The following is a 57,479-nucleotide window of genomic DNA, read 5'->3' as shown; positions in this document are numbered from 1 at the left end:
ATCGTCATGACACCAGCGTCGTCGTGGTTGCTTCTGCGTCCTATCCCTGAAATCTGGGGGAATTCACCCAGATTTCTGGGGTAGGTGGCCAGTAACCTGCTGCGATACGCTTCGGACATGTCGCAGAGCAAGCTGCCTCGCGTCCGCAATCACATCGCGCGTGCCGCCGCCGAGCAGCTGGACTGGGTGAGTTACAGCGCGCGGATGAGCGACGCCCTGCGCACGGTGATCCCGCATGAACGTTGCTGCTGGCACACCGTGGACCCGGGCACCATCTTGTTCACCGGCAGCGTCAACCAGAACATCGGGTGTTCGGGATCCTGGCTGGCGCACTACGAATACGAGGTCGAGGACGTCAACAAGTGGGCGTTTCTCGCGCACAGTGGCCGCCTGGCAGGTGCGATGAGTCTCGATACCCACGCGGACTTGTCCCGCAGCGCGCGACACCGTTCGCAGGCGGAGTACGGAATCGGCGACGAACTGCGGGTCTCGCTGGTGTCGGACGGGATCTATTGGGGTGCTGCGGCATTCCTGCGTGATGCCGACGAGCCGTGCTACACCGCCGAACATGTCGCCGCGATCGCCGCGCTGGCGCCCGCGCTGGCGACCGGTCTGCGCCAATCGATGCTGCACGAGGTCCAGACCGCGGTGACGACCCTGGACTACGGCCCTGGTCTGGTGGTCTTCGACGCCGCGGGCAACCCGGAATCGGTCTCACCCGCCGCGGAACGTTGGATCGACGAGATTGTCGAGGTCCCGGCGCCCTCGACGCCGATCGAATCGAAGGTTGTCCAGGCTGTCGCCGCCCGGGCGCGGGCGATCACACCAGGCACCGATCCGCTGGAACTCGCCGCGCGCTCGCGGGTACGCACCCGATCCGGCGCTTGGCTGTTGCTGTACGGGACCAGACTCTCCGGCGCCGAAGACGGTCGCACCGCTGTCATCATCCAACCCGCGACACCGCACGAGATCGCGCCTGTCATCGCCATGGCCTACGGGCTGTCACCACGCGAATGCCATCTCACCACACTGTGCATCCAGGGGCGATCGACCAAGGAGATGGCGCACGCGATGTCGTTGTCGGTCTACACAATTCAAGATCACCTGAAGTCGATCTTCGACAAGACCGGAGTACGGAGCCGCGGGGAACTGGTGGGGCAGATATTTCTCGAGCACTACGCGCCGCGCTGGGAGCCCGCGGCATCCACGCCATCGGGATGGTGGGCGTCGGGCATCGACTGAATTCGCAGCGCGCTACTGCCTCGGGGCCCGATCCGCCGAGGTCGGTCTGCTACGCCACAATCGTCGGGTGTCCGACCTCGCCCGTGCGCTCCGCGCCGAATCGCGATCATCGAGGTGCGGTACGCAGATGCAGTGTGCGGGGCATGATTTCGCGGCGCCTCGTCGTCGTTGATGGTGTCAGCGGCGCCGTTTGCGTGTGGACTTCGCGCGACCCGACCGGGATTTCTGCCGCAGCGACACAACTTCGGCGTGGCCGGGTCGACGTTGGGTCAGGTAGGTGTCGGCCACTGCGAGTAGGTCGGCGAGGCCGGCTGTGTCGGGGTGGCCGCACGCGTTGAGCTCGGCGAGCATTTCGCGGGCCTGCGGGGCGGGCAGTTCGGAGAGCATCGTCGTGACGGCGCCTGCACCTTGGGATTCACACAGTTGGATCAACTGCTCGGCCAGTCCGAGCACGCCTTCTGTCGGATCGAGGTCTGCCATGGCGACCGTGCCGTCAGAGACCAACTGCTGCACCACGATCGGGCCCAAGGCGGGGTCTGAGCGCAAGCCCTGCAAGAACGCATCGGGGTCAGCCATCGTGGTGGTCAGCACGCTGAGCATCGCGCTCGCGCGTGCCCGGAACGGACAGGTGCGTACCGCGTCGATCAGCAGTGGCATCGCCGCGGTGTGACCGCCGTGCGCGGCGAGCCACCCGGCGATCTCCGCCTCGGCGGTCGGCTGGCTGTAGTGCTCGGCGAGCATGCCGAGCAACTGGGCCGGTGGGGCATCGACGAGCTCACCGACAAGGGGTGCGTTGCGGCCTTCGTCGATCAGTCGAGCGCGCACCGCCCGGGTGGCCAAGGGCGTGAGTGAGATCAACTCGATGGGGCCCGCGTCGGGAGCCAACGCGACGCGCAGCCGATCGAGGACGTCAGGCGGCAGCTGTGCCTGCGCCGCCGCATCGATGGCTTCGTCCAGGTCGGACCGAAACAGGGGATCAGGGTCGCCGACGGTCAGCTCGACCGCGCCGATATCGGCCAGGTGGTCGAGCAGTCGCGCGAGATCGGCATAGACGCCCGTGCGTAGCTGTTCCTCGGTCGCGGGTTCGAGGCTGTCGAGGTAGTACTCGGCGGCACACGCGGCCCAGACGCTTTCGTTCAGGCGCACCACCGGCATCGGTTCGGGCAGCCCATACAGTGTGTTGAACACGTCCGGCAGCACATCGTCGATAATGCTCGCCAGCATCCGAGTGTGCTCACCGAACCACGTGCTGGGTGGGGTGAGCAGGCCCAATGCGGGTTGAGCGTCGAACGCGGCGGTCCACAACGCCAGCGGGTCGCGCAGCAGCGGCGCGGCTTTGGCTACCCGCACCAGCCTGTTCTTGACCACCCGCACGACCCGGATCTTCTTGGCCAGTTCGACCAAGCGAACCAACCCGAAGAGTTCGGTGCTGGACTTGGTCCGGAACACCCGTCCGCCGATGGTGGGGTCGCAGATGTCGCCGGTTTCCAGCACGGTCACGAGGTGGCGGGCGTCGGCGAGTTTGATCGCGCCGGTGGTGGTCAGCGCGCGACCCTCGCCCACCCAATCGACCAGCTCACGCAACTGGGCGATGAGGTGGGTGTGCTCGGCGGTCTCGGCCGATACCGCCTCGGCGGGCAGCACCACGGGCAGTTGGCTGACCGCGCGCTCGACCCGGCCGCCACCGTCGAGGAGATGCCGCGCCACGATGTGGTCGAGGAGTTCGCGCTCGACCTCGACTCGGCCTGTTTGTGCCGCGTGGAAGAAGGTGTTCATCGCGGGGCCGTCGGTGGGATCGATACCGCGTCCGATCGCGGTCATCACCCAGAATTTGGACAGCCCGAAGTTGCGCTGATCGGTCATCGCCGCGGCGAACTCAGGGGTCGACTGGGTGATCGCGCCATCGACCTCGGCGAGCGAGTCTCCGGTGGGGTCGGCGAGCCCGCTGGCGTGGAGGAATCCGATCAATGCGCGCAGCGAATCGGGAAACACCGTCGCGTCGGACGCGCTGACCGACACCGAGCGCGGCAGGAAAGAGAGCAGGAACTCCTTTGCCAGCGCGCCCGTCCAGAAGGCCAAGCGGCCATCGATGCTGTGGTGTCGAAAACCCAGTGCCGTCTCCACCGCGAAGGGGTCGACCGCGTATCCCTGCTCGTCGGCCCAAGCCACGCATCGGCGAATGATCAGCTGCGTGGCCGCTTCGAACTCGTCGGCCTCGTCGGGGTCGAAGTGGGTCCGCATCGGGTGGCTCCATGTCGTCGGGTATCGGCTGGCTGCACCCGGACCTTACTATCGCGACAGGGTGTGTACCCAGCGGCACTGCTCCGCGTTGCAGCTCCCTGCGGGCGAAGTCGGGCCGTACCGTGAGCCGACCGCTCATCGTCACCGATCACGCCCTCCACCGATACCCGACCCTCGAGACCTTTCCCGAGGTTCCGGCTACCCAAGAACACAATTCCTTCATCCGCTACCGAACACTCACCGACTTCTACCAGCGCGATACGGATCCGGTGCCCGACTCGAATCGCATGGGAGTTCAGTTCACCGACCCGGTGGAGTGGAGTCTGACCGCGGATTGAACCGGACGGTGGTTCTCAGGTCGCCTTGCGGTTCAACGAGACGTAGCGAGGTCGCGGTGGCGACGGTCAGCCGAACGACGAACTCCGCACCGGGCCTGGGGATTTCATCGGGGTGCGGGGGCCGATCAGCCAGCTGTCGCAAGTGTTCGTGACGAAACGTGCGACATCGGCGTCGAGGTCGGGTGGGGTTTCGCCGTCGCCGGGGTCGGGAGTGCCGTCGGCGCAGGCGATTTCATCGGCGATCTCGGTTTCCGGACGGGAGTCGGCGGGGACCGGTTCGAGGCCGTTGTCGCCGAGTCGTTGTGTGGGTGCCCAGGGTTCGATGATGGTTTGGTGCAGTAGGCCGCTGATGTCGGCGGCGACCGCGGGCGGTTGGGTCCAGCAGCTGGCGTGTTCGAAGAGGATCTGGCCGGGGGCGCGTTCACGCAGGGTTGCGGTGATATCGGCTGCGGCGGTGCGCAAGTCGTAGGCGACGACTACGGTTTCGGTGGCTCCCGGTTCGTATTCTCGGGTGGGGAGGCCGAGCACGCGGGCAGCGGCCAGGCCGAGTATGCGATCGGGCCGACCGGGCAGCAGAGATATCGAGCGCGGACGTTGGTCGGCTGCGGACAACACCAGGGCCAGGCGGTCGAGACTGTAGCGGCACAACTGCGGGCTGTCGCCGAGGTAGGCCCAGCGACCGGTCATTCCGGCATCGAATCCGTAGGGCGACAGGGTGCCCAGGTAGCCGCCGGTCAAGGTGAAGTGCCAGCCGCGCAGGTCCCGATGATCCAGCGAGGTAACGGCTTCGGCGCTGTCGGCGCGGGCGAGCATTCGTCCCACGCGGTCGCGGGCGAAGTCCCATTCGTCACCGGGTACAGGCAGTTGAGCGAACTCCGCCCGCGCCCGCGACAGGTCCCCGGACAGGATCGAGTTGTACGTCAAGTAGTACCGTTCCGGCCACGGAGACAGGGCCGACTCGTGCCGCAGGAGAGCCTCGACAGCTTCAGCGTGCCGGAATTCGTCTTCGAAGGCGGTGACCAGCTCACCGAGCGCCAGGCGCGAGGTGGGGTCGAGTCGCAACGACTCGGTGAGCACCGGGATCGCGGCGAACGAGACGCCGTATTCGATGCACTGGTACCCCAATGCGGTCAGCGCCTGAGTGGCGTCCGGGTTGTCGAGTACCGCGCCCGCGGCGGCCGCCAGATCCTCGAACTCCGCCGCGGTCGCCAACTCTGCCAGCATCGCGGCAAGCTCTCGCAGTGTTGTGCGCTCGACGGCGAAACGCACCGCACGAACCGATCCAGCCAGGTCCCCCTCGGCGAGCAGTCGCCGAGCTTCTTCCAATTCCATTGTCATCGCCGTCAATCTTGGGTGAGAAACCCATTGGCGGCAAACGGATTCGCGTGATCGACCCGAGCGGTGCGAATCGAGAGGCCCCCGATATCGGCAGGTGAGCTCGGGGCAAGGTGTTTCAACCGTCTCCGCGTGCAAGCAGTCAGAGGGCCCGGAGCTTCGCGACTCGGGCGGTCAGAACCCGGTCTCCGAGGGCCAGACTCTGTGCGGAAACACCGAAGCCGAGGGTGGCTCCGCTGACTTATTCGACGACTGTGCGACTACCCACCGTGACGAATCGGACGACGCTCGCGCATCAGGGACATCGTGACGATCGGCCCGACTCCTGGGATCTCGTGGGGGACTGCGCACCGGCGCGACAGCGCAACGGATTTGGTTGGGGTCTGATGACGGACAGGATCAGCGGCTGAAGCCAGCTATCGCGGTGTAGTAATGCCGTAGCTTGTCCGTAGTGCGCGGAGTAGGATAATGGCCATGACCAGCCCTGCCGAGCTACCCGAGATCCCGCAGCGCGAACTCCGTAACGACGCGAGCCGGGTGCTGCGCGAGGTCCGTGCCGGGCAGTCCTACACGATTACCGTCGACGGAGCGCCCGTCGCGGATCTTGTTCCGCATCGCCATGTCCACCGTCGAGCGGCTGTGCCGCGGGCGGAGGTGATCGCGGCCTTCGCGGGCCTGTCGGGTCCCGCTCGGGCACAGCTGGATTCTGACGGTCTGATCGACGACTCTCTCTACGACCCGTACGACCGGGCCTACCGACGCGGTGAGTTCGCTGGGGAGGGCAACGAATGACCGCGGGCCCCGCTCGCGGCATTGTCGACACGAACGTCCTGATCCTCATCGAAGATCTCGACCCGACGGAACTACCGGATGAGCTCATGATCAGTTCGGTGACGATGGCAGAGCTCGCGGCCGGTCCCCACTACGCCGCGGAGCCCGGGGAGCGGGCCCGCCGGATCGAACGGGTGCAGAACGCCGAGGCGATGTTCGAACCGATCCCGTTCGACACCAGGGCAGCACGGCGATTCGGACATATCGTTGCCGCCGTGCTGGCAGCCGGCCGCAACCCGCGACCCCGACGAATCGACCTGATGATCGCGTCGATCGCCTCGGCTAATCGCCTTCCACTCTTCACCGTGAACCCGCAGGATTTCGCAGGTCTGAGCGAGTTGCTGTCGGTTGTGCCGGTGACGCATCCAGACCCACGCTGAGGCGACCCACAGGCTGCAGCGCCCTCGGAATGGATCAGCGGTGTTCGTCGACGGCGGTGGCGGGGAGTTGTTGCCAGTGGGCGAGGACGGCTGGGTCCTGTAGGTCCATCCAGGCGGCTACGTCGGCGTGGGTGGCGCAGATGGTTTCGGGGTTGTCGCAGACCTCGGCCATGAAATCGGCGGTGGCGGGGTTGAAGGCGTTGCCGTTCCAGGTGTTGAAGTGGTTGGCGATGACCAGGGGTGCGCGGTTGCCGTCGAAGGCTCGCCGATACATGTAGTCGTAGGTTTGTTTGGTGAGTTCGCGGGCTCGGTGTGCGGTTTCGGGTTGTTCTTTCGCCTTGTTGAAGGTGACCCAGAAGTTGTAGTCGAGGGCGGTCTGGCGTTGGCGCAGGACGGGGGAATAGACGAACGGGATCGGGAACTCCCAGATTCCGTCGATGCGTTGCGGCCAGTTCAGGCCGGGGTTCGAGGCGGGCATCGATGAATCCCATGTCATCGCGTGGTGGTGCCATGCCGGAATGAGGTGGGGGAGTTGGCCTTCCAGACATTGAGTGCGGCCACCGCGCACCACATCGGGTCCGAACAAGAGGTCGGGGCCGTCGTGGAGATCGTTGTTGGTGCGCCAGTTCGTCATCAAGGCGAAGAACTGGTCGAGTTCGTGGATCCAATCCTGAGTGGTCCAGCGGTCGCCGTTGTATCCACCGCCCCGACAGAAATGGCCGACGTAGTGGGTGCCCATCTCGTGCCCGGCGAGCCAGGTTCGATTCAGATAATCGATCTGCGTTCGGACATCGTCGGAGTTGCCGCCGAAGGCGATCGCCGACTGCCCCGGTTCGTGACCAGGGCCGTGATAGTGGTTTCGGTTCTCGTCGGTCAGGAAATACAGGCCGGTCATCAAGGCGGTGAAGCGGGCATCGACGCGCTCGGCGACCTCGAGGAACATGTCCCAGTTCGGCGTGACGCCGACACCGTCGAAAGAGAACAGGACGAACTGCGGTGGGCGTTCACCCGGTGCCAGTCGGCGCATCGGCACATTCGACTGTGCGCGTTGCGGCGGCAGGACCCCGGGCTGCGCGACTTCGATTGTCGCGGGGGAGGAATCGGAGTCTGTCGAGATGGCGCCGTGCGATGGCGCGCACGCGGTGACGATCCCGGCGGCCGCACAGACAATGAGGCGTGCGATACGCGTACGTCGCCGCGGTTGCGTTCCGATGGACGCTCGGTCTCTCATGTCGACTCCGCTCAGTTACGACGCAGTCCGAGTGATTCGTCGTAACTGAGCTTCCCCCAGCAACACGCAGGATCCATCGATCATTCGCTCGGCGTGTCGCGCCTTTCATTGCAGTGGTGGCCCGAGCGCTGAGCGCTGTGGCATCGCTTGTCATCGTGGAACACTTGATTGATGCCGATTCCGACCGAACGTGTGCCGACTTGGGTGCATCGTATTGCTGCAGAGTTGGAGGGCTATCTGCGTGCCGCTAGTGCGCTGCCGCCACCAGCAACGACTACCGCCGCCGGGTGGTCTGCCACGTCTCCGGACTCGCCAGTGGAAGGGCGGAGCCCGTGGGTTCACATGTCCGACATTGCTGTTGACTGTGTTGGCGAAACGATCGTTCTCACGTTCACCTGGAAATCCGACGACCCTGATGATGCGGGCCGCTATCTACTTCCGATGACGACGATGGAGGCCGATGAAATCACCGGATCGGATGCGCTGATCACACGGTTGGACTACTTCCTCGATTCGCACTGGCGTGGCGATCACACCGTCGACCTCGGAAACGGTGTGGTGCTGGCTGTCATGGCGAAATGACAACGCGGGCCGCCGGTCAGGGCTGGAACTGCCAGTTCAGCTCGCCAGCTACGACGGCTGGTGTCCAGTGCTGGTCGAAGGGGGTGCCGGTTTCGAGACTGTGGGCGAGGTCGGCGAGCATCGCGCTCAGTGATGCCCACCGAGGGCCGGCGTCGTCGGCACCGACTTTGTCGAATTCGGTGATGCATCCGTGGAATGGTCCCGGCCTCGTGTCCACGAACAGTAGATTTCCGTCGAGTCCTGCGAAAGGTAAGAACTGAGGGAGGTAAGTTCCCGCGGGGTCGCCTGCTGCAGTGGCGGGCTCGCCCATTTCCTCGTCGAATTCGCCCCAGACATCGAGTTCCAGTTGGCGTTCCTGCACGACTCTGTCGAGATCGAAGAGTTCGTGGACCGGCAGCAACCTGAGCCAGTTTTCGCGGGAGAAACCGTTGATGTGGGTGAAGAGTGTCGAAAACTCTTCGGGCCAGGTGATTCCCGTTGCCTCGGCGGTTCGGTGGATCTCTTCGCGTTCGGCTCCGTTCACTGTCGCCGACGGCAGGTTGGCCTGTATCCAGGTGGCGATTCGGGCCCATTGTCCGGTGACTGAACTCGGTTGCGTTGTCGACATCGTTGGCCCGGTTGCTTGCGGTGCGGTGGGTGGGGTGTTCAACAACCGGGTGCGTTCCTTCTGCGCTTCGATCCCGGCTTCGATTCGCCGACGGAGTTCGTCATCGGGTAGGTCCGGGTCGTCGAACCCGTGCACGGTGGCGATCTCGTTCCCCAGTCGGAGCTGGACGACCTCGTTCACCGAAACACCGCTTTCGTCGCGCGCGATCGCGCGCCCGGCCGTGATGAGCTCCCGGACGGCTGTGTCGCGGTCAGGGGCGCTGCCGGAACGCCGGTTGCCGGTTGCTTGTGCGACGTTCCAGCAGGAGACGTCCCAGTTCGTCGTTGCCATCGGTTCCTTTCGAGAAGCTAGCGGTCAGTCGAAGGGGCGTAGGCCGAGCATTGTTCGGGCTGAGGCGAGGACGAAGCGGCCGTTACCGGTGGGCGCGAGTGCGGTGTTGCCCGCGAGGGCGTCGCGGTCGGCGTTCACGGCACGGAACGGGATGTCCCAGAGGGTTCGGCCGGTGCGCACGTCGAGGGCCCAGAGTCCGGTGGAGTCGGACAGGATCGCTGGGGAGTCGTCATTGCTGCTCACGGTGCCGGATCGGTCATTGACGTTGCGCCACAGCGTTTCTCCGGTGTGTAGGTCCAGGCCGGACCAGGTGTCACTGCTCGGATCGTGCAGGATGGCGACCTCTCCCAGGATCGCGACGGCGGTGCCGCGCTGGGTGGTCCCTCCGTCGTTGGCGGGACCGGTGTAGAGCAAATCGGGATTCGTCCACCGCACAGTGCCATCTCGGCGGTCGAATGCCTTGTCTGCCAACAAAATCGGGATCGAGTCGTCGGCAGGATCGTCGACAGACAGGCTGTGGGCGGCGCTGTGGGAGGTGGTGGCCAGAACTTGGCCCGTGCGGTCGAGGACGTCGGTTCCGGTGATCTGGTAGCCGCTGCACTGAGTGTGGATGCGTTCGACCAGTGCCGGTTCGGTGATGGTGACACGCGAACAGCCGTCGAGTTGGGCTGTCCACGTGGGGGTTCCGGTATCCAGGTCGAATCCGGCCAGGTCGGCGCCGAGTGCGATCAGCCCTTGGCCGTGGGTGACATCGAGCGCGTCGCTCGGCATGTCCTCCCAGCTGGTACCGACCTCGAACGGACGCGACCAATGGGAATCCGGATCGGCGAGGACGCCCGAATGTACACGGACATCATCGGATTCGACATCGCCTTCGGCGACGAAGAGCCGTCCGTCGTTGACGGCGAGCGCGAAAATGTTCCAGTCGACAGGGGTTCGGGTGACGGCTCCGTCGGTGATGTCGTAGCCGACCAATGCCGCTGATCGTGACAACGGGTCGGTGAAGCAGACGAGTTGGCCGTCGAGAGGGACGGCCGCGCAACCACTCAACTCCGCAGCGGGTGCGTGCCAGCGTGTTTCACCGGTGGCGGCATCGATGCCGTACATGACCGCGTCGCGTAGCTCGATGGATTCGTCGGTCGAGACTCCGACAACCGTGATCAGGGTGTCGCCGGCATCGATGAATCCGGGTCCGCCGAGGTTGATGCTCGTGCTGTGGACGGGGGAGCGGAACTCGGCGAACTGTTGTCCGAGCATCGCAGCGGCATCGATCGACCACGCCAATCCTGGTGCCACGTCGTTGGTTCCGGTGATCTTGCGAAGCGGATCGGGCGGCTGGAGTAGGACCGCAGCCGCGCCCGCGCTGGTCACTACTGCCGCGACGGCGGCAACAACGAGTTCCCGAATTCCCGCGCGGCGAGTCATGAGACAACGTCCAGACCGGGTGTTAGCGCGATGGTTTCGAGCTGGGAGAAGGGGAGAGGCTCGGTTGGCGCGGTGGCGGTTGATGTGACGCGAACCTGAGTCCCGGAGGTGTTGGTGACGATCACCGTGCGCGTGGACTCGACTTGCGGGGGTTGGCTCATCACGGTGAGTTCGAGCTCCTGGGTTTCGACAACTGCCCCATCCGGCAATGTTCGTGACGTGATTCGGACGCCGTCCCGGGATGGGGTTGTGCTCTCGGCGCTCAGAGCCTGGCCGGTTACGAGGGAGATAGCCAGGCGAGAAGTCCCGCCGTCGTTCGTGGCATGGACGGTCTGGCACAAGCCGCCATCATTGAACTCACCCAGCCGGAGATCGCCCAGCGGGTAGTCGAACGTCGTGCCGTCAAGCCGCACACCGGCCAGGACAGTGTTCAGCCGTTTCGCAGTCATCTCAGGGATCGGATCAGGCTGATCGACAGGGGCCGAACAGGACTCCGGTGGCGTGGGCGTGCCCGCGGGTACTGGTGCAGTGGCTCGCACAGCCGGTGTTGTTGCCAGCGCGACCATTTCGTCGCGAGTCATGGGCACTGTCCCCGACGGGCGGCCGCCCGCACTCGGGGCATCGGTGCCGTAGACCGATACCACATCGCCGTCGGGCGAATACGCGATGGCGACACGAGAAGTCGTGCGAACATCGTCGGTTTCCGACCAGGTGTCTTGGAGGTCGACGGTGGTGCCGTCAGCGAGGACGCGGCGTTCATCGAGCTGTCCCGCGACACAGGGTGGGATCGCGGCTCCGGATTTTCGCACCGATACCGAGAGCGACCCCGTCTGATCCCCGCGACGTATTGATGCCTGGGCTGAGGTCGTCCCGGCGAACGGTTGCTCGGCATCCCCGAGGATCGGTTGGAAGAACAGCGACCGGTCGAACGATGCCCACTCGACGACAACACCGCTCGGCAATGCCGTACGCAGGGCGTTCGACATGGCGACAGCCTTCGGTCCCGAGAACCACGGGAAGGAAGGATTGTCGTAGCCGAACTCGGACGAGGAGCCCCAGGTCGCGAACCCGCCTTCGGCCACCGGTGGTTCGACCTTGTCGCATCCGGGAATCTGTGTCGGATAGACGATCGGTGGTGTGCGGTAGGTGTGGGTGACCGGCGGTGGCGTCGTTACTCGGAGACTGGACGGTGGCGCGGTGGTCAGCTCGGGTTCCGGGTCGTGCAACAGCCCGCTGACGATCACACCGCCGGCTACCGCGGAGACGCACCACAATCCGACTGTCCACGCGGTGATCGACTTCGACGGCGTGGACGGTTGGGGCTCATCTGTCGTGCTTTCCGGCATCGGAGGTTCCTTCGCTGTCCATGGCACGCGCGAGCAGGCGGTGCACACGGCGCGACAGATCAGCCTAGCAATCGGTCAGAAAACCTCTAGCCCGGCGGGCGTGAACACGAAACCGGCGAAATCGAACCTCGACACCATCACTTGATCGGGTGTTATCGACCTGACTGGTGCTTGGTTTGGCGTGATGGTTCGGGTTCTGTTGTCGGCCAGATCTGTATTCGGTAGTCCTCGACGGGTTCACCGAAGACTGGCCCGTCCCATTCGATCTCTTTGCCGCGAGCGTAGATTCGCACGCGATATCGGTGGGCACCCGCAGGTGTGAGCCGCCGCCCCTTGTCCTCCGGTATCGCTTGTTCGGGCACTCCGTATACCAGCGACCACACCGCGATCCCGACATCGCGGTCGTATACGAGGTCGCCTTCGGCGGCGTCTTCCCCGTCGGCGTCGTCGTATCGGGGCGGGGAATCGTGTATCTGTAGTTCGACATTGACGGGTCCGGCGCGAGTGCCGACGAGGATTACGACTGTGTCGTCGGCAAATATGGCCAGGGGCAGCTCAGGATACTGGCCGTTGATCAGTTCGCGGTTGCAGTCCGGGGCAAGTAGAAACTGGTGGTATTCAGTTCCGACAACCTTTCGATGGCTGTCGACCAGCATTCTGTTGCCTTCCGCTAGCGACCTGGCCGAGATTTCGGAACCATTGATCAGTCGGTCGTGACGTTGGTGAATCGCGTCTACTCGGCATTGCGGTGGGTGCCATCTCGGACGGTGCCGACGAACTCCTCGATCAGGTCCTCCAAGGCGACGACGCCCACGGTGTTGCCGCGGCTGTCCACCACTCGGCCCAGGTGAGAACTGGTGCGGCGTAAGCGGGCCAGCGCTTCGTACAGCGGAGTTCCGGTGCTCACGGTGGGGAGGGGGCGGATGTCGGTGCGGGGGATGACGGTGTCGGGGCCCGCGTTGTCGTCGGCTACCTCGTCGAGGACGTCCTTGATGTGGAGGTAGCCGACCAGGGAGCCGTCGGCGGCGGCTACCGGGTAGCGGGAGAAGCCGGTTTCGGAGACCGCGGCTTCGACTTCGCCGAGGGTGGTTCCGTTGCCGATCAACGGGACCGACCTGGCTTGGGCCAGGGGAACCATGACGTCGCCGACGACCTGTTCGGAGGTGCCCAGCGCCTGGGTGAGGCGGCGGTGCTCTTCTTCGTCGAGGAGGCCTTCGGAGCGGGATTCGCCGATCATCTCGGCCAGTTCGACCGTCGAAACTGTGGCGTCGAGTTCGTCCTTGGGTTCGACGCCCAGCATGCGCAGCGTCATGTTCGCGGCGAGGTTGTAGACGGCGATCAGGGGACGGGCGAGTTTCAGGAACATCAGGTGGATCGGAACCAGTAGCAGCGCACAGCGTTCCGGGCCGGCCAGGGCGATGTTCTTCGGGACCATTTCGCCGAGCAGGATGTGCAGGATCACCACGAGGGTCAGCGCGAGCGCGAAACCGACGGGGTGCAGCAATTGGTCCGGTAGACCGAGTAATTCGAACGGGCGCTCGATCAGGTGCGCGATGGCGGGCTCGCCGACGCGGCCGAGCAGGATCGAGCAGATGGTGATGCCGAGTTGGGCGGCGGCCAGCATCATCGACAGGTTCTCGCCTGCCTCGATCACGGTCTGCGCCTTCTTCTTGCCCTGGGCGACAAGGGCTTCGAGGCGGTCGCGGCGGGCGGAGATGAGGGCGAACTCGGCGGCGACGAAGAACGCGTTGCCTGCCAGGAGTACGACGGTGAGCAAGAGTCCGAAGAGGTCACCCATGGTTGTGCTCCCGTTCCGCCAGGTTCGCCGCGTCGACGGGGATCAGGCGCACGCGGTCGATGCGACGTCCGTCCATTCGTTCCACCCTGGCGATCCAGCCGCCGCCGGAACCACGGGATTCGGGCAGCACGACTTCGTCGCCGGTCACCGGGATGCGGCCGAGTTGGGCCAGCACCAGGCCGCCGAGAGTTTCGTATTCGCCTTCGGGGGCGTCGTAGCCGGTCGCGCGCGACACCTCGTCGATGCGCATCAGGCCCGAGCAGTCCCAGCCGTCGGAGACCCGGCGGACATCGCGTTCCTCTTCGTCGTGCTCGTCGCGCACGTCGCCGAGGATCTCCTCGATCAGGTCCTCCATGGTCACCATGCCCGCGGTGCCGCCGTATTCGTCGACCACCAGCGCGACCTGCATGCCGTCGGCGCGCACCCGCTCGAGGACTTCGTCGCCGTCCAGGCTGGCGGGCACGATCGGCACCGCGACGGCCAACTCGCTCAACGGGATTCGCTTGCGCGACTCGCCCGGATGGGTGAACGCCTGCTTGACGTGCACCACGCCGAGGGTGTTGTCGAGGTCGCCGTCGACCACCGGGAACCGGGAGTAGCCGGTGCGGGCGGAGGCGGCGATGAGGTCGGCGATGGTGTCGTGGCGGTCGAGGGATTCGACCTTCACGCGCGGGGTCATCAGGTCCTCGGCGCTGCGTTCGCCGAATTCGAGCGAGCGGTCCATCACCTGGGCGGTGCGCTGGTCCATCGCGCCGCGCATGGCCGACGTGCGGACCAGGGAACCGAGTTCCTGGGGTGAACGGGCCGAGCGCAGTTCCTCGGCGGGCTCGATGCCGAGGCGGCGGACCACCCAGTTGGCGGTGCCGTTGAGGAAGCGGATGAGCCACTTGAACAGGGCGGAGAACCCGATCATCGGGCCCGAGGTGAGCCGGGCGACCTTCATCGGTTCGGCGATCGCGATGTTCTTGGGCACCAGTTCGCCGTAGATCATCGACAGCGAGGTGGCGATGATCAGGGCCGCCGCCAGTGAGATGCCGGTCGCGGCGCTCTCACTCAGGCCGATGCCGCCAAGCAGTGGGTCGAGCAGGCGGGCCAGTACGGGTTCGGCGATGTAGCCGGTGATCAGGGTGGTGATGGTGATGCCGAGCTGGGCGCCCGACAGCTGGAACGACAGGGTGTGATGGGCCTGCTTCACCAGCCGGGACCGGGTGTCACCGTCGCGGGCGGCCGCTTCGACGGTGCTGCGTTCCAGTGCGGTGAGGGAGAACTCGGCGGCCACGAACAGGGCCGTGCCGAGGGTGAGGGCGACGAAGCCGAGCAGGCTGAGCACGGTCAGAACGATGGACATCCTCAGCACCACCCGAGTGGTGCCGCAGGGAAACCGGGGGTTCGAACGGACGCTGCGAGAAGGAGGACGCCGGGTTTGTCACCCGGCTCCGTAGAGGAGCCCTCCTGTGTGGCGCCCTGGGACGCGGGTGACAACTGGATCCTTTCGAGGCGGGAGTCGAGCGTGTGCCGTGATCGGCTACTCCATAGTAATCCGTGCCCACCCATGATGTGTCAGCGGCGCGGCGCCGGACACGACAACGGCGGCCGATCGAGGCGTTCGATCGACCGCCGTGGACGAAGATCACCAGCCGCTGGGCAGCGGCCTTCCCTCGGCGAAACCGGCGGCGGACTGCACGCCGAGCACGGCCTTCTCATGGAATTCCGGCAGCGAGCGGGCACCGGCGTAGGTGCAGGAGCTGCGCACACCCGAGGTGATGTGGTCGATGAGGTCCTCGACGCCGGGGCGCTCGGGGTCGAGGCGCATCCGCGAGCTGGAGATGCCTTCTTCGAACAGGGCCTTGCGGGCGCGGTCGAAGGAGCTGTCGGCGGCGGTACGGGCGGCGACGGCACGCTTGGAGGCCATGCCGAAGCTCTCCTTGTACTTGTTGCCGTCGCGGTCGATGCGCAGGTCGCCGGGGGACTCGTAGGTGCCGGCGAACCAGGAACCGATCATCACGTTCGACGCGCCCGCGGCCAGCGCGAGAGCCACGTCGCGGGGGTGGCGCACGCCACCGTCGGCCCACACGTGCACACCGAGTTCCTTTGCGGCGGCGGCACATTCGGCCACGGCGGAGAACTGCGGGCGGCCGACACCGGTCATCATCCTGGTGGTGCACATGGCGCCGGGGCCGACACCGACCTTGATGATGTTCGCGCCTGCCTCGGCCAGGTCGCGGGTGCCCTCGGCGGAGACCACGTTGCCCGCCACCAGGGGCAGGCCGAGGTCGAGGTCGGCGACGATGCGCAGGGACTCGAGCATCTTGGTCTGGTGGCCGTGCGCGGTGTCGAGGACGAGCACGTCGGCGCCGGCCTCGGCCAGTGCCTTCGCCTTGGCGGCCACGTCACCGTTGATACCGACGGCGGCAGCGACGCGCAGCTTGTTGTTCGCGTCGACCGCGGGGGTGTAGATGCCGGCGCGAATGGTGCCGGTGCGGGTCATCACGCCGGCGAGGGTGCCGTCGGGGTGGGTGAGGACCGCGAGCTGGGCGTGGGCCTCGGCGAGACGGTCGAAGATGTCGCGCGGAGACGCCTCGACGGGGACCTGCACGAAATCGGTGAAGGCGACCTCGCGCAGGCGCGCGAACCGGTCGACATCGGCGCAGGCGGCCTCGGTGACCACACCGACCGGCTTGCCACCCTCCACGACCACGACGGCACCGTGCGCACGCTTGTGCATCAACGCCATGGCGTCGGACACCGAACGCTCGGGGTCGAGGGTGACGGGGGTGTCGGCGGTGAGCGAGCGGCTCTTGACGAACGCGATGGTGTCGGCGGCGGCGGGCAGCGGCAGGTCCTGGGGGAGAACCACGAGGCCGCCACGGCGGGCGACGGTCTCGGCCATGCGCTTGCCCGCGACGGCGGTCATGTTCGCGACCACGAGGGGGATGGTGGTGCCGGACCCGTCGACGCTGGCCAGGTCCACATCGAACCGGGACGCGACCTCGGTCCGGTTCGGGACCAGGAACAGGTCGTCGTAGGTCAGGTCATACGGCGGCTGGGGTCCCGGAAGAAATCGCACTTGATTAATGATAGCCGTGTGAGCACCGCGGCGTGCAATCCCCCGCTACGAATCAGCTCACGGGCCCGTCGGCAACGGCTGCGGTCCGGCACAGGGCCACCGTCGCCGCGCACATCACCACGACGCAGGCGCCGACGACGGCCAGGCCGAGTCCGTCGGTGCGTAGCTGCTCGTCGAGGGCGGTGAGGCCGAGGAAGGCGGCGGCGAGGGGTTCGGCGACGGTGAACGCGGGCAGTGAGGCAGAGAGTGGTCCGACCTGGAACGCGCGTTGCTGTAGATAGAGGCCGAGCAAACCCGCCGCCACCAGCATCCATGTCTGCCATCCGCTGAGTACCGCGCCGAGGCCGTCGCCGAAGAGGTGGACCACGCGGTCGGTCAGCGCGGCGGCGAGACCGAACAGGGCGCCACCGGCGAGGCCGAGTGCTAGCGCCTTGGCCGATCGGCTGGCAACCAGCAGGCCGACGAGGGTGGCCGCCGCGATGACGCCGAGCAGAATTGTCAAGGGCACCAACCACTCCCGGAAGGGCGCGTTGTCGTCGCCGACGGTCGGGTCGCCCACGATCAGGAACAGGGCGAGTGCGGCGACGAGGATCAGTGCGGTGGTGGCGGCGCGTGCGGTGATCCGCTGGCCGTTGAGTCGGGCCGACAGCGGGAGCGCGAAAACCAAGGCGCTCACCAGAATCGGCTGGACCACCAGGACCGCGCCGAAGGTGAGCGCGAGGACCTGCATCGCGTAACCGCCTGCGTCGCCGCCGATTCCGGCCCACCAGCGGGGGCTGCGGAGCAGGCTGCCCATGAGCGAGGTGCCCTCTGGCACGGCCGCGGCGGCCTGTTGCTGCGCCACGGCGGCCAGGGCGAAGAACATGGCCGCGATCAGCGCGCACACGATGGCCGCGATCGGATGGTTCGTCACGGGTTCAGTGTGCTCGATCAGCTCGCATCAGCGCCGACCCCGCGCACGGGAGTCGCCGGATTCGATCATTTCGGCGACCCGCTCACGCGGCACCGGGGGAAGAGCAGCGTGGCCGAACCGTAATCGGTTCGGCCACGCGATCATTCAGTTTGCGGAGCGGTTGCGGTGCCCGGCGGGGGAGGCCGGGCGCGCGGCGCGACGACGAGAATTCGTCGGCGTGTCGCCTGTGCGGGCGTGTCCGCCGCTCACCGAAGGCTGACGACTACGCGACTCGTGCGCCGGACGCTCACGGCGCGGGGCGCCGCCACGACCCTCGGCGGCAGGAGCGCCGGTGCGCGGACGACGGGTCCGCCCACCGCCGGTCGCCGAGCGGGTCGGCTGCGCGGGTGCGACCGGCGTGGCCAGTGCGATCCCGCTGGGCTTGCGGGCGCCGGTGATCTCCACCAGGTTCCGGTCGCCGGGGCGCACGTCGACACCGTCGGTGCGCACGCCCGCCTTGCGGGTCATCGCGGCGACGTCCTTGCGCTCCTCGTCGGTGACGAGGGTGACCACGACGCCGTCCTCACCGGCGCGCGCGGTGCGGCCGGCGCGGTGCAGGTAGGCCTTGTGCTCGGCGGGCGGGTCGAAGTGCACGACCAGCGAGACACCGTCGATGTGGATGCCGCGCGCGGCGACGTCGGTGGTGACCAGCACCGGCACCGACCCGTCGGCGAAGGCCGCCAGGGTACGCACACGGTTGTTCTGGGCCTTGCCGCCGTGCAGCGAGCCCGCGTCGACACCGGCGCCGCGCAGCTGCTTGGCCAGGCGGTCGGCGCCGTGCTTGGTGCGCACGAACATGATGGTCAGGCCCTCGCGTGCGGCGATCTCGGTGGCCACGGTGCGCTTGATGTTCTTGTCGCGCACGTAGAGCAGGTGGTGGGTCATGGTGCTGACCGAGGCCTCGGCGGGCGCGGTGGAGTGCGTCACCGGGTTGTGCATGTAGCGCTTGACCAGCTTGTCGACATCACCGTCGAGGGTGGCCGAGAACAGCAGGCGCTGGCCCTGCTTGGGGGTGCGGTCGAGCAGGCGGGTGACCTGGGGCAGGAAGCCCATGTCGGCCATGTGGTCGGCCTCGTCGAGGGCGGTGATCGTCACGTCCGAGAGGTCGGCGTTGCGCTGCTTGATCAGGTCGTCGAGGCGACCCGGGGTCGCGATGAGCAGGTCGACGCCACGTGCGAGGCGGTCGGCCTGACGCTTGATCGGCGCACCACCGACGACAGAAGCGACGCGCAGGCCGAGCGAGCGGGCGCCTTCTTCGAGGGCCTTCTCGATCTGGGTCGCGAGTTCGCGGGTGGGGACGAGCACGAGGCCGCGCGGGCGGCCGGGCTTGGACTGCCCGCTCTGGGCCAGGCGGGTCAGCATCGGCAGGCCGAAGGCGAGGGTCTTGCCCGAGCCGGTGGGGCCGCGGCCGAGCACGTCACGGCCGGCGAGCGCGTCGCCGATGGTGGCGGCCTGGATGGGGAAGGGCTTGTCGATGCCCGCGTTGCGCAGGGTCTGCACCAGTTCCACGGGCAGGCCTAGTTCGGCGAAAGTCGGTTCGTTGGGCACGGCAGAGTTGGTCAAGGTGGCCTTTCGTTGGGCTGCGAATCGCGCCGAACGATGATCGGCGCCGATTACCCGAATACGCGCCTCGGCGTGAGCGGGGTGCGGCCCAGCAGGAAGGACCGGTCTCCCAGGATAGGCCTGTTCTGCCTCGGGTGGGTAAACAGGCTGGTCAGGTAAGTGGTTGTGGCAACGTCTGTTCCGCTGCGAAACGAGGTTCGGGGAGGGCTTCGCGCCAGGCGAAACGGCGGGTCGGGAAAGGCGGGGATCGCCAGGTCAGCCGTGGAACAGGCGGCTGAGTTCCTGCAGCCACGGCACCGCGACGGCCAGGGTCGGCACGACCAGAATCGCGGCCGAACCGAGGTAGGCGGCGGTGGCGACTCTCACGTCTCCGGTGGTCCCGGCGAGCCGTTGGATGCGGATCAGAGTGCTCGGTCCGCCCGCGGCGAGGGCGCCCTGCGGTGCGGTGGATTTGGCGCAGGCGATGAGGGCGCGGGCCAGTGGCTTGGGTCCGGTGACCTTCACGGCGGAGTCGTCGGCGAGCAGTTCGATCAGCAGCTTCACCTGGCCGAGTGCGGCCTTGCTGCGGACCACCCGGGGGAAGGCCTCGTGGACGGCGGTGAACGCCTCGAGGACGAGGTCGTGGCGGGCGCGCAAGTGGGAGCGTTCGTGGCTCACGATCGCGGTGACCTCGGCGTCGTCGAGGCTGGTCAGGGTGCCTTCGCTGATCACGACGCGCTGGCGGAGGCCGGGCAGGCAGTAGGCGATGGGTTCGGTGGCGGCCAGCACGCGGATATCGGCGGCGCGGCGCACCGGACCGCTCTGATCGAGCAGGTCGACCAGCATGCGGTGGCGGGAGCGGCGGCGTCGGGTGTGCACACCGACGCGCACGATCGAGAAAATCAAGCGGGCGCCGACCATCAGGGTCAGCGCGAAGACCAGCACATACAGCGACCACAGGGGCAGACCGAGCGCGTCGATCTCCTGAGTGGGCGAGGTGGTCGGCCTACCGTCGGGGCCGGGGACAAGCAGCAGGCTGGCGATGGCCAGCCCGGAACCGAAGGCACTGAGCACGGCGGCCAACGCGATGGCCTGCCACAACACGAGTGCCGCACGCGGGCTGCGATGCACCCAGGTAGCGCGACTCAACAACGCTGGTACCGGGCCTGCGAGAAGCAAGGCGAGGCCAGCGAAGACTGCCGCGGTTGCGTTCATCGACTCTGCTCACTGCGTTGTGGGGCGAGGTGGCGCTCACTCCATTGTGAGAGCCGCCAGGGAGTCTAGCCGCTGTTTTCGTCGGATTCGAGCTTGGCGAGCGCCTCGCGCAGGGCATCGGCTTCGTCCTTGCCGACCTGCTCCACGAAGTGCACCAGCGCCGCGGCGCGACTACCTGCGGCGTCGGCCTGTTGTAGGGCGTCGACCATCAAGCTCGCAACGAGTTCGTCTCGACTGTGAACTGGTGCATATCGATGCGCGCGATCGTCGCGTTGCTGCACGACGAGATCTTTCTTCGCCAGTCGTTGGAGCACTGTCATCACCGTGGTGTACGCGAGCTCGCGCCGCGCGGCCAGCGCTTCGTGGACCTGCCGCACCGTCAGTGGCTCATCGGCCGACCACAACTGGTCCATGACCGCTTTTTCGAGTTCGCCTAGACCTGCCATCCCACCGATTTTACGGGCTCAACGACAAACATGCGTACTACAGATTGTCGTAACCGGGGGTTTGCTGTGTGTCATTCGTCATAGCCGACCGCGCCGCGCACGTGTCGGGTCCCGATCGGAACCACCATCGGCCGCCCAGAGACCGGATCGGTGAGCACCGTGGCCTCGAGCCCGAACACCTCGGCGAGCAGCTCGGCAGTGACGATGTCGGCCGGTTTGCCCTGCGCGACGATCTTGCCGTCGCGCATCACCACGAGTTCGTCGCTGTAGCGGATGGCGAGGTTGAGATCGTGCAGCACCATCACGACCGTGCGGCCGAACTCGGCGTGCAGGCGGTCGACGAGGTCGAGGACTTCGAGGGAGTGCGCGAGGTCGAGGTAGGTGGTCGGCTCGTCCAGGAGCAGGATGTCGGTGCCCTGGGCCAGCGCCATGGAGATCCAGGCGCGCTGGCGTTGGCCGCCGGAGAGTTCGTCGAGGGTGCGGTCGGCCAGGTCGGCGATGCCGGTCTGGGCCAGTGCGGCGGCCACTTCGGTTTCGTCGTCGGCCGACCACTGCCGCAACCAGGACTGATGGGGGTGACGTCCGCGCGCGACCAGGTCGGCGACGGTGAGACCTTCGGGCGCGACCGGTGTCTGCGGCAGCATGCCGACCACTCGCGCCACGTCCTTGGTCTTCATCGACGAGATCGCCTTGCCGTCCAGGACGACCTGCCCTTCGCGTGGGCGCAGCAAGCGGCCGAGTGATTTCAGTAGCGTCGACTTGCCGCAGCCATTGGGGCCGATAACCGTGGTGACCACGCCGGGCGCGATGTCGAGGCTGAGCTCGTCGACGATCACCCGGTCGCCGTAGCCGAGAGAAACAGCGTCGGCGGCGAGGCGGCGGACGGGGCTTGTCATGAGAGCGTTGCCTTCCGATTCATGCGGACGAGCAGGTAGAGCAGGAACGGTCCACCCAGCGCGGCGGTGACGATACCGACCGGCAGATCCACCGGCAGCAGCGTGCGCGAGGCGACGTCGGCGCCCGCGACAAGAGCGGCGCCGGTCAGGGCGGAGGCGATCAGCGGTTCGCCGGGGGTGCGCAGTGCCATTCGCGCGATTTGCGGTGCGGCGAGTGCGACGAATCCGACCGGGCCGACGGCCGCGGTCGCCACCGAGGCCGCCACGACCGATGCCCCGATGAGTAGTGCCTGCTGGGACTGGATCCGTACACCGAGTACCCGGGTCGATTCTTCGCCGAGGCGCAGCGCGGCCAGGGTTCGGGCGGACACCAGGGACACGACGGTCACGACGGACAGGGCGATCATCGCGGGCACGACACTCGACATGTCCGCCGCGTTGAGTGAGCCGTTGAGCCAGAGTTGGGCGCGGGCGGCGTCGGTGAGGCTGGCGCGGGTGAGCAGCCAGCTGATCACGGACATGAGGACCGCGTTCACGCCGATGCCGATGAGGACGAGACGGAAGCCGGTGACACCGCGTTCGCCGCCGCGTCCGCGTCCCCAGGCCAGGACGTAGATGATCACGGCGGTGAGCAATCCGCCGGTCAGCGCGGCGAGCGGTGTGCCGAGGGTCGCGATCAGCCCGGTCGTCGCGCCACCGCTGCCGACCAGCACCGCGACCGCGCCCACGCTCGCGCCGGTGGTGATGCCGAGGACGTCCGGGCCGGCGAGGGGATTGTGCAGAATCGACTGCATCAGCGCACCGGACAGGCCGAGCGCGGCACCGACCACCACGGCGGTGAGGGCGCGCGGCAATCGCGATTCGATGATGATGAAACGTTGCGATCGGGTGCCGCCGCCTCCCAGGACATCGAGGACTCGGCCGAGCGGGATGTGGGTGTCGCCGACGGCGATGTCGAGGCAGAACAGGACGAACACCGCGACCGCCAGGGCCAGTACAACGCCGAGCATCACCGGACGCAGAACCAGCGATACCGACCCGATCCGCAGCGCGGGCCGCACCTTCCGCAGCGCGGCTGCTGCCTGTTCAGCGCTCGCAGAGTCGGCGACCAGGACCGGCTTGCTTGCGTCCGCCGAATCGCTGTCGGGCTGATCGTTGCCCACTCGGTCGGTGGCTGCGTCGCCGGCACCCACTCGAGCTGTGGGGGTGGCGCTCAGTCGATCAGCTCCGGCTCGGTCGGCAACTGCCCGGTTGGCGTGGCCCGAATCGGTGGCCGGGTTCTCACTCATAGCGACACCAACTTCTTCCGACGCACCAGCGCGATGAAGAACGGCGCACCGACCACCGCGAGCATCACCCCGACCTGTAGTTCTCCCGGTCGCGCGACCACTCGCCCGGCCACATCGGCCACCAGCAGCAGCAACCCGCCCAACAGTGCGGAGTACGGGATCAGCCACCGATTGTCGGGCCCGGTGATCACGCGCGCGATGTGCGGCACCACCAATCCGAGGAACGCGATCGGCCCGACCGCCGCAGTCGCGGCTCCACTCAGCAGCACCACCGCGACCAACCCGAACGCCCGCGCCTTACCGACATCCACGCCGAGCCCGCGCGCCACATCGTCACCGAGACTCAGCAGATTCAGCCCCGGCGCCGCCGCGATCGCCATCGCCAACCCGAGCACCAGGAATGGCAGTACCTGCCAGAACACGTCGGCCTCACGCCCGTTCACCGTGCCGACCACCCAGAACCGATAGGTATCGAGGGCCGCGTTGTCGAGCGTGATCACCGCATTCGTCATCGCCTGCAGAAATGCAGTGACTGCCGCACCGGCCAGGACCAGGCTCAACGGGCTCGCCTTGCCCCTGCCGATCGAGGACACCCCGAACACGATCACCCCGGCGATCGCCGACCCGGCGAAGGCGAACCAGATGTACTGCGCGGGCGCGGTGAAACCGAAAAGGAAGATGCTCAGCGCCGCCAGGAAACCGGCTCCCGCATTGAGTCCTAACAATCCGGCATCAGCGAGCGGATTCCGGGTATACCCCTGGATGAGCGCGCCCGCCACGCCCAACGCCATCCCGGCGACCAGGGCCAATGCGGTGCGCGGCAGACGAAGCTCACGCACGATTTCCTCGGCGGTGGAGCGGGCCGGGCATCGGAACGGGCCGCCGTCGCAGCCGAGACCGTGCACGAGCGCGTCGAACACCGTGGTGGGTGCGAGCGAGCGGGTCCCGATGGCAACGCTCGCCACCACTGCCACGGTGAGTAAGACAACGAGCAGAAGGAGCCCGGTCAGACGACGACGTCTGACGGTGCCAGGGTGGATCACGGCGACGAACTTCTCCTGCCTCGAAACCGGACACGACTTGTGGAGTCTGGTAAGCCTAACCTATGTTCCGAGACATCATCGTCACGGGAACCAACCGTTCGAGGAGGTTCGATGTCCGAGCCCGTCACCACCGCCACGTCCCGCACCACCGCCGCGTTCGACCGCGCCTGTGCCAGGTTGCAAGCACTGCAACCCGAGCATCCGCGCGTGTACGCCGTCGCGGCGATGAGCGGACAGGGCAAACGGCGATGGTGGCATGTCCCGAACGGCCTGTCCGAGGGGCGCGTCGAGCTGATGTACCGCCGCCACGCCGCGGAGATGATCAACGACGAGATCGCCGCCGAGGTGGTCGCCACCGCGCTCATCCACGCCGTCGCGGGCCGGGTCACCGCGCTGTTCGTGATGGACGCGCAGGCCTGGGATCCCGGCCGCGACAACCTGTGGATCCACCACGACAACGACGGCGGCATCGACTGGGCCGGGTTGACCGACACCACGATCCGCGTCGTCGACTGTGATCCCGAACCGGGCGCGGTCGCCTTCCCGTGCGAGGCCGCCATGGCGGTCTGGCTCGCGCAGCGCTGCGCCTCGTCGCTGATCCCGTTGCAGTCGGTGCTCACCCGCTGCTCCGGGCTGTCGGCCCGCCGCTTCTGGACGCTCGTCGGCGAATCCGTGGTCGGTGCGGCGACTTACGTCCCCGACCTCGCGCGTGCCGACGCTGCCGCGGGTGCCCGGCGCGGCCAACTCCTGCTCGGTGCGTTCGAGGAGCGGGGGCTGTCGGTCAGGCGTAGCGGCTGCCTGCAGCGTTAGATGCCGAGGGCTGTCGCCATCATCGGCCATGAGGTGTGCAGGTCGTCCTCCCAGTAGCCCCAGGAGTGGGTGCCGGTGGGGCGGATGTTGTAGGTGATGTTCGTGCGGCCGAGTTCGCGGGTCCGCTGCGCCAGATTCGAGGTGCAGTAGGCCGTCGCGGCCTCGATGCCGCCGCCGACCAGCATCTGATTCGTCAGGATCGACGTCGGGTTCTTGCCGTTGATGTTCACGCGCGGGTTCGACAGGGTGTCGTGCGCTCCCGGCAGGCCGGAGCCCGCGGAGATGTAGATGGGGATGTTCGGCAAGCGGTGGGCTTGCACGTACGGGTCGTGTTCGCGCCAGGCGGCGTCGTTGTCCGGGCCCCACATGTTCTCGGTGTTCCCGCCGCCCATCCGGACGACGAGGGAGACGAACGCCCGGCCGATCGGATCGCTGGTCATCGCGCAGCCGCTGTAGGCGGAGACGCTGCGGTACAGGTCCGGTGCCTGGATCGCGAGATCGAGGACCGACGTTCCCGCCATCGAGATGCCGGCAAGGGAGTTGGCGCCGTTGGTGCCGAAGGTCGCGTCGATCACCGGCGGCAGCTCACGGGTGAGGAACGTCGTCCACATGTTGTTGCCGTTGTTCTCGAGGTTCTTTCCCAGGCCCGCGTCCGGTCGCAGCCAGTCGGTGTAGTAACTGAACGCGCCTTCCATCGGGATCACCACATTCACGTGCTTGTCGGCGAAGAACCCGCCGGCATCGGTCTGGCCCGGCCAGTTGGCCTGATCCTCGCCGCCGCCCGCGCCGTTGAGCAGGTACAGCGTCGGTGCCGGGGTCGTGGTGTCGACCGGTCGCAGCACGCGCAGCGCGATCGTGCGATCCATGGCGGGGGAGTAAACGCTGATGTCGGCGATCTGGCCGGATTGCGTCCGGCTCACCAGGTGCGCGCCGGGCGCAGCCGCTGCCCGCGCGCCGTCGACGAAGACGGGCGCCGAGGCGAGGGCCAGTGCACAGACGGCCGACATCACGGCGCGGAGCATGTGGTTGTTCATGGAGTTGCGAGCCTGCTGACTTCTCGGGCGGAAGCGGGGGTCGATCGCGCTGTGGTCGACCCCCGAACCGCGCTGGCGCCTGATGTGATGCAGGTAACTTAGCGCCGCTTCCGATATGTGGCAAGCCGATGTTTCACTCGCTGCTCTCCTGGCGTCGACCGCGCCAGATGCGTGCCGGAACTCCGCTGACCAGATCGCGGCGACGCAGTACCTGGATGCGCCACGGGTCGAGGCGAAGCACCTGGAAGGCGGGGTCGTCCGGTCCCTGCCAGAACTGCCCCGGGTCGTAGCCGGCGCCGGGCGGGCTGCCGTGCCGGTACAGGTCCCACACGTGTGCGCGCTCGCCGGGGTCATCGGTCCACTCCGCGACCGTGTCGACCGAGACGGTGTTCTGGGCCGGACTCCAATAGGAGAACCCCACGTGCGGATTTCCCGCGATGTGGGCGGCCTTCACCGGGGTTCGGTAGGTCCCCAACCAGCCGATCGGGTGTTCGGCGTCGGTTTCCCAGACCGGGATCAGCACGCGCGAGCGCGGTCTGCCCTTGGCGTCGACGGTGGTCATGGTGGCGTAGTTGATGGCGCCGACGATGGTGTCGAAGTCGGCTTTGATATCGGCGAAGGTATGGACTTGGGCGCGACTGCGAGTACTCACTGCTGCTCCTCGAGGTGTTCGCGGCCGTCGGTCCCCGAGGGTTGGGGGCGGTCGGTCACGGTGTGTGTCATGGGTTCACCGTGCGCCGAGGGGCTTCGGACGGACTCAGGGCCGACTCGAGGTCTGCGTGGGCACACCCCAGGGGCGGTCGTCGATGCTCGGCAGTGGCGAGTCGGCTCAGGACAGGTCGGCGGACTCCGGACGGTGCAGCGTGTGGGGGTTTGCTGACCGGCCGGTAGTGAGTTCGGTGGCGAACCGGTCCGCGTCGATATCGGCGATGATGCGGGCTTCGATGCGGTCGACATCCCCGCGTTCGGCCGCCGGCAGGGGTGCGCCGGTGGATCGGCGCAAGGTGTCGGCGGCACCGAGCAGGTGCGCGGCGTGGGCGGAATGCCCTGCGAGCGAACGGGATCCGGCCAGACCTTCGAGGGCGAGTGCGTGGGCGCGCGGGTCGCCGGTGCGCAGGGCGGAGTCGAGTCCGCGCAGGTGTAGTTGTTCGGCTTCGGCGGCATCGCCCGCGAGTTCGGCGGTGAAGCCCAGTTCGGCGAGGATCAGGGCGGCCCCGAAATGCGACCCCGATCGCAGGTGCCAGTCGAGCCAGGCGCCGAGGTGTTCGCGGGCGGCCCGCAGGTCACCGCGACGCCGGGCGACCAGGCCGAGCCCGAGTTCCGCGGACTCCTCGCCGACGAGGTGTCCCTGGTCGACGGCCAACCGCCGGGCCCGTTCGTGGAGTTCGGTGCTGTGCTCGAGTTCGCCGCGCAGCAGGGCGAGCCGTCCGAGTGAGGTGAGGCGCTCGCCGACTTCGGTCCACAGACCCAGTTCCTCGGCGGTGCTCAGTGCCGCCCGGTGATGCTCGCGGGCGGCATCGAGGTCGCCGGTGACCTCGGCGTAGCTGCCGAGCAGGAAGTCGGCGATGCCCTGCCCCCACCGGTCGCCCACCCGTGCGAACAGGTCCCGGCTGCGCTGCGCGTGCTCGCACATCCCGGCCAGGTCGCCGCGGCTGAATGCCTCGCGCGCCAGCGACGCCGAGGCCGCCGCGACGCCCCAGTCGTCACCGTGGCCGGCGAAGGCGGTGCGTAGATCGTGCGCGTCGTCCATGCCCTGCTGTGCGGCGAACCCGAAGTGCGCGTGCGCGAGATACCAGCGGGCGCGCAGTTCCAGGAGCGACGGTGCCGAGGCTGATTCGGGGGAAGGTGTGTGCGCGGTGCGGCCCGCGCCGAGTTCGAGTGCCCTGCGCCACAATTGGGCGATCCTGCGCGACTCGAAGATGTCGCTGGACGCCCGGTCGGTGTCAGTGCTCGGAGGGTTCGACAACGGATCGTCCGCACCGGTCATGTCCAACGCGAGGCCGATGGATCGGATTCCTTCGGCCAGCCGTCCCCGCATCACCCAGTACCAGGCGAGTGCGTTGACCAGTCGCAGCGCGTCCGCGGATCGTCCTGCGGCGCGGGCGGTTTCGAGCGCCCGGCGCAGATCGGCCGATTCGGCGTCGAGACGGGCCAGCCAGCGGCGCTGATCGCCGGTGCGCAGGTGCTGGTCGGCGCGCTCGGCGAATGCGAGGTAGTAGGTGAGATGTCGCAGCCGCGTCGCGGATTCCTCGCCGCGCTCACGCAACTGGTCCACGCCGTAGGCGGCGATCGACTTCAGTACCCGAAAGCGCGGGCGGGCATCGGCGGCGGGCGTGATGATCAGGGAACGGTCGACCAGGCGGGCAAGCAGGTCGGCGACGTCGGCACCTGGAACGTCGCAGACCGCCTCGGCGGAATCCAGGGTGGCGCCGTCGGCGTGGACCGAAAGGCGGCGCAGCACAGTGCGTTCGGGTTCGTCGAGGAGTTCCCAGCTCCAATCGATCACCGCGCGCAAGGTGCGCTGCCGGTCGGGCGCGTCCCGGTAGCCGGATGACAGCAGGGTGAAACGGTCCTCGATCCGTTCGGCGAGTGTGTGCACGCCGAGCGCGCGAACCCGGGTCGCCGCCAGTTCCAGGGCGAGCGGCAGCCCGTCGAGGTGGGCGACGACAGCGGCGATGGCCGCGGCATTGTCGTCGGTGACGGCGAAGCCGGGCGTGCTCGCGCGGGCACGTGCGACGAAAAGCTGTGCGGCAGGGGAGTTTTCCACCTCGGCAACCGTCGGTGTGCTGGTGTGCGCGGTCAACGGCGCCACCGGCCAGATGTTCTCGCCCGCGATATTGAGCGGCACCTGACTGGTGACCAGTATCCGCAGTTCGGGCGCGGTGGCCAGCAGGCGCGAGACGATCGTGGCGGTCGCGTCGACGACGTGCTCCCCGTTGTCCAGCACCAGCAGCACCTGCTTGGCGCGCACCGCGTCGGCGAGACGGTCGAGCTGGGTTCCGTTGTCGGTCACCGGGAACGGGCTCGAACCCGCGGAATCGTCGCGAACGTCGAAGGCCGCCGCCACGACCTCGGTGATCGTCGTCGACGCGCCGCTCGGGTCGTCACCGAGGCACAGACCGGCGAGCTCGACGAACAGAACACCGTCACGCGCGGGATGCGCGGCGGCGATGGCCAGGGCGAGGCGGGTCTTGCCGACGCCGCCCGGTCCGGTCAGTGTCACCAGTCGTTCGGCGCGAATCAGCGCGTCGATCGCGGTGAGGTCATCGGCCCGCCCGATCAGGGTGGTGGCGGGCGCGGGCAGGTTACGACGCGGCGTCACCGGCGTCGCGGGCGCGGGCCGCACGGGCGCGCCGAGCGACGGATCCTGTTCCAGCACAGCACGATGCAGCGCGGCGAGTTCGGGACTCGGGTCGAGGCCGAGCTCCTCGGCCAGATGCTCGCGCAACCGCCGATAGGAGTCGAGTGCCTCCCCGTGCCGACCCGACCGGTACAGCGCCAGCATGTGCGCGGCCCGCAACCGCTCGCGCAGGGGGTGGAGTTCGGTGAGCTCGCCGAGTTCATCGGCGACCAAGTCGTGTTCGCCGAGCCTGATCCGGGCCTGCGCGAGTTCCTCGACGGCCGTGAGCCGCTGTTCCTCGAGCCGCAGCACGGGGATTCGGGCGAAGTCGTAATCGGTGAGGTCGGCCAGGACCTCGCCGCGCCACAGGGCGAGTGCTTCGGCGAGAAGTGTTGCCCGAGTCGCGATGTCGTCGGTGTCGCGCGCCCGATGGAGCAACTGCCCGAACACTTGCGAGTCCACCGAACCGGCGGTGACGTCGAGGAGGTAACCGGGGGCGCGCGACACCAGCAACTCCCGCCCGCCCGCTTCGGCGTCGCCGAGCACCCGCCGCAATTGCGAGGCCCGGGTCTGCAGGGAACCCGCCGGATTGGCGGGCAACGCCGTACCCCACAGATCCTCGACGAGGCGATCGGCGGGCACGATCCGGCCCGGCTCGACCAGCAGCGCGCCGAGCAGAACGCGCACCTTGAGTTCGGGAACCCGCACGGGCAGCCCCTCGTCGGTCCAGACCGTCAACGGACCGAGCACTCCGAAACGCATGTCGTCCACCCTAATCGGCCCTGGTCCTGGGTGCGGCGGCGGCTCGAGTTCGTCTGGAGTCGACCCGAAGGGTTCCCGAAGTGCGGCTCGGCAGTGTGGGGCGCAGTTCGAATCGTCCTCGAAAGGAACCACCTGATGTCCGAAATCCCCGAGCGGGCCGGCACCCGCCAATGGCTGGGACTCACGGTCCTGCTCCTGCCGACGGTACTGCTGTTCCTCAGCATGACCGTGCTGTTCCTCGCCACCCCCTATATCGCCGCCGACCTCGCGCCGACCAGCGGCCAACTGCTGTGGATCAACGACATCTACGGGTTCGTGATGGCCGGCTTCCTGGTCACCATGGGCACCCTCGGTGACCGGCTCGGCCGCCGCCGACTGCTCCTGGCCGGTGCCGCGCTGTTCGGCATCTCCTCGGTGCTGGCCGCTTTCGCACCCGGCCCTGACCTGCTGATCGCGGCTCGTGCGCTGATGGGTCTCGGCGCGGCAGCCGTCATGCCCGCCACTCTGTCGCTGATCACCACGATGTTCCGTGGCGACCGCCAGCGTGCCACCGCCATCGGCCTGTGGGCGGCCTCGGTGTCGGCCGGTGTGGCGCTGGGCCCGCTGCTGGGTGGGCTGCTCCTGGATTCGCTGTGGTGGGGTGCGTCGATGCTGATCGGCGTGCCGGTGATGCTGGTGGTCGTGCTCGCGGTGCCCGCGCTGATCCCGGAATACCGTGCGCCCCAGGCCGGTCGGCTCGACCCGATCAGCGTCGGGTTGTCGCTGGCCGCGCTGTTGCCGTTCGTCTATGGCGTGAAGAAGCTGGCCGAAACCGGGTTCGCGGCGGAATCGGTGCTCACCCTGCTCGCCGGTGTGGTGTTCGCGGTGGTCTTCGTGCGCAGGCAACTACGACTGACGGACCCGCTGCTGGACGTGCGCCTGTTCGCCAACCGCACCTTCAGTGGCTCGCTCGGCGTGTACATGCTCGCCGCCATCGCCCTGGGCGGGGTGTACCTGCTGTTCACCCAGTACCTGCAGCTGGTCGCCGCCCAGTCGCCGCTGCGGGCCGGACTGTGGATCCTGCCCGCCGCGATCGCGCTGGTCGTCGTCTCCACTGTCACCCCCGCCATCGCCCGCCGCGTCCGCCCCGCCTCCGTGATCGCCTCGGGCCTCGCACTCTCGACCGTCGGCTACCTGGCACTCACCCAGGTCGACAGCGTGGCCGGGTTGCCGGTGCTGATCGTCGGTTTCTACATCCTCTACCCGGGCATCGCCCCGGCCATGGCACTGATCCCGGGCCTGGTCATCGGTGCCGCCCCGGCGGAGAAGGCAGGCGCGGCCTCGGCCGTGAACAGCACCGCCAGCGACCTGGGTGTGGCATTGGGTGTCGCGCTACTCGGCAGTGTCGGCGCCGCCATCTACCGCGCCGACATGTCCGACGCCGACGGCACCGCCGCGGAAACCCTGCCGGGAGCACTGAGTTCAGCCGAATCACTGCCCGCCGACGTCGCCGACTCGCTCGTCCTCGCCGCCCGGGAAGCATTCACCAACGGCCTGAACGCCGCCGCGTGGACCGCTGCCGTGCTGTCGGCCGCGGCCGCGGTGCTGGCGGTGGCGATGCTGCGCCGGATACCCGCCGGTGCGACCGCCGTACCGGAAACCGAAGGAGCAGTGGGAGTTCCGGTCGATGACAATGTTGTCGAGCGCGGTACTGTCTCCGCCTGACCGACCGGAGCCGGCGATCCGCAGCGCCTCACGGTGCTGCGGATCGCTCGTGTCGGCCGCATCGCTGGCTATCTCAACGTTCGGCCGGATCCTGGGGCGTAGTGCGGCCGGTGACGAGCATGAGCAGCTCCGCCGCGGTGCCGATGATCGGCGTGCCGTTCCCCGCGGTCCACGAGGCGTCGGTGGTGGTCAGTGCGTATCCGGCCAGCCGCCGCTGTGCGTGGAAGGGCGCGCCCATCGTCCATACGCGGTCCAAGGACAGTCGCGCCGCCGTCGGTGGCATCACCCGATCGACACCGAGCGGGACAGCGATGTCCTGGCCGTGGACCAGGAGGTCCATCAGCCGGTCGATCGGTGTGGTGCCGATCGGGACAGCCCTGGAGTCGATGGTGGCGTGGAGTTCGGCGAGCAACGCGGCGGTCGGGGTGCGGTCGGCGTGCCGAATCGCGGTGTCGCGGATGAGACGGTCGATGTTGCCGCGAGCCCGGATCAGATTCACCAGCAGCGAGGCAATCGTGACCCGGGTGACCAGCACCAGATGAGCCACCACATCCCGCACTCGCCACCCCTCGCAGAGCGACGCGGTATCCCACCCCGATTCCGGCAGCTCGCGTAGCAATTCGACCAGCGTCGATCGCTCATGCGCCACGGCTTTCCAGATCGTCTCGTTCATGGTCATTGTCGAGTTCTCCTTCGCGTGGGCGTTGTCGGTACCGTAGGAGCTCCACCGAGGTGGAGGTGCCAGCGAAGGTGACCCGCATCACGTACCTGACGATCGGCGAGCTCGCCGCCCGGACCGGCGTCGCGGTGCGGACGGTCCGGTTCTACTGCGACGCGGGCCTTCTCGACGCCGCCCGCACGCCTACCGGGCACCGCATCTTCGAACCCTCCGCGGTCGATCGGCTTCTGCTGTTACGTCGTCTGCGTTCCTTCGGTATCGGATTGCCTGCGATCGAAGACGTGCTGGACGGCACCCGGTCGATCGCCGAGGTGATCGCCGCCGAACGGGTCGCCGTCGACGACGAACTCGACGCGCTGACCCGGCGCCGGGCACTACTGCGCGCCGTCGAATCGGCCGCCCCCGGCGCACACTACGAGCACCTGAATCTGCTTGCCGCCGTCACTGATCCACGCGCCGCCCGGGACGTGCTCGTCGCCTTCTGGCGTCGCCAACTCGCCCCACTGCCTGCCTCGGCCATCGACGGCTTCCTCGACATGAACGTCCCCGAACTGACCGCCGACGCCCACCATGAACACCTGATCGCCTACGCGGAACTGATTGCCGCAGTATCGAATCCGGAAATCGCCACCGCCGTGTACGACACCATCCGGCACCGCAGCACCCCCGGCGTCAGTGACGAACGCAGGCTCCTGTTCGACATCGCCGACGCCTGCAATTCGGCGGCACATCTCGTAGCCGCGCGCCAACCACCTTGCCCCGGACCGGAACTCGACCACTATGTCCACATTCACGCCACCGCCCGCGCCCGCCGCGACACCCCCACCTTCCGTCGCCAACTCCTCGCCGACGCCGCGGGCGCCGACCATCGAGTCCGCCGATACTGGCACCTCACCGCAACGCTCACCGGCGAACCCGTCACCTCCGGCGCCGCCCAACTCTGGCTCTTCGACGCACTGGCCGCCTCGGTGACGCGAAAAGGGGAGGCCGATTGAACCGGCCTCCCCTTTCCCGAATCAGAACTCAGGGAACAACTTCGACGATGTCGCCCGGTTCCAGCCATTCGTAGTGCGCCTTCGCGCCTTCCGGGGTCAATCGGATGCAACCGTGGGACTGCTCCTCGGTGGGTCCGATGTGGTAGGCGATGTCGCCGTTGAAGAACACCGCGTATTCCATGGGGGCGTTGTGCAGGGTGCTCCAGTGGAACGGCTTCTTGAACGCCACCTTGAAGACTCCGGGGGGCGTTTCGTAGCCGGGGCGGCCGTGGGACATCGGGCTGGGTCCGAAGGTGACCTTGCCGCCGTCCATCAACCACGCGTTATTGGTCGACAGCTGCAGGCACGCACGGGCTTTCTCGCTGCACGGCGCCACGACGGGCTCTGGCGGCGGGGTGGGGATGATGGCGGGCACGCCGGGCACATCGGGCCCGCCGGGCCACAGTGGTTCGGCCTGCACGGGCGCTGCGACCGCGGATCCGACCACCGCCGCGCACATCGCCGCCTGCGCGGCCCACCGGGGAATACGACTACTACTCACGAAATCTTGCCTCTCTCGCCGCGCCCAGCCCTGGTCGTCGTACGCCCAGAACATGAGCTTTCACCATCGACACAAGCCTCGGAACATAGAGGTACAGGGATCATGGAGTATTGCGATCGTGTTGAGCAAGCTCGGGGCCTGGCTACCGGCGAGTCACCTGTCGGAGCGTCTGTTCTCGGGCGGTGAATCGTGTGCTGAGCTGGTTGGTCACCATCGGGTGCCTCGGTTTCGGAAAAGTGCGTTCTTCCACGTCAGGGCTAACTCTCTTATGGTTACTGAGGAACCGCAAGTGACTTAGAGAAATGAGAAGAGAATGTCCATCACCCTGGTGAACCCGAAGGAACTGCCCGTTATCCCGCTCTACCACCAGGTGGCGGTCGCGACCGCCACGCGGACGGTGTACATCGCCGGTCAGGTGTCGTGGGATGCCGAGGGGGCCACCATCGGCGCGGGCGATCTCGCCGCCCAGATCGCCCAGTCCTACCGCAATGTCGGCATCGCGCTGGCGGAGGTCGGCGCGACGTTCGCCGACGTAACGAAATTGACCGTCTACGTGGTCGATTGGACGCCGGACAAGATGGGAGCGTTCGTCGAGGGGCTGGGTCGGGTGGCCGAGGAACTCGGAGTGTCGCCGGTGGCTCCCGGCACGCTGATCGGGGTGGCGGCCCTGTCCGATCCTGATCACCTCGTCGAGGTCGAGGCGATCGCGGTGCTGAATTGAGCGCGAAGAGTTGACCACTTAGGTAAGCCTGACCTATGCTCAACTCGGCGTACGGATGAGCCGGTGGTCCCGAGGGCTGCGGTCGACCCCCTCATCCAGCCGCGGCGGGCTCTGTTTCCCAGACGGAGCCCGCCGCAACGTCTTACCGGCCGAAGTACGCCGGATCCGATGGTGTAAACCGGACGGTATGAGCGAAACGTCCCAGTCGATGGCCGATCTCACCCCGGAACTGATGAACAAGTTCGCGGAAGGTACCTTCACCGACCTCATCGGCCTGCGCTTCACCGAGATCAGCCCCGACCGGGTACGCGGCGAATGGGACGTCAAGCCCCACCTGTTCCAGCCCGCGGGCATCCAGAACGGCGGCGTGTACTGCACCGTCATCGAAACCCTCGCCAGCGTGGGCGGCGGCGTCTGGTTCGGCGACCGCGGCCAGGTCGTCGGCGTCAACAACAACACCGACTTCCTGCGCGCCGTCCGCGAAGGCCTCCTCACCGCCGAAGCCACCCCCATCCACCGCGGCCGCAGCCAGCAACTCTGGGTCGTCGTCATCACCGACGCCGAAGGTCGCACCGTCGCCCGAGGCCAGGTCCGCCTCCAGAACCTCGCCGCCTGAGGAGGACGAAGGCCAGGACGGGAACGGCCACACGGGATCGCCATCGGCAGTCCTCGAGGGCTTGTCGCGTCGATTTCACTATTCGCTTCGAGCTCGGCTGCCTGCAACGCGAACTTTTGCAGGCTGTCGCGAACTAGACACGTGACCACTATTCCACGACTCGGGGATTCTGGGTGAAATCGAATTTCGAACCGTACGCGCATGAACAGAAATTGCACGTACGGTTCGAGCCATCCGAACGTACCATCGTGGCGCGGCTGGACGGCGTGGTCATCACCGAGGTCCGCTGCTCCCCGAATCCGAAGTCGAACTCCTAAGTAGATTTTGACCTTCTTCGAGGTGGCGGCAGTCGTCGCCTCCGTGATCCTGGCCTTCTCGGTATATAGATACTGGCGGACATCAGCCTGGAGAAATGGCTGGCGTCGCAAACTCGAACTTTTGCCAAGACTCGCCGGCACCATAGGTCGCAACTGCGCTGGGTACTGCGTATATGCGTGGCCGCAGTGATTCAGTATTGGGATTCTCGTGCATAAGTAGCACGCCAAAGCTGCCCGTTACGGCTCCTGGCGACCCGGTGAGCCGACGAATCGCGGGTTTGGCAATGGGATCCCATTGTGAATCAGATCGCTTCCAATCTACCGGGCCTGTCGTCGAGTAGGACAGCGAACCCGACTGTCCAGAAGAAATCCTGTCCGCACTGAATCCGGCCAGCAGATCCAACTGTGTTTCACCGACTTCGTGAATATAGGCAAAGGTCTCGCCGCCGTCGGCGGATCCAACGATGTATGAGCTCATTTCGTTACTGCGTGCGCATACAACGAAGAGAGCGCGATCTGATGCCGCGATAGCAGACGTGGGTCTTTCGCCGTCGTCGGTACAGGGCGGGGACCATTTGACCAGTTCTCCGTCGACAACACGAGCACCCCACCTGGCGGATGCGAGGTCGCCGCCGCGGGGAGAGCGTTGATGCGAAGTCCAAGCCCACGTTGAAGTTCCGTAACTTGCTGTCAGTAGCTGTGCGTACTGATCATTTCCGGTAGACCACAACGAAACCGAGGAGGTTGGACGCCAGAAGGAATCGATTACGCCTTTTGTATAAAGGTCGACTTTGCCGTCCATGGCTAGTCTCAGAAAGGATGGTCGCACCTCGGACGCTCTTGAATCGCCGATCATGTAAAGCTTGCCGATTTTCTCACCGACGGTTGGTACGGCATCTCGCTGCCAACTTCGCCCACCATCTTCAGTACGTTGTATCTGCGGGCAGCCCCGTGCGTCACTACATGGGACTTTTTCGCCGACCACCCAGCCGTGTCGATCCGAGATAAATGACACCGCAGTTGGGGCAAATGTGGAGGGAACCGCTTCCGGGCGTTTCGTGAACACTACCAATATCGCGATACCCGGAATGTTGCTGTGGCTACTATCAGGAAAATTCTCCACCGATTTGACATCATTCTCCAGGTGCTCTGTTTCGCGTGATCGGCGTGGGCGCGTATTGCTTTTGGCGGAAGGGGGTGTCGTTCACGTGTGCTGCATGTCCGAATATTAGCTCGATAGACGAAAGATGTAAAAATGCCGTGTGGGTATCAAGAGTCGGCACGGCCGGGATGGAGTGCCAGGCCTCCGGTGACCGAAATATATCAGGCGCATATGAGAAATCTGATACTGACGTCCCCTGAGTGGTAATATACGACCATATGAATGGATGTGGAGTACTAGGGAATCTGATCGATGAGTAGAGTGAATAAGTGGCCGGCGTCGACAGATGCGTGTGTGGCACTGAAAGAATATCTTGACCACCATGCATTTAAGAATCTTTCTGTCTCTGCTGAAGCGGAGAATACATTGGCCGGGGATTATCTGGATTTCTCGGGGGCTGATCTGTCGGGGCTATCGCTGGTCCATGCGTGGCTAATGGGCGCCGATCTGTCGGACGTCTGTTTGGTCGGCGCTGATCTATATCGGTCCTGGATGCATGGTGCCCACCTTGACCGGGCCATTCTGGATGGGGCCGATATACGGAAGATCGAAGCAAGGGGGTGCACTGCCGTTGCGGCAAAGGTCCGGGGTGCTGACGCGCGAAGCGCAGTTCTGGAGGAGGCGGATCTACGATGCGCTGACCTCTCGGAAGCCGATCTTCGACAAGCAAGTCTCTCCGATGCCGATCTACGGCACGCGCGACTCGACGGGTGTAGGTACCTGCGCACCGACATGATCGGGAGTCGCCTCGGCGGCGCAAGAGTGGTTGGCGGTCAAGGATCGGTGTACGGACCTGCTGATGTGGGTGTAACGGAATCAAGGATTATCGGATCTGAAGAACTGCGACGATGGTTCCATCGTAACGGCGCGCCGGATGTTGTTGTTCTAGAATTGAAATCTCCATGAGGTCGCCCCGAATGGGACAAAACTTGGGGATTCTGTGAAGTCGAATTTCAAACTCTATGCGCATGAACAGGAATTGCACGTACGGTTCGAGCCATCCGGCCAAGAACATATCATCGCGGCGGGTGACTACATCACTATTTCGGTATGGCCATTGCGTGACGAATGGTCCGAGGATGCTGAGTTGACGCTGGACCGGTGGCCCGAGGAAATCGTTATCAGCCAAGACTGGTGTCAGCTGTATGTCGAGGATTCCAGGGGAATGGACGTGTGCGCCTAGGATGCTCCGAGAGAATTGTGAGGCTGCCGGATGAAATTTCGGTTCATGAGTGCAGGTGAGGCGCTTACGGTGAAGTTCGAGCCAGGTGGCTTGGAGCTTGTGGTTCCTTCCGCTGGCGATGTCGTGATCAGTCCGGTGCGAGACGCTGACTGCAGTGACGACGGTAACTTGTTCACCGTCGAATGGGGGCCCGACAGCGTGGTCATCACCGAGGACCGCTGCACCCTGAACCCGAAGTCGAACTCCTGAAGAAGTTTCCAACTTCCAGTTCAACTCACTTGCCTCTTCGGTGATATTTTTTCGCGACCACACAGAAGTAGGGGGCTCCATAAGCTAAGGGCAACTCGCCGCCATGCTCACAGTTCCCGAATGGTCCACCGCGCATAATTCAAACAGGAGGTGTGTTGAATGAAACTGAGACTTCGAGCTCAGTCCCACGATGTGACTGTGATGTTCGAGCCGGGTGGGGCCCTGTTGGAGCTGGCGTTGGATCGCTACATAGATATCGAGTGGACACAATCTGTTGAATACTCTTCCGAGTTCGGGGAAATTCAGCACTTGGATGGCATGATGGTTGTCTGGCAACCGATAGGGTGGGGATGTAAGGTGACCCTCGATTCGGGGGAAGAGTTCGATACGATGTGCTAGTTCATTCGAATCCGGCGGTTCGCATCACGTGGGCGAACATGAACAACGTCGGGCAGGCCACGAGTTCCATGTATGCGACGTAGGTGAACTACGCGTCAGTCGACCGTAGTGACCCGCCAGCCGTCGCGGTTGAGGACGTCGACGATCAGGGCGGCGATGTTCCAGGCGTCGTCGTCGCCGCGGTGGTGGGTGCCTTCGAGGGGGATTTCGGCGATCTGGAGGGCGCGGTCCATGCCTGGGCGGCGGCGTAGGTCGTAGGACTCGGCGAAGACTTGTTTGGCGTTGGTGTGCTCGGGGCCGAACGGATACTCCACGCCGGTTGCCGCGCACTGGGTGCGGAACTGTTTGCGGTCGTAGTCGCCCCAGCTCGCCCATGGGCGTTCGGCAGCCGCGAACTCGCTCTTCAGCAGGCGGCACGCCTCGGCGAAATCGACGCCAGCGTCGACCTGTTCCTGGGTGAGCGTGGTGAGTTCGGTGCAGAAATCACTCACTGTGGACCGGGTCGGGCGCACGATGATTCCGTGCTTGCTCACTCGGGTTCGAGTCGCGAGATCGACTACGGTGATGCCGACTTCGATGATCTCGTTGGTCTGTCCGGCGGGCGGGTCGCCCAGCCAGCAGGTGGCTTCCACGTCGACCACGTTGAGCAGTCCGGTCCATTCGGTCATGCGACGACAGTACGGGTCGATTGTTGGTGAGCTCCAGCGATATTCGCTGACGGGGCACCGTTACAACCAGCGTGCGACGCCGCCGTTGCTCGAGCAGGTTCCGCTGGGATTCTTGCTGGAGGAGTACTCGCCGTTGTTGCACAGCGCGGTGGCGCCTGGTGGTGGTGACGGTGCGGATTCCGGGGTCGGGACGCAGGTGCCGTCGGCGTTTTCGTAGGAGCCCGGACCGCATTCCTCGTACGAGCCTTCGGTCGTGGTGACATCAGGCGGAGTGGTGGTCGTGGTGACCTCGGGCGTCGTGGTGGGCGGAATTGTCGTGGTGGTCGGTGCGGCGTCGGCGCTCGTGCTCACCGCTGGTGGCGGAGCAGGGGCGACGACGGGCGTCCGCGGCGGGGGAGCGGGACGGGGGTTCGAGGAAGGCGGCGGTGGGGCCGACGGCGGGATCGTGGCCTTTGCCGGGGGCGGCGGTGCGGGCGCGAGCGCCGTGCGAGCGATCTGATGTTTCGCGTCACCTACCGGATCGGGCTCGATGACAAACGGTTTGGTGCGACTTGTCGTTGTCGTTGTCGTCGATTGTTCCGCTGTCGGTGGTGGTGCGCAGGCGATTCCGGTCGCGAGCAGAGTCGCGGCAGCGACGGTGGCGAGCACGTGCCTGACCATGGAACTTCACCAGGTTTCAGCAAGAGGGGAGTAAGTAATGTTTGTTTGCTATCGGCACGCCCGGGCCCTTCGTTAACATCTCGTTAACCAGCTCCGGGTAGTCCCCGGTCGCGGTGCCTGCGGTCGGCGCGGGGTCGGTGGGACGTGCCAGAATATCGCTCACCGACCACAACCCGCCGAGGAGAGAACGTATGCGCCTGTCGCCGCACGAGCAGGAACGGTTGCTGCTGAGTTACGCGGCCGAGCTGGCGCGCCGGAGGCAGGCGCGGGGGTTGAAGCTGAACCATCCCGAGTCGATCGCGTTGATCACCGATCACGTGCTCGAGGGGGCGCGCGACGGGCGGACGGTGGCGGAGCTGATGTCGTCGGGGCGGTCGGTGCTCACCCGCGAGGACGTGATGGACGGCGTGCCCGAGATGATTCACGACGTGCAGGTCGAGGCGACTTTTCCGGACGGGACCAAGCTCGTCACCGTGCACCACCCGATCGGATAGGCGACGCGCATGATTCCCGGTGAGTATCTCTGTGCCGAGGGCACGATCGAACTGAACGCGGGCGCGGTGCGCGTCGAACTGGATGTGGTCAACACCGGCGACCGCCCCGTTCAGGTGGGCTCGCACGTGCATTTCCCGCAGTCCAACGCCGCGCTGGAATTCGACCGCGAGGCCGCCCACGGTCATCGGCTCGATATCCCGGCAGGCACCGCCGTGCGCTTCGAACCCGGTCTGCCGCAGCGGGTTTCGCTGGTGCCGATCGGCGGCACCCGCGAGGTCTACGGCATCAGCATGAACCCGCCGGGACACCTCGATGCCTGAGTCACACGAAAACCACTGCGCGGCAGCAGCCTCGCCGCGACGTCCGGGAGAGAGCCGATGACCGAACTGAGCCGCGCCCGCTACGCCGAACTGTTCGGGCCGACCACCGGCGACCGAATCCGCCTGGCCGACACCGACTTGCTGATCGAGATCACCGAAGACCGCAGTGGCGGACCGGGACTCGCCGGTGAGGAAGCGGTGTTCGGCGGCGGCAAGGTGCTGCGCGAGTCGATGGGGCAATCGCGCGCCACCCGCGCCGACGGTGCCCCCGACACCGTCATCACCGGCGTCGTCATCATCGACCACTGGGGCATCATCAAGGCCGACGTCGGCATCCGCGACGGCCGCATCTGCGGTATCGGCAAGGCGGGCAACCCCGACACGATGTCAGGCGTGCACCGCGACCTCATTGTCGGCCCGTCGACGGAGATCATCGCAGGTAACGGCCGAATTCTCACCGCGGGCGCGATCGACTGCCACGTCCACTTCATCTGCCCGCAGCTGATGGACGAAGCCCTCGGCGGCGGCATCACTACCCTCATCGGCGGCGGCACGGGCCCCGCCGAGGGGTCCAAGGCCACCACCGTCACGCCCGGCTCCTGGCATCTGGCGCGGATGCTGGAATCCCTCGATCACTGGCCGATGAACATCGTGCTGCTCGGCAAGGGCAATACGGTGAGCCAGGAATCTATGTGGGAGCAATTGCGTGGCGGCGCATCGGGTTTCAAGTTGCACGAGGACTGGGGTTCCACCCCGGCCGCGATCGATGCCTGCCTCACCGTCGCCGACGCGGCGGGCGTGCAGGTGGCGCTGCACTCCGACACCCTGAACGAGGCAGGCTTCGTCGAGGACACCCTCGCCGCCATCGCCGGTCGCGGCATCCACGCCTACCACACCGAGGGCGCGGGCGGCGGTCACGCACCCGACATCATCACTGTCGCTTCACATCTCAACGTGCTGCCCAGCTCCACCAACCCCACCCGCCCGCACACGGTCAACACCCTCGACGAGCACCTCGACATGCTCATGGTGTGTCACCACCTGAGCCCGTCGATCCCCGAGGACCTGGCCTTCGCCGAATCGCGGATCCGCCCCTCCACCATCGCCGCCGAAGACCTCCTGCACGACCTGGGCGCCATCTCCATGATCGGCTCCGATTCCCAGGCGATGGGCCGCATCGGTGAGGTGGTGATGCGCACCTGGCAGACCGCCCACGTGATGAAGCGCCGCCGCGGCGCCCTGCCCGGCGACGGCGCCGCCGACAACGCCCGCGTGCAGCGCTATATCGCGAAATACACGATCTGCCCGGCGGTTTCGCACGGTCTCGACGACGAGATCGGCTCGGTCGAGGTCGGCAAACTCGCCGACCTGGTGCTGTGGGAACCGGCGTTCTTCGGTGTCCGCCCGCACGCGGTCCTCAAGGGCGGCATGATCGCCTGGGCCGCGATGGGCGACGCCAACGCCTCCATCCCCACCCCGCAACCCGTTCTCCCACGCCCGATGTTCGGTGCCGCCGCCCCCACCGCCGCGGCCACCTCCCTGCACTTCGTCTCCGAACAGGCCATCGACGACGGCCTCGCCAACCGATTGAACGTGCGCCGAAAGCTGGTGCCGGTCAAGAACGCTCGCCGCGTCACCAAGGCCGACATGCCCCACAACGACGCCATGCCCCGCATCGAAGTCGACCCCGACACCTTCACCGTCCGCATCGACGGCGAAGTCTGGGCCGAGGAACCCGCCACCGAACTCCCGATGGCCCAGCGCTACTTCCTGTTCTGACGGGTCCGCCAGTCCGTGTCGGAGGGCTCGGGTAGTCTCGGCGCGATCCGAGCGGGGCGGGTTTCGGCACGCCTTGTCGTCGCAGAGCGCCGGGCACCCGGCGGGAGGGGGACAGCGTTATGGACGACCTGAACAACGCCGCCGCGGAGATGTCGCGCTGGGCGGACGATCTGGAAGCGAAAGCGCGGCGCTATCAGGAGCTGCACACCACGATGTCCGCGGTGAGCGTCACCGATACCTCCGCGGACGGCCGCATCAGCGTCACCGTCGACGCCAATGGGTCGACCACCGCGATCACCCTGGCCGCCGCCGTACGCGGTATGGACCCCACCGCCGTGGCGACCGAGCTCATGGCGTGCACGCATCGTGCCCAGGCGCGCTTGCGTGAGCAGGTCACCGGGCTGGTCCAGGACATCGTCGGTGACGACGAGGCCGGGGCGGCCATCGTCGGCCAGTACACCGACCGGTTTCCCGACCTCGATCCGACGTCGTCGGCTCCGCCTGCTGCTCCCGTGGCGCGGTGGCACTCCGGGCCCGCCGCTCCCGTGGCGCCGTGGCCGTCCGAGCCCGGCGCTCCCGCGACCCGCAAGCCCGACCGTGACCGGGTCGTCGCGCCTGCGGAGCCCTCCGAAGAAGACCTCTTCTACCAGCGCAAGTCCTGGTTGCAGTAAGAACCGCAACATCCCGGCACACCTTCGAGGGAACGACAGGGGTCCGGGCGCGTCCAACTAGCTCGAGAGCCGCGAACTCGACCGGGTTCGCCGACGGAGGGATTGCGCGTGACCAGTCTGTTGAACGTGAACCTGGAGGCGATCAGATCGCAGGCCTGCTCGGTCGATGTCGTCGCAGGCGGGGTGGCCAAGGCGCTCGAGGCGGCCGGTTACCTCGCCCATGCCGATGACGGCTACGGCCTGCTGTTGAAGCCGTATGCGGTCGCCACGCTCAACGCGCTCCACGATGAAATCACCGAAACTCTCGCCCGACTCGACGCCATGAGCGCGGCGATGCCGGGCAAACTGCGCACCGCCGCCGACACCTTCGAAACGTGTGACACCACGCGGGCGGGCGAGCTGACGGTCGTCGCCGCCGAGATCGAAGGGAACCGCTGACCATGGCCGACGGACCCAACGCGGTGGGCAGATTCCTCAACGAGAACACGCTGCCGCTGCCCGGCAGCGTCGACACCTTCGACGACGCCCGAGCCCCGGACAACGACCTGCTCGAGGTAGACAAAGGCGCGGTCGATTTCCGCGACACCTACTACCAGGAGGGCAACCCCCTGCTGAACAATGTGGGGAGACCGGGGCTGTCCACCGACAAAGACGGAAAGCAGGAAGCCGAGGCCGGCATCCTGAAAGGCACGCTGCAGGGTGACACCTGGGAGAACGGGCACGGGCTGTACCAGGCGCTCACCTCCGACGGCTCGGTCCTGGACAAGACCGAGGCCATCGCCAAAGCGGCGAGCACCGGCCGCGATTGGCAAGAAGCGGCGTCGATGTTCGGCAAGGCGATCAAGGGCACCTCCACCCTGGCGAAGTTCGACCCGTTCAACTTCCTCGGCACGCAGTTGATGAGCTGGATGCTCGAACATGTCGAACCGATGCGCAAATCGCTCGACTCGATCTCCGGCAACCCCGACATGGTGCAGGCCTACAGCGATGCGTGGGCGAAGATCGCCGGGCACCTGCAGACCACAGCGCAGGAATGGGCGACCGCGCTCGACACCGGAATCGGCGAATGGGCAGGCTGCGCCGCCGACGCCTACCGGAAGAAGGCCACCGAGCTGACCGGCAAGATCGCCGAGCAGGCCGCGGTCGGGGAAGTGCTGTCCCAGTGCAACGCGGGCATGAAGCGCGTGGTCGAAACGGTGCGCACGATCATCGTCGAGATTCTGAGCAGTCTCGCGGGCATGCTCGCCGAGGCGACCGCGATTCTCATCATGTCCGCGGGCACCGCGACGCCCGCGTTGATCGCCCGTGCGCTGTTCGAAATCTCGTTCGCCACTGCGAAAGTCGGGACGCTGTTGTACGAGCTCGCCACGGCGATGATGTCGTTGAAATCGATGGCGATGAACGCGGCGACGCTCATCCGCGGTGTGACCGAGGTCGAGACCGCGAAGTAGTACCTTGCGTCTATGACGACCAACGATTGGGCCGATGTCGACAGCTATATCGTCAATACGCTGGTGGGTGATGACGGGTTGCCCGCGCTTGCTGCCAATGCCGATGCGGGGTTGCCCGCTATCGATGTGTCCCCGCCGCAGGGGAAGCTGCTGAACCTGTTGGCGCGCACCGCGAAAGCGCGGCGGGTCCTCGAGATCGGCACGCTCGGCGGGTACAGCACCGAGTGGTTGGCGCGGGCGGTCGGGGACGGTGGGCTTGTTGTCACGCTGGAGTTCGAGCCGCGCCATGCCAAGGTCGCCCGGGAGAATCTGGATCGGGCCGGCGTGGGGGAGCGGGTCGAGATTCTGGTCGGGGCGGCTTTGGACACGCTGCCGGGTGTGGCCGAGGATCTGACCGAGCCGTTCGATCTGGTCTTCATCGACGCCGACAAGGTCAACAACTCCAACTACGTACAGTGGGCGTTGCGCCTGACCCGCCCCGGTTCGGTGATCATCGTCGACAATGTGGTCCGCGCGGGCGCGGTGGCCGACGAGCAGACCGAGGACCCGAATGCCAGGGCCAGCCGCGACCTGATCGACTTGCTCGCCGCCGAACCGAGCGTCGACGCCACCGTCATCCAGACCGTGGGTGCAAAAGGTTGGGACGGATTCGCCTACGCCGTGGTGAACGGTCCGAATTCCTGACCTTTCACCGTGTTGGGACGGATTCGCCTACGCGGTGGTCAACGGCCCCACATCCTGACGACCGGCACGGGTTCACCCACCGGCAACGCGCACGGCGGCTACTTGGCAGTTGGGATTCATCGCTGGTTATCTGCCGTGGTTAGCGTGATGGTTACTCGGAAGGAGTCCGGCGTCATGGAATTCCGACACCTCGTTTCGTTCATCACCATCGCCGAAGAGTTGCATTTCGGTCGCGCAGCGCAGCGCCTCCATCTGACCCAACCAAGTCTCAGTGCCCAGCTGCAGAAGCTGGAGAAGTCGCTGGGCGTCCAACTGGTCGCCCGCAACTCCCATGAGGTGCGACTGACCCCGGCGGGACGCGAGTTCGAACTCCAAGCCCGCCAAATCGTCGCCCAGCTCGACCGTGCCGCCCAAGCGGCCAAGGCTACCGCCGAAGGTCGTGCGGGCAGTCTCAGTATCGGATACAACCTGCCTGCCAGCAGACATGTGCTGCCGGAGGCGCTGACCAGAATGACCGAGCGCCACCCCGACATCGTGGTTTCGCTGTGGGAGAAGCGAACCGGCCCGCAGCTGGCCGGTCTCGCCGACGGATCACTGGACGTGGCCCTGGTCTACGGTCATCCCAGTACGGCGGACTTCCGCTATCGCCGTCTTCTGCATCGGGTTCCGCTGGTCGCTGTCGTCGGCCGACGACATCGCTGGGCGGACCGGCCGGGTGTCCCGTTCGCCGAATTGCAGGGCCAGGACTGTGTGTTGTTCGCGCGGGAGCAGTGTCCGTCGATGTACGACACGATTCTGCGTTCGGCGGCCGAGACCAGGATCTCGCTCAACGTCACCCACTCGGCCGACGACCCCGGCGCCACCGCGCACATCGTGTCGGTGCGCTCTCTGGTCGGGTTCGCCTCGCTACCGCGGGCGATTTCGATGGGAATGGGAGTGCCGGGCAGCAGTTCGGTGGCGGTGAAATTGTTCGATCCGGTGCCGACGCTGGATTTGCACGCGGTGTGGCGTGCCGACGAAGCGAATCCCGCCGTGTCGCTGTTCCTGGAATGCATCGAATCCGCACAGATAGATGATGTCCGTGCGTTGTCGGCCTGAAATCGTCGATAGGACATGACTTTCGCGCGGTAGGAACAGCAATGGCGGTGGCGACGGGAATGGTTGTGGCCGTGAAGAATTCAATTCGTGAACTCAGTGTCTGTCACCGCGAACGGATTCGTTCCATCCGATACCTCCAGCCTCTACGCGATTGTTTCCGAAGCGGCACGACGTGACCCCGCACGCCACAGCCTGTGTGCCGCCGACGGAACTCAACTGACCACCGGCGAGCTGGACACCCAGGTCCGCGCGCTCGCCTCGACACTGCTCGACCACGCGGTCGCCGCCGGCGATCGGGTGGCCGTGCTCGGCCGCACGAGCCTGGAATGGGCGCTGCTCGACTGCGCGGCCATGGCGATCGGCGCCGTGATCGTGCCGGTGTACCCGACCTCCTCCGCCGCCCAGATCGAACACATCCTGCGCGACAGCGGCAGCCGGTTCTTCGCCGCCGAATCCGCCGACGACGCCGCCCGGTTGACCGCGGCGGGGGCGAGCGGGCAGGTGTGGTCGTTCGACGAGATCGGTGGCTGGGCCAAGGGTGCGCAGCATCCGGAACTCGACGCGCGGATCGCGGCGGTCGGCGCCGACGACCTGGCGATGATCGTCTACACCAGCGGCACCACCGGTCCGGCGAAGGGCTGCATGATCAGCCACCGCAACATGTACGTCACCGCCGCGAACACTTCCCGCCAGACCGGCTCGCTGTTCGACGGCACCACGGTGCTGGCGCTGCCGTTGTCGCACGTGTTCGGCCAGACGATCCTGTTCGCCTGCCTCTACGGTGGCAGCCGCACCCACCTACTGCCCGGTGTGCCTGATCTGGTGCCCGCGCTGGCCCGGCTGCGGCCGACCTTCCTCGCGTTGATTCCCTACGCGCTGGAGAAGATTCGCAAGCACACCCGCGCGCTGCTCACCGACGAGCAGGAAGCGGCCGCGGTCGAGCGCGGCCTCGCCCTGCTGGCCGAGGGCGCTGCGCCCACCGCGACCGACGACGCCGTGTCGGCCGCGTTCGGCGGTCGGCTGCGGTATGTGATCTCCGGCGGCGCCTCGCTCGACGACACCACCGCGGGCTTCTACGCCGGGTTCGGCGTTGTCGTCCTGAACTGCTACGGCCTGACCGAGGCCGCCACCGCGGTCACCGTGAGCGCGCCGACGACCAATCGGCTCGGCACCGTCGGCCGTCCGATCCCGGGCACCGAGGTCGGCATCGGCGCCGACGGCGAGGTGCTGGTCCGGGGTCCGCACGTCTCGCCCGGCTACTGGGGCGCGGCGGCCGATCAGCTTCCCGTCGACGACGACGGCTGGCTGCACACCGGTGACATCGGCGAACTCGTCGACGGTCACCTGCGGATCACGGGGCGCAAGAAGGAGATCCTGGTGACCTCCGGCGGCAAGAACGTCGCCCCGACGCCGCTGGAGGACCGGGTGCGCCTGCACCCACTGGTCAGCAACTGCATGGTGGTCGGTGACGGCCGCCCGTTCGTGACCGCGCTGATCACCCTCGATGCCGACCGCCTGGCGAAGTGGCGTGCCGAGAACCCCGACGACGACCCGGCCACCGTGGTCCAGGCCGCCGTCGACGACGCCAATTCACTGGTGTCACGCCCGGAATCCATTCGTGCGTTTTGCATCGTCGACGGCGATTTCACTGTCGACGCCGGCCTGCTCACGTCGTCGTTGAAATTGAAGCGGGCCATGATCGCCGAAACCTTTTCCGCCGAGATAAATCAGCTCTACGTGTCGCGCGGGTAACGCGACGCGAAATTCCCCCTCGTTCCCGCCGACGATAGCCGGGAGCGATCGGCCGATGAATTGCGGTGGCCCGCAGTGGTTTGCGCAATACATGGGCGACAGACTCGAAATCGGAATTCGACCAGCGAAAGTGATCACATCATGTATGACGTCATCGTCGTCGGAACCCGGGTCGCGGGCTCGCCCCTGGCCATGCTGCTGGCCCGTCAGGGTTACCGGGTGCTCGCCGTGGATCGTTCGACCTTTCCCAGCGACACACCGTCCACCCACTACATCCACCAGGCCGGTCTGGGCTTTCTGAAGTCCTGGGGTCTGCTCGACACCGTGGTGGCCACCGGCTGCCCGCCGATCCGCCACCTGAACTTCAGCTACACCGACATCGTGATCCCGGGCATGGCCGATCCGTCGGCCGACGGCATCGACGCCGTGTACTGCCCGCGCCGCACCGTGCTCGACGAGATCCTGGTCGACGCGGCGGGCGAGGCCGGCGCCGAGATGATCCAGGGCTTCACCGTCACCGGGCTGCTGCGCGACGGCGACCGGGTGGCGGGCATCCGCGGTCGCGTCGGCGACGGCCCGGAGCAGGAATTCCGCGCCCGGCTGGTGATCGGGGCCGACGGCGCCAACTCGATCGTCGCCAAGGAGGTCGGCGCGGCGACCTACGAGGGTTCACCCGCCGCCTGCTTCATCTACTACTCCTACTACGAGGGCGTCGACTGGGGCATGCAGCACCGCACCGGTTTCGGTGAGCAGCAGTTCGCGTCCTGGCCGACCAACGACGGGCTCGCCCTGGTCGCGGTCATGCGCAAGCGCGACCGGTTCCGCGACTTCCGCACCGACCCGGATGCGGGCGTGCAGGAGATCGTCGACCAGATCGACCCGGAGATCGGGGCCCGCCTGCGCGACACGGGCAAGCGCGTGGAGCCCTTCCGGCCGATGCTCTACCCGGACAACTACCGCCGCCAGTCCTTCGGGCCCGGCTGGGCCCTGGTCGGCGACGCCGGCTACCACAAGGACCCGTTCACCGGCTGGGGCATCACCGACGCGTTCAAGTACAGCCAGCTGCTGGCCGACCTGGTGCACGAAAGCCTCTCGGGCGCACGACCGTTCGAGCAGACCATGCCGGAATACCAGCGCGAGCGCGATGCCCAGAGCGCGAGCACCTACGAACTGACCCAGTCGATCTCGGAACTGACGCTCACCCCGTACTACGACTCGGTCTTCCGCGCGGCGAGCCTTAGCCCGCACTACTCCAAGAAGTTCTTCGGACTGATCGCGGGCCTGTACCCGCCGGACAAGTTCTTCGGTGAGGCCGAGCTCAGCGCGCTCTACGAGGAGGTCGACTTCCCGGTCGCCGACCGGCACGTGGTGAATACCGCGGCGGTCCCGGCGTGATCTCGGCCGGCCTGACGGCGCTCGGGGACAGCTTCGTGGAGGGTCGTGGCGATCCCGCCGCGGCGGGTGGCTACCGGGGCTGGGTCTCGCGCCTCGGCGGTCAGCTCGGGCTGCGGCCCGCCGCGATCAACAACTTCGGTACCCACGGCGCCACGACCGGCGATGTCGTCGCGAGCCAGCTCGCAGCGGCGACGTCGTCGGCACGGGCCGGCCTCTACGGTGTGGTTGTCGGCGTGAACGACCTGGTCAGCGCGTATGACGAGAATCGTTTCGCCGACAACCTGTACACCGTCTTCAGCACCCTGCGGGCTCGGGAAGCCACCGTCTTCACGGCGAACTATCCCGATATCCCCGCCCGCCTACCTGTGCCGGACGGTTTCCGCGCCCTACTGCGTGAGCGTTTCGCTACCGCCAACGATGTCCTCGCCCGGGTCACCGACGACACCGGGACACTGCTGCTCGATCTCGCCGCCAGGCCCGAATGGGCCACGGCGCAGGTGTGGACCGCCGACGGTCTGCATCCGAGTCCGGTAGGCCACCGCCTGTTCGCCGCCACCGCGGCCGAACTGATCGCCTCGGCCACCGCCACCACCGTTGCCGCCTGAGAGGAACCTTTCGTGACCGTCGAACGACGACTGGCACGCGACCCGATCGCCATTGTCGGGATGTCGGGTCTGCTGCCGAAGGCACACACCCACCGCGAGTACTGGCAGAACATCATCGACGGCGTCGACTGCACCTCCGAGGTGCCCGCGTCGCGCTGGAGCTTGGACGACTACTACGACCCCGACCGGTCGGTGCCCGACAAAACCTATTCGCGCCGTGGGGCTTTCCTGCCCGAGGTCGACTTCGATCCGCTGGAGTTCGGCCTGCCGCCGAACCAGCTCGAGGTCACCAGCACCATGCAAACCCTGAGTCTGGGGGTGGCGCGTGACCTGCTCGCCGACGCGGGCGCGACTGGCTCGCAGTGGTACGACCCCGCGCGCACCGGCGTGGTGCTCGGCACCACCGGGCCGGTGCCGCTGATGCACCCGCTCGCCGCGCGCCTGTCCACTCCGGTGCTCGAGCAGGCCGCCCGTTCGGTCGGCCTGTCCGAGGGCGATGTCGCGGAGATCTCGCGCCGGTTCGTCGCCGCGTTCGCGCCGTGGGAGGAGAACTCCTTCCCCGGTCTGCTCGCGAATGTGGTGGCAGGCCGGGTCGCCAACCGGCTCGGACTCGGCGGTATCAACTGCACTGTCGACGCGGCGTGCGCGGCGTCGCTGGCCGCTATCCGCACCGCGATCGCCGAACTGCAGGACGGTCGCGCCGACATGATGATCACCGGTGGCGTCGACACCGAGAACTCGATCTTCATCTACCTGTGCTTCAGCAAGGTCGGCGCGCTGTCGCCGACCGGGCGGATCAGCCCGTTCTCGGCCGAGGCCGACGGCACGCTGCTCGGCGAGGGCATCACCATGCTCGCGCTGCGCAGGCTGGCCGACGCCCGACGTGACGGCAATCGGATCTATGCCGTGATCCGCGGTCTCGGATCGTCGAGCGACGGCCGTTCCAAGAGCATCTACGCGCCCCGCGCCGAGGGGCAGCGGGTCGCACTCGACCGTGCCTACGCCGACGCCGAGTGCTCGCCCGCCGATGTCGAGCTGATCGAGGCACATGCCACCGGCACCGCGGTCGGCGACAAGACCGAGCTGACCGCGCTCAAAGGCATACTGGCCGAGGCGAGTTCGGAGACCGGGTTCGCCGCGCTCGGCAGCGTGAAGTCCCAGATCGGGCACACCAAGGGCGCCGCGGGCACGGCGGGGGTGATGAAACTCGCGCTGGCCCTGCACCAGAAGATCCTGCCGTCGACGATCAATGTCGACGCGCCCAACGACGAGATCGACGCCACGCGGACCCCGTTCTATGTCAACACCAGGACCCGGCCGTGGGTGCGCGATCCGCAGCGCCCGGCCCGTCGGGCGGCCGCCTCGGCGATGGGCTTCGGCGGCACCAACTTCCACCTCGTGCTCGAGGAGGCCGACGGCGAGCGCGGGCAGATTCTGCACCGCGTGCCCCGCGCGCACCTGTGGCACGCGCCGGACGTGGCGGGCCTGATCGACGTGGTCCGCAGCACCGAGGGCACCGACGGCGCCGACATCCCGGCAGGCCACGCCCGGATCGGTTTCGTCGCCGTCGACGAGGAAACCGCGGCCGACCTGCGCACGCTCGCGGTGGACGAGATGGTGCGCAATCCCGATGCGGCGCACTGGGATCACCCCGAAGGCGTCTACTTCCGCGCCGCGGCGCTGCCCGCGGTAAAGGTCGGCGTGCTGTTCGCCGGTCAGGGCAGTCAGTACGTGGACATGGGCCTGGACACCGTGCTGAACAACCCGCCCGTCGGCGCTGCCTTCGACGCGGCCAACGCGGCTTTCGTCGGCGCGCCCCAGCGCCTCGGCGCGGTGGTTTTCCCGCCGCCCGCGTTCACCGAACAGGTTCGCGCGGACCAGGAATCGGCCCTGCGGCGGACCGAATTCGCCCAGCCCGCGATCGGCGCGCTCGCGGCCGGACAGTTCCGGGTTCTCACCGAGTTCGGGCTGCGCGCGCACGGTCTACTCGGCCACAGCTTCGGCGAACTGACGGCGCTGTGGGCCTCGGGTGCGATGAGCACCGAGGACTTCTACACCCTGGCCCGGGCGCGCGGCGCGGCGATGACCGTGGCCGACGGGGTCGAGGCGGGCACCATGGTGGCCGTCAGCGCGACGCGTGAGGACGTAGCCGAGGTCATCGCCGATCTCGACGACGTGTGGATCTGCAACCACAACGCCCCGGATCAGATCGTGGTCGGCGGCGGGCCGGACGGCATCGCCGCCTTCGCCGCGCGCAGCGCCGAAAAGGGTTGGACCACCAGGGATCTGCCGGTGGCCGCCGCTTTCCACACGCCCTACGTCGCCCACGCCGTCACCGACTTCGGCGCCGCGGTCGCCGAAGTCGACATCATCGAGCCGACGGTGCCGGTGTACGCCGACACCGCGGGCGCGTCCTACGGCGCCGACGTCGCCGCCAACCGGGCGACGCTGACAGCGCAGTTGCGCCACCCCGTCGAGTTCGTCGACGCGCTGCGGGCCATGCACGCCGACGGGTGCACCGTCTTCGTCGAATGCGGTCCCAAGCAGGTGCTGACCTCGCTGGTGCGGCGCACCCTCGGCGACGACGTGATCGCCTTCGCCACCGACTCCGGCCCCATCGGCAACGGCGACGTGGCGCTCAAGCGCGCCGCGGTGCGCCTGGCCGTGCTCGGTGTCGAGATCGCGGGGATCAACCGTCATGCCGCGCCCGAACCCCACCGGGCCGTTCCGGCCGCGAACCGGATGACGGTGACTCTGTCGGCGCCGGAATACGTGCCCGACAGCCGCCGCAGGGCCTACACCGAAGCGCTGGCCGGGGACTACCGCGTCCAGCTCGCCGTGCCCGCGGTGGCCGTCGAACCCGGAGCCGCCGTTGCCCCGGTCCCCGTATCAACAGCCGCGCCGCACTCGTTCGCGGCGCCACAACCGGTGGTAGCCCCGCCCGTGGAGGAACAGCTCGTGACCATCCCCGCCCCCGGCTCGTCCGAGTACCGGACGAGCGACTCGCTCGACACCGCCCTGGTGCAGCACCTCGACACCCACCGGCAGTACCTGGACGGCCAGCTCGACCTGGCCCGTGGCCTGGCGGGAGCGCTGAGCAGCGGCACGCTCGACGAGAACACCCTGCGCGCCATCGAAGCGGTGAAGGACCACGGCATCGCGATCAGCGAAAGCCACTCGCGGGCAAGCGATGTGCTCGCTCAGCTCGCCGAGCTCGAGGGCGGCGCACCGCTGACGGGCACCCGCACCGTGACCGCTACCCGGCCCGCCGCGCGGGCGATCACCGCCGCGCCCGCTGTGCCGGTGATCGCCACCCCGGCGCCCGTTCCCACCAACGGGCATACCACCCCGGTCGCTTCCGCGGCGAATGGTGCTGCCCCCGTGGTGGTTCCGGCAACGGCTCAGCACGCTGACACCGCACCGCAGACAGTCACCTCCGGCGCGGCCGCCGACGGCGCGATCACCGGTGACGCGATCCGCGCCGCGCTGCGCGAGGTGGTGGCCGACAAGACCGGCTACCCGGTCGAGATGGTCGACCCCACCATGGACCTGGAAGCCGACCTCGGCGTCGACTCGATCAAGCGCGTGCAGGTCATCGGCGCACTGCAGGAACGCTTCCCCTCGCTACCCAGCCTCGGTCCCGAGCAGCTGGGCACCCTGCGCACGCTGGACCAGATCGCGGACCTGCTCGTCGAGGCGGACAGCGCCACCGCACCTGCCACCGTCGCAGCCCCGCCCACCACCGCCGAGGCCGCCCCGGCCGACGGCGCCGCGACCGCCGACACCCTGCGCCAGGCGCTGCGCGAAGTCGTCGCCGACAAAACCGGATACCCGGTCGAGATGGTCGATCCGACAATGGATCTGGAAGCGGATCTGGGCGTGGACTCGATCAAGCGGGTCCAGGTGATCGGTGCGCTGCAGGAACGGTTTCCGAACCTACCCAGTCTCGGACCCGAACAGCTCGGCACCCTGCGATCATTGGATCAGATCGTGGACGAGCTGGCCGGGGGTGATGTCCACCCAAAAGCTGAGGCCGCGGCCGAAACGCCGCGGCACGTCGTCGAACTCGTCGAGCTGGCACCGGTCGACCTGGCGGTCGATCCGTATCGCCTGGCAGGCCGCGCGCTGGTGGTCTGCCTCGATCCCTCGGCCGAGACCGATACCGAGGCGATCGAGGAGACACTGCGCGAACGCAGCTGGACGGTGCAGCGGGTAGGTCCCGCCGAGGCCGTGTCCGGCTCCGCGGACATCTGTGTGGTCGTGGCCGGTGTCGCCTCGGAATGGGCTCAGGCAGAGCGCATCCTGACCGAGGCGATCCTGCTCACCGGTCGGGTGGTGCCCGCTCTGCGCGCAGCGACCGACCGCGCCGGCTTCGTCACCGTCACCCGGCTCGACGGGCACCTCGGTCTGCTCGGTGACGCCGATCCGGTGCCTGCCCTGCTCGGCGGCCTCGGTGGCCTGGTGAAGACCCTGGCGGCCGAGGAGCCCGCGCTGTTCTGCCGCGCCCTCGACATCGCCCCGGCGGCGACGCCGGGGCGGGTGGCGCAGATCGTGCTCGAAGAGCTGTGCGACGCGGCCGTCGACACCATCGAGGTCGGCGTCGACGGATCGGGACAGCGGCGCACCCCGGTGCCGAGCAGGCACGGAGACGCTGTCACCACCGAGATCGTCAGCGCGGCAACCACACTCGCGCCAACGGTGCTGACCGAGGACGACGTGCTGCTGGTGACCGGCGGTGCGAGGGGTGTCACCGCCACCTGTGTGCTCGCCCTCGCCGAACACAGCCCGGCACGATTCGTCCTGCTCGGACGAACCCAGCTCACCGACGAACCGGACTGGGCAGTCGGCGTCGCCGAGGGTGACCTCAAGCCGGCGGCGGTGCGCGCACTGGCCGGGACCGGGGTGAAGCCGAAGGACATCGATCGGGCGTGCGGCGAGATCCGCGCGGTCCGCGAAATCCGTTCCACCCTGGCCACTCTCGGTGATCGTGCCGACTATCTGGCCGTCGACGCGACCGACGCGGCCGCGCTCGCCGAGGCTATCGCACCGTGGCGCGAGACCATCACCGGTGTCGTACACGGCGCGGGTGTGCTGGCCGATTCCCTGATCCCGGACAAGACCGCGGACTCGATCGGCCGGGTCCTGCGGCCCAAGCTCGGCGGTCTCGCCGCCGTCCTGGCCGCGGTGGAGCAGCCCAGAGACCTGGTGCTGTTCACCTCGGTGGCCGGGCTGTTCGGCAACACCGGACAGGCCGACTACGCCGCCGCGAACGAGGCGCTGAGCCGGTTCGCGGTGAGCTGGGGGCGTAGCCACCCCGGCCATCGCGTCACGGCGATCGACTGGGGCGCCTGGGACGGCGGCATGGTGACGGCCGAACTGCGCGAGCACTTCCACGACCGCGGCATTCCGCTGCTGGCCCCCGCCGCGGGCGCCGCCGCGTTCACGACGCAGTTCACCGAGGACCGCCGACCGGAACCGGTGCTGCTGGTAGGCGCCGCGACCGCGCTGTCGACGGGCGAACGTCGCGTCGCACGGGTGCGCGCCCGGCGCGATGTCACCGGCCTGGTCGACGAACCCGTGATCGCCGCGCACCGGATCGGCGAGCACATCGTGCTGCCCGCCACCTTCGGTCTCGGCGCGATGATCAATCTCGCGGAGCGAACCCGCCCGGGCCGCACCGTGATCGGCGTTCGCGACTATCAGGTACTCAAGGGGCTCGTCTTCGATCATCCGGTCACCGCGCTGGAGATCGAGCTCGAACCCGTCGCCGACATCGACGGACGGACCGCACTGCGCGCCACCGTGTTCGGTGACAAGGCGGCGCACTTCCGGGCGACCCTGTTGCTCGCCGCAGGCCCCGAGCAGGCGGGCAAGCGGTCGATCGTGGCCGGTCCGGGAACCGGCGCCGAGCGGATCTACACCGACGCCATCCAGTTCCACGCGCCCGCGTTGCAAGGCCTGCGCACCATCAGGTCCGAGAGCGACAGCATGATCGTTCTCGAGTGCTTCCTGCCCACCGGCCCCGTGGTCGGCGGCGCGTACGCGGGCCGTCTGCACGATCCGGTCGCCGCCGACCTGATCCTGCAGGGTCCGCCCGTTCTCGGCCACCGACTGCTCGGCGCGGCCTGCCTGCCCCTCGGCGTCGGCCGGATCGACTACCACCACCCGCTCCCGAGGACCGAACCGTTCGTCCTCGTGGTTGACAACCCGCGCGCCGGGCGGCTCGAAGCCCGCATCGACGCCACCGCACTGGCCACCGACGGCACAGTGCTGCAGCACTTCTCGGACGTCACCGTCCTCACGACGCCCGATCTGACAGAGAAGTTCCAGACCTCGGTGAGGGAGTGGACCCGATGACAGTCCTCGATTTCGACGGCATCGCCTTCGACCCGGTCGGTGCGTCCCCCGCGCGGACCCTGGCGCAGGCCGAGCCGTCCACAACGTCCACCGCACAGGCAGTGCAGCCAGCGCCCACCACAGCGGACGGGCTGTACTCCGGTGCAGCAGTGACGGATTCGGTGCCGAGCCCGATTGCCGAACTGCGCATCGGAGTCGTCACCGCGCACCGTGCCGCCCTCGCCGCGCAGGTCGCCGTGCAGCGCGCGGTGTGGACAAGGTCGACCGGTCCGATCGAAAGGGCCGCCGTGGCAGCGGTTGCCGACCGAACCACGGTGGGCGCTGCCGCCGGACCGGAGATCGTCGATCAGGCCCCGGCGCGCAACAGCGTGGCGACGACCGCCGGGATCGCGGCGCGAGAAGGGGCGTTCAAGCCCTTGGCGCGCACCGGCCGCACCCATCTCGACCGGGCGGCGCTGGCGCTGCTGGCCGAGGGCGCGGTCGCGACGGTCTTCGGGCCTGCCTATCGGCGCGACGGGGTCGAGGTGGCTGTCCGCCTCGCCGTCGGTGAACCTTTGGCGCTCACCGAGATCGAGTCGATCGAGCTCTACGGCGGGAACGGCGACGGCCGCGTGGTCGCCCGCTACGAGGGTGCGCCAGGTGCGGCGGCCCGGCAGGCAGCCGAGGTCTTCGCGCTGTTCACCGGCATGCACCTGTGCCTGTCGGGCAGCACGCTGACCGCGGCCTCCCCGGTTGTGACCGGGTCCGCCGCTGCCGTCACCGGGGCGACCAAAGGCACCCTGGAGTTCGTCGTCACCGGCCTGGATCTCGTTCCCCGCCCGCATGTCACCGGCACCGTCAGCTTCTCCGGTGGTGAGCCGAGCGTGGCCGTCGAGGTCACGGTCACCGAACCGGCC

At 67.2% G+C, this 57,479-nt stretch carries 51 protein-coding genes (1 of these 51 running past the window's edge); 26 read left to right on the top strand and 25 right to left on the bottom strand.

What is annotated here, in order from left to right:
* Window positions 1-117: 117 nt before the first annotated feature.
* Entirely contained in the window at window positions 118-1,242 is a 1,125-nt protein-coding gene (locus ACFWUP_RS05195; protein WP_379230895.1) for a helix-turn-helix transcriptional regulator, read from the top strand.
* A gap of 177 nt (window positions 1,243-1,419) precedes the next feature.
* Here ACFWUP_RS05195 and ACFWUP_RS05190 read toward each other — a convergent pair whose 3' ends face one another.
* The gene (locus ACFWUP_RS05190) at window positions 1,420-3,483 is read right to left on the bottom strand and encodes a hypothetical protein (protein WP_379230893.1); all 2,064 of its coding nucleotides are present in this window, start codon (window positions 3,481-3,483) and stop codon (window positions 1,420-1,422) included.
* Between the two features lie 122 nt (window positions 3,484-3,605).
* Between ACFWUP_RS05190 and ACFWUP_RS05185 the strand changes: the two genes are divergently transcribed.
* A complete protein-coding gene (locus ACFWUP_RS05185; RefSeq protein ID WP_379230891.1) occupies window positions 3,606-3,821 on the top strand; it encodes a hypothetical protein in 216 nt (71 codons plus the stop codon).
* A gap of 66 nt (window positions 3,822-3,887) precedes the next feature.
* On the opposite strand, the gene ACFWUP_RS05180 is transcribed toward ACFWUP_RS05185, so the two are convergent.
* A complete protein-coding gene (locus ACFWUP_RS05180) occupies window positions 3,888-5,159 on the bottom strand; it encodes a hypothetical protein (protein WP_379230889.1) in 1,272 nt (423 codons plus the stop codon).
* A 471-nt stretch (window positions 5,160-5,630) separates the two neighbouring features.
* On the opposite strand from ACFWUP_RS05180, the gene ACFWUP_RS05175 reads away from it, so the two are divergent.
* Together ACFWUP_RS05175 and ACFWUP_RS05170 are read left to right on the top strand one after the other, a co-directional pair.
* Window positions 5,631-5,948 carry a type II toxin-antitoxin system Phd/YefM family antitoxin gene (locus ACFWUP_RS05175; RefSeq protein ID WP_379230887.1) on the top strand — a complete coding sequence of 106 codons (318 nt, stop codon included), beginning with the start codon at window positions 5,631-5,633 and terminating at the stop codon, window positions 5,946-5,948.
* Entirely contained in the window at window positions 5,945-6,367 is a 423-nt protein-coding gene (locus tag ACFWUP_RS05170) for a type II toxin-antitoxin system VapC family toxin (protein WP_379230885.1), read from the top strand. Before ACFWUP_RS05175 ends, ACFWUP_RS05170 begins: the two co-directional genes overlap by 4 nt.
* Before the next feature lie 34 nt (window positions 6,368-6,401).
* On the opposite strand, the gene ACFWUP_RS05165 is transcribed toward ACFWUP_RS05170, so the two are convergent.
* The gene (locus tag ACFWUP_RS05165; protein ID WP_379230883.1) at window positions 6,402-7,598 is read right to left on the bottom strand and encodes a polysaccharide deacetylase; all 1,197 of its coding nucleotides are present in this window, start codon (window positions 7,596-7,598) and stop codon (window positions 6,402-6,404) included.
* A gap of 171 nt (window positions 7,599-7,769) precedes the next feature.
* On the opposite strand from ACFWUP_RS05165, the gene ACFWUP_RS05160 reads away from it, so the two are divergent.
* Window positions 7,770-8,180: a hypothetical protein gene (locus ACFWUP_RS05160; protein ID WP_379230881.1), complete on the top strand. Its 411-nt coding sequence runs from the start codon at window positions 7,770-7,772 to the stop codon at window positions 8,178-8,180.
* A gap of 16 nt (window positions 8,181-8,196) precedes the next feature.
* Here the strand turns inward: ACFWUP_RS05160 and ACFWUP_RS05155 are convergent, their stop codons facing one another.
* From ACFWUP_RS05155 to ACFWUP_RS05090, 14 genes are all read right to left on the bottom strand, one after another.
* On the bottom strand, window positions 8,197-9,117 hold the full coding sequence (locus ACFWUP_RS05155; protein ID WP_379230879.1) for an SMI1/KNR4 family protein: 921 nt from the start codon (window positions 9,115-9,117) through the stop codon (window positions 8,197-8,199).
* 24 nt (window positions 9,118-9,141) lie between these two features.
* Complete coding sequence (locus ACFWUP_RS05150) at window positions 9,142-10,542, bottom strand: PQQ-binding-like beta-propeller repeat protein (RefSeq protein WP_379230878.1); 1,401 nt, start codon at window positions 10,540-10,542, stop codon at window positions 9,142-9,144.
* On the bottom strand, window positions 10,539-11,888 hold the full coding sequence (locus ACFWUP_RS05145; RefSeq protein ID WP_379230876.1) for a hypothetical protein: 1,350 nt from the start codon (window positions 11,886-11,888) through the stop codon (window positions 10,539-10,541). Before ACFWUP_RS05145 ends, ACFWUP_RS05150 begins: the two co-directional genes overlap by 4 nt.
* Before the next feature lie 152 nt (window positions 11,889-12,040).
* A complete protein-coding gene (locus ACFWUP_RS05140; protein WP_379230874.1) occupies window positions 12,041-12,544 on the bottom strand; it encodes a hypothetical protein in 504 nt (167 codons plus the stop codon).
* A 77-nt stretch (window positions 12,545-12,621) separates the two neighbouring features.
* On the bottom strand, window positions 12,622-13,686 hold the full coding sequence (locus ACFWUP_RS05135; protein WP_379230872.1) for a hemolysin family protein: 1,065 nt from the start codon (window positions 13,684-13,686) through the stop codon (window positions 12,622-12,624).
* Window positions 13,679-15,034 (bottom strand): hemolysin family protein, encoded by a 1,356-nt coding sequence (locus ACFWUP_RS05130; protein ID WP_379230870.1) that lies wholly within the window; start codon window positions 15,032-15,034, stop codon window positions 13,679-13,681. Before ACFWUP_RS05130 ends, ACFWUP_RS05135 begins: the two co-directional genes overlap by 8 nt.
* 282 nt (window positions 15,035-15,316) lie before the next feature.
* Window positions 15,317-16,753 (bottom strand): GuaB1 family IMP dehydrogenase-related protein, encoded by a 1,437-nt coding sequence (locus ACFWUP_RS05125; RefSeq protein ID WP_379230868.1) that lies wholly within the window; start codon window positions 16,751-16,753, stop codon window positions 15,317-15,319.
* A 52-nt stretch (window positions 16,754-16,805) separates the two neighbouring features.
* Window positions 16,806-17,666 carry a DMT family transporter gene (locus tag ACFWUP_RS05120; protein WP_379230866.1) on the bottom strand — a complete coding sequence of 287 codons (861 nt, stop codon included), beginning with the start codon at window positions 17,664-17,666 and terminating at the stop codon, window positions 16,806-16,808.
* A gap of 144 nt (window positions 17,667-17,810) precedes the next feature.
* Window positions 17,811-19,268, bottom strand: coding sequence for a DEAD/DEAH box helicase (locus ACFWUP_RS05115; RefSeq protein WP_379230865.1), 1,458 nt, complete (start codon window positions 19,266-19,268; stop codon window positions 17,811-17,813).
* A gap of 255 nt (window positions 19,269-19,523) precedes the next feature.
* A complete protein-coding gene (locus ACFWUP_RS05110) occupies window positions 19,524-20,462 on the bottom strand; it encodes a M56 family metallopeptidase (protein ID WP_379230863.1) in 939 nt (312 codons plus the stop codon).
* Window positions 20,463-20,527: 65 nt separating this feature from the next.
* A complete protein-coding gene (locus ACFWUP_RS05105) occupies window positions 20,528-20,908 on the bottom strand; it encodes a BlaI/MecI/CopY family transcriptional regulator (protein WP_379230861.1) in 381 nt (126 codons plus the stop codon).
* 71 nt (window positions 20,909-20,979) lie between these two features.
* On the bottom strand, window positions 20,980-21,804 hold the full coding sequence (locus tag ACFWUP_RS05100; RefSeq protein ID WP_379230859.1) for an ABC transporter ATP-binding protein: 825 nt from the start codon (window positions 21,802-21,804) through the stop codon (window positions 20,980-20,982).
* The gene (locus ACFWUP_RS05095) at window positions 21,801-23,093 is read right to left on the bottom strand and encodes a FecCD family ABC transporter permease (protein ID WP_379230857.1); all 1,293 of its coding nucleotides are present in this window, start codon (window positions 23,091-23,093) and stop codon (window positions 21,801-21,803) included. The genes ACFWUP_RS05100 and ACFWUP_RS05095 overlap by 4 nt, the downstream gene beginning before the upstream one ends.
* Complete coding sequence (locus tag ACFWUP_RS05090) at window positions 23,090-24,136, bottom strand: FecCD family ABC transporter permease (protein ID WP_379230855.1); 1,047 nt, start codon at window positions 24,134-24,136, stop codon at window positions 23,090-23,092. The genes ACFWUP_RS05095 and ACFWUP_RS05090 overlap by 4 nt, the downstream gene beginning before the upstream one ends.
* A gap of 111 nt (window positions 24,137-24,247) precedes the next feature.
* Between ACFWUP_RS05090 and ACFWUP_RS05085 the strand changes: the two genes are divergently transcribed.
* Window positions 24,248-24,946 (top strand): hypothetical protein, encoded by a 699-nt coding sequence (locus tag ACFWUP_RS05085; RefSeq protein WP_379230854.1) that lies wholly within the window; start codon window positions 24,248-24,250, stop codon window positions 24,944-24,946.
* Here the strand turns inward: ACFWUP_RS05085 and ACFWUP_RS05080 are convergent.
* The 3 genes from ACFWUP_RS05080 to ACFWUP_RS05070 all read right to left on the bottom strand — a co-directional run bounded on the left by ACFWUP_RS05080 (window position 24,943) and on the right by ACFWUP_RS05070 (window position 30,082).
* A complete protein-coding gene (locus tag ACFWUP_RS05080; RefSeq protein WP_379230852.1) occupies window positions 24,943-25,980 on the bottom strand; it encodes an alpha/beta hydrolase in 1,038 nt (345 codons plus the stop codon). The genes ACFWUP_RS05085 and ACFWUP_RS05080 overlap by 4 nt on opposite strands.
* 133 nt (window positions 25,981-26,113) lie before the next feature.
* Complete coding sequence (locus ACFWUP_RS05075) at window positions 26,114-26,632, bottom strand: pyridoxamine 5'-phosphate oxidase family protein (protein ID WP_379230850.1); 519 nt, start codon at window positions 26,630-26,632, stop codon at window positions 26,114-26,116.
* A gap of 177 nt (window positions 26,633-26,809) precedes the next feature.
* Complete coding sequence (locus tag ACFWUP_RS05070) at window positions 26,810-30,082, bottom strand: BTAD domain-containing putative transcriptional regulator (protein ID WP_379230848.1); 3,273 nt, start codon at window positions 30,080-30,082, stop codon at window positions 26,810-26,812.
* Between the two features lie 135 nt (window positions 30,083-30,217).
* On the opposite strand from ACFWUP_RS05070, the gene ACFWUP_RS05065 reads away from it, so the two are divergent.
* Window positions 30,218-31,786, top strand: a complete 1,569-nt coding sequence (locus ACFWUP_RS05065) for an MFS transporter (RefSeq protein WP_379230846.1) — start codon at window positions 30,218-30,220, stop codon at window positions 31,784-31,786.
* 73 nt (window positions 31,787-31,859) lie between these two features.
* On the opposite strand, the gene ACFWUP_RS05060 is transcribed toward ACFWUP_RS05065, so the two are convergent.
* Entirely contained in the window at window positions 31,860-32,465 is a 606-nt protein-coding gene (locus tag ACFWUP_RS05060) for a maleylpyruvate isomerase family mycothiol-dependent enzyme (RefSeq protein ID WP_379230844.1), read from the bottom strand.
* A 71-nt stretch (window positions 32,466-32,536) separates the two neighbouring features.
* On the opposite strand from ACFWUP_RS05060, the gene ACFWUP_RS05055 reads away from it, so the two are divergent.
* A complete protein-coding gene (locus ACFWUP_RS05055) occupies window positions 32,537-33,460 on the top strand; it encodes a MerR family transcriptional regulator (protein ID WP_379230842.1) in 924 nt (307 codons plus the stop codon).
* Window positions 33,461-33,488: 28 nt separating this feature from the next.
* Here the strand turns inward: ACFWUP_RS05055 and ACFWUP_RS05050 are convergent, their stop codons facing one another.
* Window positions 33,489-34,001, bottom strand: a complete 513-nt coding sequence (locus ACFWUP_RS05050; protein ID WP_379230841.1) for a L,D-transpeptidase — start codon at window positions 33,999-34,001, stop codon at window positions 33,489-33,491.
* A gap of 313 nt (window positions 34,002-34,314) precedes the next feature.
* Between ACFWUP_RS05050 and ACFWUP_RS05045 the strand changes: the two genes are divergently transcribed.
* The gene (locus tag ACFWUP_RS05045; RefSeq protein WP_379230839.1) at window positions 34,315-34,722 is read left to right on the top strand and encodes a RidA family protein; all 408 of its coding nucleotides are present in this window, start codon (window positions 34,315-34,317) and stop codon (window positions 34,720-34,722) included.
* Window positions 34,723-34,930: 208 nt separating this feature from the next.
* Window positions 34,931-35,338 (top strand): PaaI family thioesterase, encoded by a 408-nt coding sequence (locus ACFWUP_RS05040; RefSeq protein ID WP_379230968.1) that lies wholly within the window; start codon window positions 34,931-34,933, stop codon window positions 35,336-35,338.
* Between the two features lie 399 nt (window positions 35,339-35,737).
* Here ACFWUP_RS05040 and ACFWUP_RS05035 read toward each other — a convergent pair whose 3' ends face one another.
* Complete coding sequence (locus ACFWUP_RS05035; protein WP_379230838.1) at window positions 35,738-36,133, bottom strand: hypothetical protein; 396 nt, start codon at window positions 36,131-36,133, stop codon at window positions 35,738-35,740.
* Window positions 36,134-37,111: 978 nt separating this feature from the next.
* Between ACFWUP_RS05035 and ACFWUP_RS05030 the strand changes: the two genes are divergently transcribed.
* Genes ACFWUP_RS05030 through ACFWUP_RS05020 form a run of 3 tightly spaced genes read left to right on the top strand, consistent with a single transcriptional unit; the run spans window position 37,112 to window position 38,249 of the window.
* Window positions 37,112-37,723, top strand: a complete 612-nt coding sequence (locus ACFWUP_RS05030) for a pentapeptide repeat-containing protein (protein WP_379230836.1) — start codon at window positions 37,112-37,114, stop codon at window positions 37,721-37,723.
* Between the two features lie 34 nt (window positions 37,724-37,757).
* Entirely contained in the window at window positions 37,758-38,000 is a 243-nt protein-coding gene (locus tag ACFWUP_RS05025) for a hypothetical protein (RefSeq protein WP_379230835.1), read from the top strand.
* 45 nt (window positions 38,001-38,045) lie between these two features.
* Window positions 38,046-38,249, top strand: coding sequence for a hypothetical protein (locus ACFWUP_RS05020; RefSeq protein WP_379230833.1), 204 nt, complete (start codon window positions 38,046-38,048; stop codon window positions 38,247-38,249).
* Between the two features lie 494 nt (window positions 38,250-38,743).
* Here the strand turns inward: ACFWUP_RS05020 and ACFWUP_RS05015 are convergent, their stop codons facing one another.
* A complete protein-coding gene (locus ACFWUP_RS05015) occupies window positions 38,744-39,316 on the bottom strand; it encodes an exonuclease domain-containing protein (protein ID WP_379230831.1) in 573 nt (190 codons plus the stop codon).
* Between the two features lie 60 nt (window positions 39,317-39,376).
* On the bottom strand, window positions 39,377-39,976 hold the full coding sequence (locus tag ACFWUP_RS05010; RefSeq protein WP_379230829.1) for a DUF3761 domain-containing protein: 600 nt from the start codon (window positions 39,974-39,976) through the stop codon (window positions 39,377-39,379).
* A gap of 191 nt (window positions 39,977-40,167) precedes the next feature.
* Between ACFWUP_RS05010 and ACFWUP_RS05005 the strand changes: the two genes are divergently transcribed.
* From ACFWUP_RS05005 to ACFWUP_RS04945, 13 genes are all read left to right on the top strand, one after another.
* On the top strand, window positions 40,168-40,470 hold the full coding sequence (locus ACFWUP_RS05005; RefSeq protein ID WP_379230827.1) for an urease subunit gamma: 303 nt from the start codon (window positions 40,168-40,170) through the stop codon (window positions 40,468-40,470).
* 9 nt (window positions 40,471-40,479) lie between these two features.
* Window positions 40,480-40,791: an urease subunit beta gene (locus ACFWUP_RS05000; protein WP_379230825.1), complete on the top strand. Its 312-nt coding sequence runs from the start codon at window positions 40,480-40,482 to the stop codon at window positions 40,789-40,791.
* Window positions 40,792-40,848: 57 nt separating this feature from the next.
* Window positions 40,849-42,570 (top strand): urease subunit alpha, encoded by a 1,722-nt coding sequence (locus ACFWUP_RS04995; RefSeq protein ID WP_379230823.1) that lies wholly within the window; start codon window positions 40,849-40,851, stop codon window positions 42,568-42,570.
* 119 nt (window positions 42,571-42,689) lie between these two features.
* Window positions 42,690-43,241, top strand: coding sequence for a YbaB/EbfC family nucleoid-associated protein (locus tag ACFWUP_RS04990; RefSeq protein ID WP_379230821.1), 552 nt, complete (start codon window positions 42,690-42,692; stop codon window positions 43,239-43,241).
* Between the two features lie 108 nt (window positions 43,242-43,349).
* Window positions 43,350-43,679 (top strand): type VII secretion target, encoded by a 330-nt coding sequence (locus ACFWUP_RS04985; protein WP_379230817.1) that lies wholly within the window; start codon window positions 43,350-43,352, stop codon window positions 43,677-43,679.
* A 2-nt stretch (window positions 43,680-43,681) separates the two neighbouring features.
* Window positions 43,682-44,692 (top strand): hypothetical protein, encoded by a 1,011-nt coding sequence (locus ACFWUP_RS04980; RefSeq protein WP_379230815.1) that lies wholly within the window; start codon window positions 43,682-43,684, stop codon window positions 44,690-44,692.
* Between the two features lie 12 nt (window positions 44,693-44,704).
* On the top strand, window positions 44,705-45,376 hold the full coding sequence (locus ACFWUP_RS04975; protein ID WP_379230813.1) for an O-methyltransferase: 672 nt from the start codon (window positions 44,705-44,707) through the stop codon (window positions 45,374-45,376).
* A 174-nt stretch (window positions 45,377-45,550) separates the two neighbouring features.
* The gene (locus tag ACFWUP_RS04970; protein ID WP_379230811.1) at window positions 45,551-46,474 is read left to right on the top strand and encodes a LysR family transcriptional regulator; all 924 of its coding nucleotides are present in this window, start codon (window positions 45,551-45,553) and stop codon (window positions 46,472-46,474) included.
* Window positions 46,475-46,561: 87 nt separating this feature from the next.
* A complete protein-coding gene (locus tag ACFWUP_RS04965) occupies window positions 46,562-48,226 on the top strand; it encodes an AMP-dependent synthetase/ligase (RefSeq protein ID WP_379230809.1) in 1,665 nt (554 codons plus the stop codon).
* Window positions 48,227-48,367: 141 nt separating this feature from the next.
* Complete coding sequence (locus ACFWUP_RS04960) at window positions 48,368-49,621, top strand: NAD(P)/FAD-dependent oxidoreductase (RefSeq protein ID WP_379230807.1); 1,254 nt, start codon at window positions 48,368-48,370, stop codon at window positions 49,619-49,621.
* On the top strand, window positions 49,618-50,226 hold the full coding sequence (locus tag ACFWUP_RS04955; RefSeq protein WP_379230805.1) for an SGNH/GDSL hydrolase family protein: 609 nt from the start codon (window positions 49,618-49,620) through the stop codon (window positions 50,224-50,226). Before ACFWUP_RS04960 ends, ACFWUP_RS04955 begins: the two co-directional genes overlap by 4 nt.
* A 12-nt stretch (window positions 50,227-50,238) precedes the next feature.
* On the top strand, window positions 50,239-56,583 hold the full coding sequence (locus ACFWUP_RS04950; protein ID WP_379230803.1) for a beta-ketoacyl synthase N-terminal-like domain-containing protein: 6,345 nt from the start codon (window positions 50,239-50,241) through the stop codon (window positions 56,581-56,583).
* A protein-coding gene (locus tag ACFWUP_RS04945; RefSeq protein ID WP_379230801.1) for a beta-ketoacyl synthase crosses the window boundary here: on the top strand, window positions 56,580-57,479 show its 5' portion. The gene runs 1,149 nt beyond the window's last position; 900 of the gene's 2,049 nt are visible here — the first part of the coding sequence; it begins with the start codon at window positions 56,580-56,582; its stop codon lies beyond the right edge, outside the window. Before ACFWUP_RS04950 ends, ACFWUP_RS04945 begins: the two co-directional genes overlap by 4 nt.

It is taken from the genome of Nocardia sp. NPDC058658 (assembly GCF_042716665.1).
Lineage (GTDB): Bacteria > Actinomycetota > Actinomycetes > Mycobacteriales > Mycobacteriaceae > Nocardia.
The sequence above is the reverse complement of the archived record's forward strand: the minus strand, read 5'-3'. Positions and strand labels throughout refer to the sequence as shown.

Excerpts from the sequence above, each read along its gene's own strand:
- ACFWUP_RS05195 (WP_379230895.1), top strand. The coding sequence starts at position 118 with ATGTCGCAGAGCAAGCTGCCTCGCGTCCGCAATCACATCGCGCGTGCC.
- ACFWUP_RS05190 (WP_379230893.1), bottom strand. The coding sequence starts at position 3,483 with ATGCGGACCCACTTCGACCCCGACGAGGCCGACGAGTTCGAAGCGGCC.
- ACFWUP_RS05180 (WP_379230889.1), bottom strand. The coding sequence starts at position 5,159 with ATGACAATGGAATTGGAAGAAGCTCGGCGACTGCTCGCCGAGGGGGAC.
- ACFWUP_RS05175 (WP_379230887.1), top strand. The coding sequence starts at position 5,631 with ATGACCAGCCCTGCCGAGCTACCCGAGATCCCGCAGCGCGAACTCCGT.
- ACFWUP_RS05170 (WP_379230885.1), top strand. The coding sequence starts at position 5,945 with ATGACCGCGGGCCCCGCTCGCGGCATTGTCGACACGAACGTCCTGATC.
- ACFWUP_RS05165 (WP_379230883.1), bottom strand. The coding sequence starts at position 7,598 with ATGAGAGACCGAGCGTCCATCGGAACGCAACCGCGGCGACGTACGCGT.
- ACFWUP_RS05160 (WP_379230881.1), top strand. The coding sequence starts at position 7,770 with ATGCCGATTCCGACCGAACGTGTGCCGACTTGGGTGCATCGTATTGCT.
- ACFWUP_RS05155 (WP_379230879.1), bottom strand. The coding sequence starts at position 9,117 with ATGGCAACGACGAACTGGGACGTCTCCTGCTGGAACGTCGCACAAGCA.
- ACFWUP_RS05150 (WP_379230878.1), bottom strand. The coding sequence starts at position 10,542 with ATGACTCGCCGCGCGGGAATTCGGGAACTCGTTGTTGCCGCCGTCGCG.
- ACFWUP_RS05145 (WP_379230876.1), bottom strand. The coding sequence starts at position 11,888 with ATGCCGGAAAGCACGACAGATGAGCCCCAACCGTCCACGCCGTCGAAG.
- ACFWUP_RS05140 (WP_379230874.1), bottom strand. The coding sequence starts at position 12,544 with ATGCTGGTCGACAGCCATCGAAAGGTTGTCGGAACTGAATACCACCAG.
- ACFWUP_RS05135 (WP_379230872.1), bottom strand. The coding sequence starts at position 13,686 with ATGGGTGACCTCTTCGGACTCTTGCTCACCGTCGTACTCCTGGCAGGC.
- ACFWUP_RS05130 (WP_379230870.1), bottom strand. The coding sequence starts at position 15,034 with ATGTCCATCGTTCTGACCGTGCTCAGCCTGCTCGGCTTCGTCGCCCTC.
- ACFWUP_RS05110 (WP_379230863.1), bottom strand. The coding sequence starts at position 20,462 with ATGAACGCAACCGCGGCAGTCTTCGCTGGCCTCGCCTTGCTTCTCGCA.
- ACFWUP_RS05105 (WP_379230861.1), bottom strand. The coding sequence starts at position 20,908 with ATGGCAGGTCTAGGCGAACTCGAAAAAGCGGTCATGGACCAGTTGTGG.
- ACFWUP_RS05100 (WP_379230859.1), bottom strand. The coding sequence starts at position 21,804 with ATGACAAGCCCCGTCCGCCGCCTCGCCGCCGACGCTGTTTCTCTCGGC.
- ACFWUP_RS05095 (WP_379230857.1), bottom strand. The coding sequence starts at position 23,093 with ATGAGTGAGAACCCGGCCACCGATTCGGGCCACGCCAACCGGGCAGTT.
- ACFWUP_RS05085 (WP_379230854.1), top strand. The coding sequence starts at position 24,248 with ATGTCCGAGCCCGTCACCACCGCCACGTCCCGCACCACCGCCGCGTTC.
- ACFWUP_RS05080 (WP_379230852.1), bottom strand. The coding sequence starts at position 25,980 with ATGAACAACCACATGCTCCGCGCCGTGATGTCGGCCGTCTGTGCACTG.
- ACFWUP_RS05070 (WP_379230848.1), bottom strand. The coding sequence starts at position 30,082 with ATGCGTTTCGGAGTGCTCGGTCCGTTGACGGTCTGGACCGACGAGGGG.
- ACFWUP_RS05065 (WP_379230846.1), top strand. The coding sequence starts at position 30,218 with ATGTCCGAAATCCCCGAGCGGGCCGGCACCCGCCAATGGCTGGGACTC.
- ACFWUP_RS05060 (WP_379230844.1), bottom strand. The coding sequence starts at position 32,465 with ATGACCATGAACGAGACGATCTGGAAAGCCGTGGCGCATGAGCGATCG.
- ACFWUP_RS05045 (WP_379230839.1), top strand. The coding sequence starts at position 34,315 with ATGTCCATCACCCTGGTGAACCCGAAGGAACTGCCCGTTATCCCGCTC.
- ACFWUP_RS05040 (WP_379230968.1), top strand. The coding sequence starts at position 34,931 with ATGGCCGATCTCACCCCGGAACTGATGAACAAGTTCGCGGAAGGTACC.
- ACFWUP_RS05035 (WP_379230838.1), bottom strand. The coding sequence starts at position 36,133 with ATGAGCTCATACATCGTTGGATCCGCCGACGGCGGCGAGACCTTTGCC.
- ACFWUP_RS05020 (WP_379230833.1), top strand. The coding sequence starts at position 38,046 with ATGAGTGCAGGTGAGGCGCTTACGGTGAAGTTCGAGCCAGGTGGCTTG.
- ACFWUP_RS05015 (WP_379230831.1), bottom strand. The coding sequence starts at position 39,316 with ATGACCGAATGGACCGGACTGCTCAACGTGGTCGACGTGGAAGCCACC.
- ACFWUP_RS05010 (WP_379230829.1), bottom strand. The coding sequence starts at position 39,976 with ATGGTCAGGCACGTGCTCGCCACCGTCGCTGCCGCGACTCTGCTCGCG.
- ACFWUP_RS05005 (WP_379230827.1), top strand. The coding sequence starts at position 40,168 with ATGCGCCTGTCGCCGCACGAGCAGGAACGGTTGCTGCTGAGTTACGCG.
- ACFWUP_RS05000 (WP_379230825.1), top strand. The coding sequence starts at position 40,480 with ATGATTCCCGGTGAGTATCTCTGTGCCGAGGGCACGATCGAACTGAAC.
- ACFWUP_RS04995 (WP_379230823.1), top strand. The coding sequence starts at position 40,849 with ATGACCGAACTGAGCCGCGCCCGCTACGCCGAACTGTTCGGGCCGACC.
- ACFWUP_RS04990 (WP_379230821.1), top strand. The coding sequence starts at position 42,690 with ATGGACGACCTGAACAACGCCGCCGCGGAGATGTCGCGCTGGGCGGAC.
- ACFWUP_RS04980 (WP_379230815.1), top strand. The coding sequence starts at position 43,682 with ATGGCCGACGGACCCAACGCGGTGGGCAGATTCCTCAACGAGAACACG.
- ACFWUP_RS04975 (WP_379230813.1), top strand. The coding sequence starts at position 44,705 with ATGACGACCAACGATTGGGCCGATGTCGACAGCTATATCGTCAATACG.
- ACFWUP_RS04970 (WP_379230811.1), top strand. The coding sequence starts at position 45,551 with ATGGAATTCCGACACCTCGTTTCGTTCATCACCATCGCCGAAGAGTTG.
- ACFWUP_RS04960 (WP_379230807.1), top strand. The coding sequence starts at position 48,368 with ATGTATGACGTCATCGTCGTCGGAACCCGGGTCGCGGGCTCGCCCCTG.